The organism is Pseudomarimonas arenosa (assembly GCF_014841215.1).
GTDB classification, from domain to species: Bacteria; Pseudomonadota; Gammaproteobacteria; order Xanthomonadales; family Xanthomonadaceae; genus Pseudomarimonas; species Pseudomarimonas arenosa.
Window position 1 is genome coordinate 1 of sequence record NZ_JACYTR010000020.1, and the last position, 57,671, is coordinate 57,671.

41 protein-coding genes and 2 tRNA genes (1 of these 43 running past the window's edge) are annotated in these 57,671 nt (G+C 61.8%); 24 read left to right on the top strand and 19 right to left on the bottom strand.

Annotation, left to right across the window (positions count from 1 at the left end; genetic code table 11):
• Positions 1-260: 260 nt before the first annotated feature.
• Positions 261-893 carry a GNAT family N-acetyltransferase gene (locus IFO71_RS11065; protein WP_192029699.1) on the bottom strand — a complete coding sequence of 211 codons (633 nt, stop codon included), beginning with the start codon at positions 891-893 and terminating at the stop codon, positions 261-263.
• Between the two features lie 284 nt (positions 894-1,177).
• On the opposite strand from IFO71_RS11065, the gene IFO71_RS11070 reads away from it, so the two are divergent.
• Both IFO71_RS11070 and IFO71_RS11075 read left to right on the top strand, forming a co-directional pair.
• On the top strand, positions 1,178-1,330 hold the full coding sequence (locus IFO71_RS11070) for a DUF3096 domain-containing protein (RefSeq protein WP_192029700.1): 153 nt from the start codon (positions 1,178-1,180) through the stop codon (positions 1,328-1,330).
• 146 nt (positions 1,331-1,476) lie between these two features.
• Entirely contained in the window at positions 1,477-1,845 is a 369-nt protein-coding gene (locus IFO71_RS11075) for a hypothetical protein (RefSeq protein ID WP_192029701.1), read from the top strand.
• Between the two features lie 211 nt (positions 1,846-2,056).
• On the opposite strand, the gene IFO71_RS11080 is transcribed toward IFO71_RS11075, so the two are convergent.
• Both IFO71_RS11080 and IFO71_RS11085 read right to left on the bottom strand, forming a co-directional pair.
• The gene (locus IFO71_RS11080; protein WP_192029702.1) at positions 2,057-2,260 is read right to left on the bottom strand and encodes a CsbD family protein; all 204 of its coding nucleotides are present in this window, start codon (positions 2,258-2,260) and stop codon (positions 2,057-2,059) included.
• A gap of 383 nt (positions 2,261-2,643) precedes the next feature.
• Positions 2,644-2,790 (bottom strand): lmo0937 family membrane protein, encoded by a 147-nt coding sequence (locus IFO71_RS11085; RefSeq protein WP_192029703.1) that lies wholly within the window; start codon positions 2,788-2,790, stop codon positions 2,644-2,646.
• A gap of 426 nt (positions 2,791-3,216) precedes the next feature.
• Here IFO71_RS11085 and IFO71_RS11090 point away from each other — a divergent pair, with 426 nt between their 5' ends.
• The 9 genes from IFO71_RS11090 (at position 3,217) to IFO71_RS11130 (ending at position 18,349) form a co-directional block, all read left to right on the top strand.
• Complete coding sequence (locus IFO71_RS11090; protein WP_192029704.1) at positions 3,217-4,623, top strand: NarK family nitrate/nitrite MFS transporter; 1,407 nt, start codon at positions 3,217-3,219, stop codon at positions 4,621-4,623.
• 141 nt (positions 4,624-4,764) lie between these two features.
• On the top strand, positions 4,765-8,508 hold the full coding sequence (locus IFO71_RS11095; RefSeq protein WP_192029705.1) for a nitrate reductase subunit alpha: 3,744 nt from the start codon (positions 4,765-4,767) through the stop codon (positions 8,506-8,508).
• A 133-nt stretch (positions 8,509-8,641) separates the two neighbouring features.
• Positions 8,642-10,186, top strand: coding sequence for a nitrate reductase subunit beta (gene narH / locus IFO71_RS11100; protein ID WP_192029706.1), 1,545 nt, complete (start codon positions 8,642-8,644; stop codon positions 10,184-10,186).
• On the top strand, positions 10,183-10,938 hold the full coding sequence (gene narJ, locus IFO71_RS11105; RefSeq protein ID WP_192029707.1) for a nitrate reductase molybdenum cofactor assembly chaperone: 756 nt from the start codon (positions 10,183-10,185) through the stop codon (positions 10,936-10,938). Before narH ends, narJ begins: the two co-directional genes overlap by 4 nt.
• Before the next feature lie 1,051 nt (positions 10,939-11,989).
• Positions 11,990-12,694 (top strand): respiratory nitrate reductase subunit gamma, encoded by a 705-nt coding sequence (gene narI / locus IFO71_RS11110; protein WP_192029708.1) that lies wholly within the window; start codon positions 11,990-11,992, stop codon positions 12,692-12,694.
• Between the two features lie 4 nt (positions 12,695-12,698).
• The gene (locus IFO71_RS11115) at positions 12,699-13,577 is read left to right on the top strand and encodes a peptidylprolyl isomerase (protein ID WP_192029709.1); all 879 of its coding nucleotides are present in this window, start codon (positions 12,699-12,701) and stop codon (positions 13,575-13,577) included.
• Positions 13,578-13,847: 270 nt separating this feature from the next.
• Positions 13,848-15,227, top strand: a complete 1,380-nt coding sequence (locus IFO71_RS11120) for an MFS transporter (RefSeq protein WP_192029710.1) — start codon at positions 13,848-13,850, stop codon at positions 15,225-15,227.
• A 9-nt stretch (positions 15,228-15,236) separates the two neighbouring features.
• Positions 15,237-15,860, top strand: coding sequence for a carbonic anhydrase (locus IFO71_RS11125; protein ID WP_192029711.1), 624 nt, complete (start codon positions 15,237-15,239; stop codon positions 15,858-15,860).
• Between the two features lie 302 nt (positions 15,861-16,162).
• Positions 16,163-18,349 (top strand): putative bifunctional diguanylate cyclase/phosphodiesterase, encoded by a 2,187-nt coding sequence (locus tag IFO71_RS11130; RefSeq protein WP_192029712.1) that lies wholly within the window; start codon positions 16,163-16,165, stop codon positions 18,347-18,349.
• On the opposite strand, the gene IFO71_RS11135 is transcribed toward IFO71_RS11130, so the two are convergent.
• The 3 genes from IFO71_RS11135 to IFO71_RS11145 form a co-directional block, all read right to left on the bottom strand.
• Positions 18,256-19,131, bottom strand: a complete 876-nt coding sequence (locus IFO71_RS11135) for a response regulator transcription factor (protein WP_225444562.1) — start codon at positions 19,129-19,131, stop codon at positions 18,256-18,258. The genes IFO71_RS11130 and IFO71_RS11135 overlap by 94 nt on opposite strands.
• Positions 19,132-19,560: 429 nt before the next feature.
• Positions 19,561-20,157 (bottom strand): DUF938 domain-containing protein, encoded by a 597-nt coding sequence (locus tag IFO71_RS11140; RefSeq protein WP_225444563.1) that lies wholly within the window; start codon positions 20,155-20,157, stop codon positions 19,561-19,563.
• Positions 20,158-20,420: 263 nt separating this feature from the next.
• Positions 20,421-22,838: an ABC transporter permease gene (locus IFO71_RS11145; protein ID WP_192029714.1), complete on the bottom strand. Its 2,418-nt coding sequence runs from the start codon at positions 22,836-22,838 to the stop codon at positions 20,421-20,423.
• 270 nt (positions 22,839-23,108) lie between these two features.
• Between IFO71_RS11145 and IFO71_RS11150 the strand changes: the two genes are divergently transcribed.
• Positions 23,109-25,148: a response regulator gene (locus IFO71_RS11150; RefSeq protein WP_192029715.1), complete on the top strand. Its 2,040-nt coding sequence runs from the start codon at positions 23,109-23,111 to the stop codon at positions 25,146-25,148.
• 26 nt (positions 25,149-25,174) lie between these two features.
• Here the strand turns inward: IFO71_RS11150 and IFO71_RS11155 are convergent, their stop codons facing one another.
• Entirely contained in the window at positions 25,175-27,313 is a 2,139-nt protein-coding gene (locus IFO71_RS11155) for a hypothetical protein (protein ID WP_192029716.1), read from the bottom strand.
• Between the two features lie 341 nt (positions 27,314-27,654).
• On the opposite strand from IFO71_RS11155, the gene ykgO reads away from it, so the two are divergent.
• The 7 genes from ykgO to sbcB all read left to right on the top strand — a co-directional run bounded on the left by ykgO (position 27,655) and on the right by sbcB (position 35,980).
• Positions 27,655-27,780: a type B 50S ribosomal protein L36 gene (gene ykgO, locus IFO71_RS11160; protein ID WP_029213509.1), complete on the top strand. Its 126-nt coding sequence runs from the start codon at positions 27,655-27,657 to the stop codon at positions 27,778-27,780.
• A gap of 134 nt (positions 27,781-27,914) precedes the next feature.
• A complete protein-coding gene (locus IFO71_RS11165; RefSeq protein WP_192029717.1) occupies positions 27,915-28,259 on the top strand; it encodes a hypothetical protein in 345 nt (114 codons plus the stop codon).
• Positions 28,256-29,314, top strand: coding sequence for an agmatine deiminase family protein (locus IFO71_RS11170; RefSeq protein WP_192029718.1), 1,059 nt, complete (start codon positions 28,256-28,258; stop codon positions 29,312-29,314). The genes IFO71_RS11165 and IFO71_RS11170 overlap by 4 nt, the downstream gene beginning before the upstream one ends.
• Positions 29,315-29,517: 203 nt before the next feature.
• Positions 29,518-30,405, top strand: coding sequence for a carbon-nitrogen hydrolase (locus IFO71_RS11175; protein WP_192029719.1), 888 nt, complete (start codon positions 29,518-29,520; stop codon positions 30,403-30,405).
• A gap of 71 nt (positions 30,406-30,476) precedes the next feature.
• Positions 30,477-31,733: a TraB/GumN family protein gene (locus IFO71_RS11180; protein WP_192029720.1), complete on the top strand. Its 1,257-nt coding sequence runs from the start codon at positions 30,477-30,479 to the stop codon at positions 31,731-31,733.
• Between the two features lie 137 nt (positions 31,734-31,870).
• A complete protein-coding gene (locus IFO71_RS11185; RefSeq protein WP_332309366.1) occupies positions 31,871-34,435 on the top strand; it encodes a putative bifunctional diguanylate cyclase/phosphodiesterase in 2,565 nt (854 codons plus the stop codon).
• Positions 34,436-34,495: 60 nt separating this feature from the next.
• Positions 34,496-35,980 carry an exodeoxyribonuclease I gene (sbcB, locus tag IFO71_RS11190; RefSeq protein ID WP_192029722.1) on the top strand — a complete coding sequence of 495 codons (1,485 nt, stop codon included), beginning with the start codon at positions 34,496-34,498 and terminating at the stop codon, positions 35,978-35,980.
• A 29-nt stretch (positions 35,981-36,009) separates the two neighbouring features.
• Here the strand turns inward: sbcB and IFO71_RS11195 are convergent, their stop codons facing one another.
• The 3 genes from IFO71_RS11195 to IFO71_RS11205 form a co-directional block, all read right to left on the bottom strand.
• Complete coding sequence (locus IFO71_RS11195; RefSeq protein WP_192029723.1) at positions 36,010-39,993, bottom strand: Ig-like domain-containing protein; 3,984 nt, start codon at positions 39,991-39,993, stop codon at positions 36,010-36,012.
• A 116-nt stretch (positions 39,994-40,109) separates the two neighbouring features.
• A tRNA-Val gene (locus IFO71_RS11200) sits at positions 40,110-40,184 on the bottom strand.
• Positions 40,185-40,251: 67 nt separating this feature from the next.
• The gene (locus IFO71_RS11205; protein ID WP_192029724.1) at positions 40,252-40,818 is read right to left on the bottom strand and encodes a glycine zipper 2TM domain-containing protein; all 567 of its coding nucleotides are present in this window, start codon (positions 40,816-40,818) and stop codon (positions 40,252-40,254) included.
• A 339-nt stretch (positions 40,819-41,157) separates the two neighbouring features.
• Here IFO71_RS11205 and cysS point away from each other — a divergent pair, with 339 nt between their 5' ends.
• Both cysS and IFO71_RS11215 read left to right on the top strand, forming a co-directional pair.
• Complete coding sequence (cysS, locus tag IFO71_RS11210; RefSeq protein WP_192029725.1) at positions 41,158-42,528, top strand: cysteine--tRNA ligase; 1,371 nt, start codon at positions 41,158-41,160, stop codon at positions 42,526-42,528.
• Positions 42,525-42,998 carry a SufE family protein gene (locus tag IFO71_RS11215; RefSeq protein WP_192029726.1) on the top strand — a complete coding sequence of 158 codons (474 nt, stop codon included), beginning with the start codon at positions 42,525-42,527 and terminating at the stop codon, positions 42,996-42,998. The genes cysS and IFO71_RS11215 overlap by 4 nt, the downstream gene beginning before the upstream one ends.
• A 147-nt stretch (positions 42,999-43,145) precedes the next feature.
• On the opposite strand, the gene IFO71_RS11220 is transcribed toward IFO71_RS11215, so the two are convergent.
• Complete coding sequence (locus IFO71_RS11220) at positions 43,146-43,580, bottom strand: phasin family protein (RefSeq protein WP_192029727.1); 435 nt, start codon at positions 43,578-43,580, stop codon at positions 43,146-43,148.
• A 194-nt stretch (positions 43,581-43,774) separates the two neighbouring features.
• Between IFO71_RS11220 and IFO71_RS11225 the strand changes: the two genes are divergently transcribed.
• Complete coding sequence (locus IFO71_RS11225) at positions 43,775-44,626, top strand: tetratricopeptide repeat protein (protein WP_192029728.1); 852 nt, start codon at positions 43,775-43,777, stop codon at positions 44,624-44,626.
• Between the two features lie 16 nt (positions 44,627-44,642).
• On the opposite strand, the gene recJ is transcribed toward IFO71_RS11225, so the two are convergent.
• The 6 genes from recJ to IFO71_RS22485 form a co-directional block, all read right to left on the bottom strand.
• On the bottom strand, positions 44,643-46,367 hold the full coding sequence (recJ, locus tag IFO71_RS11230; RefSeq protein WP_192029729.1) for a single-stranded-DNA-specific exonuclease RecJ: 1,725 nt from the start codon (positions 46,365-46,367) through the stop codon (positions 44,643-44,645).
• Positions 46,364-47,320 carry a phosphoglycerate mutase gene (locus IFO71_RS11235; RefSeq protein WP_192029730.1) on the bottom strand — a complete coding sequence of 319 codons (957 nt, stop codon included), beginning with the start codon at positions 47,318-47,320 and terminating at the stop codon, positions 46,364-46,366. Before IFO71_RS11235 ends, recJ begins: the two co-directional genes overlap by 4 nt.
• Before the next feature lie 2 nt (positions 47,321-47,322).
• Complete coding sequence (greA, locus tag IFO71_RS11240; protein WP_192029731.1) at positions 47,323-47,799, bottom strand: transcription elongation factor GreA; 477 nt, start codon at positions 47,797-47,799, stop codon at positions 47,323-47,325.
• A gap of 61 nt (positions 47,800-47,860) precedes the next feature.
• Positions 47,861-51,097, bottom strand: a complete 3,237-nt coding sequence (carB, locus tag IFO71_RS11245) for a carbamoyl-phosphate synthase large subunit (RefSeq protein WP_192029732.1) — start codon at positions 51,095-51,097, stop codon at positions 47,861-47,863.
• Between the two features lie 72 nt (positions 51,098-51,169).
• Complete coding sequence (carA, locus tag IFO71_RS11250) at positions 51,170-52,300, bottom strand: glutamine-hydrolyzing carbamoyl-phosphate synthase small subunit (RefSeq protein ID WP_192029733.1); 1,131 nt, start codon at positions 52,298-52,300, stop codon at positions 51,170-51,172.
• A gap of 244 nt (positions 52,301-52,544) precedes the next feature.
• Positions 52,545-54,434: an SUMF1/EgtB/PvdO family nonheme iron enzyme gene (locus tag IFO71_RS22485; RefSeq protein WP_192029734.1), complete on the bottom strand. Its 1,890-nt coding sequence runs from the start codon at positions 54,432-54,434 to the stop codon at positions 52,545-52,547.
• Positions 54,435-54,566: 132 nt separating this feature from the next.
• Between IFO71_RS22485 and rnd the strand changes: the two genes are divergently transcribed.
• Complete coding sequence (rnd, locus tag IFO71_RS11260; protein ID WP_192029735.1) at positions 54,567-55,658, top strand: ribonuclease D; 1,092 nt, start codon at positions 54,567-54,569, stop codon at positions 55,656-55,658.
• Positions 55,659-55,709: 51 nt separating this feature from the next.
• A tRNA-Pro gene (locus IFO71_RS11265) sits at positions 55,710-55,786 on the top strand.
• A gap of 54 nt (positions 55,787-55,840) precedes the next feature.
• Here the strand turns inward: IFO71_RS11265 and IFO71_RS11270 are convergent.
• Complete coding sequence (locus IFO71_RS11270) at positions 55,841-57,148, bottom strand: argininosuccinate lyase (protein WP_192029736.1); 1,308 nt, start codon at positions 57,146-57,148, stop codon at positions 55,841-55,843.
• A protein-coding gene (gene argC, locus IFO71_RS11275) for an N-acetyl-gamma-glutamyl-phosphate reductase (protein WP_425502889.1) crosses the window boundary here: on the bottom strand, positions 57,145-57,671 show its 3' portion. The gene runs 433 nt beyond the window's last position; only the last 527 of its 960 coding nucleotides appear in the window; its start codon lies off the right edge, out of view — the gene reads right to left on this strand; it ends in the stop codon at positions 57,145-57,147. The genes IFO71_RS11270 and argC overlap by 4 nt, the downstream gene beginning before the upstream one ends.

Consider the following 57,671-nt stretch of genomic DNA (forward strand, 5'->3'; position numbering starts at 1 on the left):
GAAAAGCGGATTTCGACCTACTCTGAGGCCCCACTGGCCCGGGGCGATAGGGTAGACCTCCACTGACGGCGAGCCGCCAGGGAGGGCAGAGTTCAGAAAACCGATGGGTATTTCAGCGGCCTGCTAGCCCGGAGATCTTGCGGGCGTAGCGTGAGTTTTATGGACCGATTGCGGGCGTTGCTTCTCGCCCAAGTGGGCCCAGCTCTGGGCTCGTCGCGCCTTGCTCTCGGTCCAACCGCGCCCCTCACGAAGTATCCGGGCTAGCCATGGGGGTTGGAGGCGGGAGCGGAGGGAACCAGCTGCTTCACATAGTGAATGGTTCCATCGCATGGCTCGGAGCGGTCGAGAAGAAAACCTGTCTTTGTAACCAGACCGCGCATGGCAGCATTTTCGCGAGACACAGAGCAAACCATTCGTTGAGTGCCGCGACGCCTTGCGCAGGCGACTAGGCGCTGGAGCAGCAATCGCCCCAGGCCGCGATGCTTCAGATCGGACCTGACAACAATTCCGCAGACAGCCTCGATGTTGTCTTCTGTAGAGACCGCATTGGCAGTGGCGACGATCTCAAGCAACCCGGTGGCATCCAACAGCAAGGCAATCAGCCAAACCTCGGTGGCACTCGCGGGGCTTAGCATGCGCTGCCTGTCGGCCGTCGAAATGCAGCTGAGCTGGCTATGGAAGCGCGATTGAAGATCGTTTGCCTCCAGGCGCGCAAAAAATGCTTGATGGCGAATCTCGTCAACCGGCGCAATGGGACGGATCAAGAGTGCGTGGCCGCGCCAATTCACCGTGTCAGTGACCGCAACGGAAGGCTCGAAATCTCTCCTAAGAGCTGTTCTTTGCGGCCCGCCCAAGGTCGAGACACGGGTGACGGATTGGGAACGGATTTGCATAGCCTGTTAACTGCCGTAAGTTGACTAACCACTGTGCTAAGTGTGTCGGGGGATGACGACGGTTGTCTGTCTGCTTCCGAACCAAGCGCCAATCGTCACCAATCAACGAGAACGGATCAGCGGACAGGGCATTTCCCAGAGCCTATCGCTGTTTGTCTGCTAGCGCACCGAAGGCCGGGGGCGAGGTGCCCATACTTGTCAGAACAGAAAAGTTGACGGTCCACGCCCGTCCCCCAGATCCACCACGTTCTGGGCAACCACTCACACCACGGGAGTTAGTTTTCATGAACATTCAGTTAAGCCTTGCCCCCATCATTGCGTTGATCGCCGGCATTTTGATCCTCGTTCGGCCAAAACTCCTCAACTACATCGTCGCGATTTATCTGATCGTGATTGGCATTCTGGGCCTGGTGGGTGGTAGCGGAGGCTGGCGATGAACGCCCTACTCGATGCTGTCTGCAATGAGCCGGGCGTTGAACGGTCCGCAAGCGATTCACGATCCCGTCGCGGGTGGCCCTCCGGCTTCCGCTATGCAAAGTCACCGCTGCTGCTGCTTAGCACGGCAGTGATCTGTGCCTGCAGCGTGTCCTACCGACCGGTTCAGGAGTCCAGCTTTGATCGTTTGGTTAATGAGGGATGCGCACGAAAGGGCGACCGGTTCGCGGTGACCGCACAGGTCAACAGCGCCACTCGAGAGACCATCGTTCTCTGGGATGGTTACGACGGTGCTCGCACCGTAGCCGTCCGCTTGCCCGAAGAGGGATTCGGTTCGCGGCTGAAGGGTGTGATCGGCAAGACGAAATATGAGCTGGGGGTCGAGCGATTAAACGAACTTCGGGCAAGCGGTGCGCCAGTCGAGTTCACCATGCGCTGCGAGGGTGTCGATCAAGCACCGGCCACCGACAGATTCAGTTACATGGAGAATGGCAACCGCGTGCACTTTGAGTATTGACGGTTGACTGTTCGCTGACGGCTTTCCGCAGTGCGCATTGGCTGGACGAGTCAGCTCGCCGCTTCGCCATCCCGTCGCAGGACGGGATCAGTCTTTCAACAACCTTGCGGGTCGCCGAGAATTTGCGTCTTTCTGGTGCACACAGAAATCACGCGCCACCTGCTCACTCGACTACAGGTGACGCGAGAGTCGATCAGAATTGCTTCGCTTTTTAACTTTCGTTCTGCTTTTCGAACTTGGCCAACTGCGATTCGGCCTCGTCCTTGCTGATTCCGTACGACTCTTGAATCTTGCCCAGAAGTTCAACCCGCTTTCCGTCAATGACGTCGAGCTGATCGTCGGTCAACTTACCCCATTGGGTCTGTACTTTGCCTTTGAACTGTTTCCAGTTGCCTTTCACGATGTCCCAGTTCATATCTAGTCCTTGTCAGAAGTCGCCAGTTAAGAAGACGCAGCATTGAGAATGCGATTGGACTCCGCACCGCGGCTCTGTGGCTGGCGCGGCTCAGGCCGGGGGCACGAAGTCAAACCAGGATAGCGATGAGACGAAACGCCGTCGGTGCGCTGGCGCACCTCGGATTCTCCGACTAGCCCTTTGGAGTGCTGACGCTATCGCTGTCGCGCCGGTTGATCGCAGTAATCAGGGTGTCCGATCCCTCGCAATCCAGCGTCATTTCTCAACCGCCCAGAATCTCACGGCTGGAGCGAGCTTTACCCTCGCCTTCCGTGCGCCAGACTGCGCGCTCGGGCGGGGTTGCTGTTGATGGCCAGCGCTGAAACCGTAGATCGATTGACCAGCTAGATCCGCTCGCCTCGAGCCAGACGAAGCACGATGATCACCAGGGCGACTACCAGAAGGATGTGAATAAAGCCACCCATCGTGTATGACGACACCAAGCCCAAAATCCAAAGAACGAGCAGGACGACGGCGATGGTCTGCAGCATGATACGAACTCCAAATTGATCGAGGCCCGTTGCGCATTTGCAACAGACCGGATGTCCAAGATGTGCCGTCGCCTTGGTCGGGTCTGTTCGTTGGCGAACTCAATACGCGCCGCGCGCTGAGCCTGGGCCACAGAAAAGTCTTACCGATGCCCTTGGCTCGGCCCCGGGCGGCCTCTGCCATTGAGCCCCCCTCGTCTCTCGAGCACTCAGCCGGACGAGACAGCACGCACAGAAGATCGCACTCGATTGATCTAGATCAGCCCGGGCGAACGTCGGCTCGTCACATTTGACTTAAGTCAGTGTGGCGGCAATCCGCCACGCAGATCATGGCCCCATGCCGGCAGCCCGCGCCTGTTTCATCGACTCCCTAGCGCACGCTCTACGCCGCGGACTCCGGCCCCGACTCAACTCGTCAGGAGTTCGCACATGTCAGCCTCCGCCACACAGCCCATTCCAAACAGTGGCCCAGTCCTAGAGGACTGGCGCCCGGAAGACGCGCAGTTCTGGGAAACCACCGGCAAACGCATCGCCAATCGCAATCTCGCCATCTCGATTCCGGCCCTGCTGCTGGCCTTTGCGGTGTGGATGATGTTCTCGGCGGTGACGGTCAGCCTGCCGAAGATCGGTTTCACCTTCAGCACCGATGAGCTGTTCTGGCTGGCCGCCTTGCCTGGCCTGTCGGGCGCCACCTTGCGCATCTTCTATAGCTTCATGATTCCGATTTTCGGCGGCCGGCGCTGGACCGCGATCTCCACCGCTTCGCTGATCATTCCGGCGGTGTGGCTGGGCTATGCGGTGCAGGATCCGAGCACACCGTTCTGGCAGTTCGCCACCATCGCGGTGCTGGCCGGGCTTGGCGGCGGCAATTTCGCCTCGTCGATGTCGAACATCTCGTTCTTCTTCCCCAAGGCCAAGCAGGGCTATGCGTTGGGCATGAATGCGGGCCTGGGCAATGTCGGCGTCTCGGTGACCCAGTTCGTGATTCCCGCCGTCATCACCATGGGTTTGTTCGGCGCCATTGCCGGCAACCCGCAGACCACCGCCGACGGTCAAACCCTGTACCTGCAGAACGCCGGCTTTGTCTGGCTGCCGTTCCTGGTGGTGTGCACCTTTGCCGCCTGGTTCGGCATGAATGATCTGGTCAGCGCACGGTCTTCATTCTCCGATCAAGCAATTATCTTCAAGCGCAAGCACAACTGGTTGATGTGCTGGTTGTACATCGGCACGTTCGGCAGTTTTATCGGCTACTCGGCCGGCTTCCCGATGCTGATCAAGACCCAGTTTCCGGAAGTAAATGCACTTAGCTATGCGTTCCTCGGCCCTCTGGTCGGCGCGCTGTCAAGGCCCTTCGGCGGCTGGCTGTCGGACAAGCTCGGCGGCGCCTTCCTCACTTTCTGGGTGTTCCTGCTGATGATCGCGGCGGTGTTCGGCGTGCTCTATTTCCTGCCCAGCGGCGCCAGCGGTGGCAACTTCGCCGCCTTCCTCGCCGCCTTCATGGCCCTGTTCGTGCTCACCGGCGTTGGCAATGCCAGCACCTTCCGCATGATCCCGATCATCTTCCGTACCCAGCAGGATCGCTGGAGCGCCCATTCCGATGCCGCTGGCAAGGCCGCCGCCACGCGCCAGGCAGGCATCGAATCGGCCGCGGTGATCGGTTTCAGCTCGGCCATCGGCGCCTACGGCGGCTTCTTCGTACCCAAGAGCTACGGCACCTCGATCGCCCTCACCGGCGGCCCGGAAGCGGCGCTCTACACCTTCGTCGTGTTCTACGCCAGCTGCGTGCTGATCACCTGGTGGTGGTACTTCCGCAAGGGCGCCGAAGTTCCGTGTTGAGCGACGTGATTTGTGATTCGTGATTGGTGATTGGCAACCGCCACAGCGCCGCACGGACCACAACACATCGCCCCCAGAACTCGCGCACTCAACGCTCCAGCGAATCACTAATCACCAATCACGAATCACCAGGAACCCGCCATGAGCTACTTCCTAGATCGACTGAACTTCTTCAAGCCCGCTGACGAAAACTTCTCCGATGGCCATGGCGTTACTCAACAACAGGATCGTTCCTGGGAGAACGGTTATCGCGCGCGTTGGCAGCACGACAAGATCGTGCGTTCAACCCACGGTGTGAATTGCACTGGCTCATGCAGCTGGAAGATCTACGTCAAGAACGGCCTGGTTACCTGGGAAACCCAGCAGACCGACTACCCGCGCACCCGGCCTGATTTGCCGAATCACGAGCCGCGCGGTTGCCCGCGCGGCGCTAGCTACAGTTGGTATCTTTACTCGGCCAATCGACTGAAGCACCCGATGATTCGCGGCGCCCTGCTCAAGCTGTGGCGCGAGGCACGCAAGAGCAGGGGGCCGGTCGACGCCTGGGCCAGCATCGTCGAAGACAGCGACAAGGCCAAGTCCTACAAGAGCAAGCGTGGCATGGGTGGTTTCGTACGCGTGCGCTGGGACGAGGCCAATGAACTGATCGCTGCCTCGAATATCTACACCGCGAAAAAGTTTGGCCCGGATCGGGTGATCGGCTTTTCGCCGATTCCGGCCATGTCGATGGTCAGTTATGCCGCCGGTGCGCGCTATCTCTCGCTGTTCGGCGGCGCCTGCCTCAGCTTCTATGATTGGTACTGCGATTTACCGCCGGCCAGCCCGCAGGTCTGGGGCGAGCAGACCGATGTGCCGGAATCGGCCGATTGGTACAACAGCCGCTACATCATCGCCTGGGGCTCCAACGTTCCGCAGACCCGCACGCCGGATGCGCACTTCTTCACCGAAGCCAAGTACAACGGCACCAAGACGGTGGCCATCACCCCGGATTACTCCGAGGTGGCGAAACTCTGTGATAACTGGCTGCACCCCAAGCAAGGCACCGACGCTGCCCTGGCGATGGCGTTTGGCCACGTCGCCCTACGCGAATTCCATCTGGATAATCCGTCGGACTACTTCGTCGACTATGTCCGCCAGTACAGCGACATGCCTCTGCTGGTGATGCTCGACAAGCGTGCCAATGGCAGCTTCGAAGCCGGTCGTTTTCTGCGCGCGAGCGATCTTGGTGGACTGGGCGAATCGAACAACCCCGAGTGGAAAACACTGAGTTTCGACCAGCTGAGCGATGAGCTAACTGTTCCCAATGGCTCGGTCGGTTTTCGTTGGGGCGAACAGGGCAAATGGAATATCGAGGAGAAGAACAGTCAGGGTCAGGAGACCCGACTGCGGTTGACCCTGGCCGACCAGCACGACGAGATGGTTTCAGTATCGATGCCCTATTTCGGCGGCATCGAGCACGAGAAATGGACCGCAAACAAGCAGCAGGATGTGCTGCAGCGCAACGTCCCGGCCCGCAAGCTTCGCCTGGCGGACGGTAGCGACGCCCATGTCGCCACCGTCTACGACTTGACCTTGGCCCAGTATGGATTGGACCGTGGCTTTGGCGGCAGCTTCGTGGCCAAGAGCTACGACGACAACGTGCCGGGCACGCCGGCCTGGGCGGAGAGCATTACCGGTGTGCCGCGCGCCGAGATCATCCGCATCGGCCGCGAATTCGCCCGCACTGCGCACAAGACCCGTGGGCGCTCGATGATCATCGTCGGCGCGGCGATGAACCACTGGTATCACAACGACATGAACTACCGCGGGCTGATCAACCTGCTGGTGATGTGCGGCTGCATCGGCCAAACCGGTGGCGGCTGGGCGCACTATGTTGGCCAGGAAAAGCTGCGCCCGCAGTCGGGCTGGCTGCCGCTGGCCTTCGGCCTCGACTGGAGCCGGCCGCCACGACACATGAATGGCACCAGCTTCTGGTATTTCAATTCTTCGCAGTGGCGTTACGAGAAACTCGGTGTTGAGGAGATTCTCTCCCCGCTGGCCGATCCGAAGAAGTACCAGGGTTCGTTGGTCGATTTCAATCTGCGCGCGATACGCATGGGTTGGCTGCCCTCAGCACCGCAGCTCAACATGAATCCGTTCCAGTTCACCCGTGATGCCGCCAAAGCCGGCAAGGAAGCGATTCCGCACGCGGTGGAGAGCTTCAAGAATGGCTCGCTGGATTTCGCTTTCGCCGATCCCGACGCACCGGAGAATTTCCCGCGCAATCTGTTTATCTGGCGCAGCAACTTGCTCGGCAGTTCGGGCAAGGGTCATGAGTACATGTTGAAGCACCTGCTGGGCACCCGCAACGGTTTGCAGGGCAAGGATCTTGGCGAACGTGGTCAGTCCAAGCCGATGGAAGTGAAATGGCGTGATCCGGCGCCGGAAGGCAAGCTCGACCTGCTGGTGACCCTCGACTTCCGCATGTGCACCACCGCACTGTATTCCGATGTGGTGCTGCCGACCGCCACCTGGTATGAGAAGAACGATCTCAATACCTCGGACATGCATCCTTTCATCCATCCGCTGTCGAAAGCGGTAGACCCGGCCTGGGAGGCACGCAGCGACTGGGACATCTTCAAGGGCATTGCGAAGAAGGTCAGCGAAGTGGCGCCGGGGGTACTCGGTGTTGAGCAGGATCTGGTCCTGGTACCGACCCTGCACGACACCCCGAATGAAATCTCCATGCCGTTTGCGGTCACCGACTGGAAGAAAGGCGAATGCGAGCCGATTCCGGGCAGGACGATGCCTGCGATGGTGGTGGTCGAGCGCGACTATCCCAACCTGTATAAGAAGTTCACCTCACTCGGCCCCCTGCTCGACAAACTCGGCAACTGGGGCAAGGGCCTAGTCTGGAACACCCAGGACGAAATCGACTTCCTGGCCGACCTCAATCATCGGGTGACCGAACCCGGCATCAGCCAGGGCCGACCGAAGATCGAGACCGCGATCGATGCTGCCGAAGTCATCCTGCATCTCGCACCGGAAACCAATGGCCATGTTGCGGTCAAAGCCTGGGAATCACTAGGCAAGTTCACTGGCCGCGAGCACACGCATCTTGCCGTTGGTAAGGAACACGAGGCGATTCGCTTCCGCGATGTACAGGCGCAGCCACGCAAGATCATCAGCTCGCCGGTGTGGTCGGGTCTGGAAGACGAACACGTCAGCTACAACGCCGGCTACACCAATGTGCACGAACTGATCCCGTGGCGCACTCTGACCGGCCGGCAGCAGTTCTACCAGGATCACGAGTGGATGCGCGCCTTCGGCGAAGGCCTGATGGGCTATCGCCCACCGGTCACTACCAAGACCATTCACCCGATCCTCGGCAAGAAGCCGAACGGCAACAAAGAGATCGTGCTGAACTGGATTACCCCGCATCAAAAATGGGGCATTCACAGCACCTACAGCGACAACCTGTTGATGCAGACCCTGTCACGTGGCGGACCGATCGTCTGGTTAAGCGAGACCGATGCCAAAGAGGCCGGGATCGAAGACAACGACTGGATCGAGCTATTCAACGTCAACGGCGCCATTGCCGCGCGTGCGGTGGTGAGTCAACGCGTGATGTCCGGCATGGCGATGATGTACCACGCCCAGGAACGCATCATCAACACGCCAGGGTCGGAAATCAGTGGCACCCGCGGTGGTATCCACAACTCGGTGACCCGGGTGGTGGTCAAGCCGACCCACATGATCGGCGGCTACGCCCAGCTTAGCTACGGCTTCAACTATTACGGCACCACCGGCACCAACCGCGACGAGTTCGTGATCGTGCGCAAGATGAAGAAGGTGGATTGGCTGGATGGGGAGGCAGTGCCGGCGGATGCGGAGGTAGAGCGATGAGTCGGACTAAGCCGTCGGAAACCGCCCCGCCGTCATCCCGGCAAGAGCCGGGATCCAGTTTGCTCTTCTTTTCCTATCCAAGGTGGATCCCGGCGTTCGCCGGGATGACGAAAACAATTGTCGAGGTGACCCAATGAAGGTGCGCGCTCAAATCGCGATGGTGTTGAACCTGGACAAGTGCATTGGCTGCCATGTCTGTTCGATCACCTGCAAGAACGTCTGGACTTCGCGTGAAGGTGTCGAATACGCCTGGTTTAACAATGTCGAAACCAAGCCCGGTATCGGCTACCCGAAAGAATGGGAAAACCAGGACAAGTGGAACGGTGGCTGGGTTCTCACGTCCAGCGGCAAGCTGCAGCTGAAGGCCGGCGGTCGCTTCCGCATGCTGGCGAAGATTTTCGCCAACCCGGATCTGCCGCAGATCGACGACTACTACGAGCCGTTCGATTTCGACTACCACCACCTGCATGAGGCGCCGGAGGGTCAGCACCAACCGACCGCACGGCCGCGCTCGCTGATCTCCGGTCAGCGCATGCAGAAGATCCATTGGGGCCCGAACTGGGAAGAGATTCTCGGCACCGAATTCGCCAAGCGTTCCAAGGATAAGAACTTCGATCAGGTGCAGAAAGACATCTACGGTCAGTTTGAAAAGACCTTCATGATGTACCTGCCACGCCTGTGCGAGCACTGCCTGAATCCTGCCTGCGTGGCGTCCTGCCCGTCCGGCGCGATCTACAAGCGCGAGGAAGACGGCATCGTGCTGATCGATCAGGACAAATGCCGGGGCTGGCGCATGTGTGTGTCGGGCTGTCCGTACAAAAAGATCTACTACAACTGGAAGTCCGGCAAGTCGGAGAAGTGCATCTTCTGCTATCCACGCATCGAGATGGGCGAGCCAACCGTATGTTCAGAGACCTGCGTTGGTCGTATCCGCTATCTCGGCGTGATGCTGTACGACGCCGATAAGATCAGCGAGGCCGCGGCGGTGCCGCAGGAACAGGATCTCTATCAGGCACATCTCGATGTGTTCCTGGACCCGAACGATCCGAAGGTGATCGAGGCGGCGCGCAAGGAAGGCATTCCGGAAAACTGGCTTGAGGCCGCGCGCGAGTCGCCGGTGTACAAGCTGGCCATCGACTGGAAGCTTGCCCTACCCTTGCATCCCGAATATCGCACCTTGCCGATGGTGTGGTACGTGCCGCCGCTCAGCCCGATTCAGAATGCCGCCGAACAAGGCACGATCGATATGCATGGCGAGCTGCCCGACGTGAAGTCGCTGCGCATTCCGCTGAAGTACCTGGCCAACCTGCTTACCGCGGGTGATGAGCGGCCGGTGGCACTGGCGCTGGAACGCATGCTGGCCATGCGCGCCTGGCGGCGAGCGAAGAATGTCGACGGCGTTGAGGACACCAAGGTGCTCGAGCAGGTCGGCCTCAGCGTGCATCAGGCGCAGGAGATGTACCGCTATCTGGCGATTGCCAACTACGAGGATCGCTTCGTGGTGCCCAGTGCACATCGTGAATACGCCAACGATGCCTTCGGTGAACGCGGTGGTTGTGGTTTCAGCTTCGGCAACGGCTGCAACGGCAGCACGCCAGCCGACCTGTTTGGCGCCAAGAAGCAAACCGTCTACCAGGTGCCGCCGGCGCGGCAGCAAAAGCATAAGGAGCCGGTATGAACGCAGGCTTGCACATCCAGAATTCCGTAGGCAGCGATTGCTGTGGTCAATGCACCTGCGGCGAGGCCGCTGCGCCGAATCCGGCGCGTCAGCTGAAACTGATCAGCCTGTTGCTCGATTATCCGCAGGATGAGCTGTTCACCCTGGGCAAGGAACTGCGCGCCGCGGTCTACGAGCTGGGTTTTGACAATGAGGCACGCCAGGCCCTGCATGGCTTTATCGATCGCCTGCTGGCGGTCGATCCGATGCAGGCGCAGGCGACCTGGAGCGAAACCTTCGATCGCGGTCGGGCAATGAGCCTGTTGATGTTCGAGCATATTCATGGCGAATCGCGCGATCGTGGCCAGGCCATGGTCGACTTGATGGACACCTATCGACGCAATGGCTTTGAGATCGACAGCCGTGAGTTGCCGGACTATCTGCCCCTGCTGCTGGAATATCTGTCGCAACGCAGCGAGGCCGAAGGGCGCGAATGGCTAGGCCATCTTAACCAGATCCTCAGTCTGCTGGCGGCACGCGCAGAGGAACGGGAAAGCCCGTATGCCCAGTTGTTCGAACTGCTGATCAAGCACTCCGGACTACAACCGGACCTGGCGACCTTCCGCCGTCGCGCGGCCAACGAAGAGCGCGACGACACGCCGGAGGCGATGGACAAAGTGTGGGAGGAAGAGGCGGTGAAGTTTGGCCCGCAGGCCCCAGCCACTGATGCCTGCGCGCCCAATCGGTTTGTTGAGCGCTCGGCGGGAGCCTGACATGCATTGGCGCTCGATTCCTGCCCACTCTTCGCTCGCTGAGCCTGTCGAAGCGAGCCTGAGCAGAGCGCGGTGCGGAAACTCGCCACCGGCCCTGTCGAGGCACCCTTCGACAGGCTCAGGGTGCGTTGCACGAAGTTTGGCCCGCAAGCCCCAGCCACTGATGCCTGTGCGCCCAATCGGTTGGTTGAGCGCACGGCGGGAGCCTGACATGCATTGGCGTTCGATTCTTTCCCACTCTTCGCTCGCTGAGCCTGTCGAAGGGAGCCTGAGCAGAGCGCGGTGCGGGAACTCGCCACCGGCCCTGTCGACGCACCCTTCGACAGGCTCAGGGTGCGTTGCACGAAGTTTGGCCCGCAGGCCCCAGCCACTGATGCCTGCGCGCCCAATCGGTTGGTTGAGCGCTCAGCGGGAGCCTGACATGCATTGGCGCTCGATTCCTGCCCACTCTTCGCTCGCTGCGCCTGTCGAAGCGAGCCTGAGCAGAGCGCGGTACGGGAACTCGCCACCGGCCCTGTCGAGGCACCCTTCGACAGGCTCAGGGTGCGTTGCACGAAGTTTGGCCCGCAGGCCCCAGCCACTGATGCCTGCGCGCCCAATCGGTTTGTTGAGCGCAAGGCGGGAGCCTGACATGCATTGGCGCTCGATTCCTGCCCACTCTTCGCTCGCTGAGCCTGTCGAAGCGAGCCTGAGCAGAGCGCGGTGCGGAAACTCGCCACCGGCCCTGTCGAGGCAGCCTTCGACAGGCTCAGGGTGCGTTGCACGAAGTTTGGCCCGCAAGCCCCAGCCACTGATGCCTGCGCGCCCAATCGGTTTGTTGAGCGCACGGCGGGAGCCTGACATGCATTGGCGTTCGATCCTTGCCCACTCTTCGCTCGCTGAGCCTGTCGAAGCGAGCCTGAGCAGAGCGCGGTGCGGGAACTCGCCACCGGCCCTGTCGAGGCACCCTTCGACAGACTCAGGGTGCGTTGCACTACGCAGGGACAGGCCCAAGGTGCGCCCTTCGCGAAGCCAATCGATCCGAACATCAAGTTAGACCGCAGGTGATGCCATGAATTACATCAATCAGTTCTGCTTTCAGATTTTCCCCTACATCGCGTTGGCCGTGTTTCTGATCGGCAGCTGGGTGCGTTTCGACCGCGATCCGTACACCTGGCGCACCGGCTCAAGTCAGTTGTTGTCCGGAAAATGGATGCGGCTTGGCAGCAACTGGATGCACCTCGGTGTCATCGCCATTCTGCTCGGTCACCTGGTCGGCCTGCTCACGCCGCATGCCCTGTATGAACCCTTTATCACCTCGGGGCAGAAGCAGCTGCTGGCGATGGTCGCCGGTGGCATCTTTGGCGTGTTCGCCTTTGTCGGTATGACCATCCTGCTGCTACGCCGTCTGTTCAATCCGCGCATTCGAGCCAACTCCAGTGGTCGCGACATCCTCGTGCTGGCGTTGCTCTACGCGCAACTCCTGTTGGGCATGGCATCGATTGTGGTGTCCTCGGGCCATATGGATGGCGTGCAGATGGTGAAACTGGCGGAGTGGGCGCAGCACATCGTGACTTTCCGCTGGGGTGCGGCCGAGTACATCGCCGACGCCCACTGGATCTACAAGAGCCACGTATTCCTCGGCATGCTGCTGTTCTTCATCTTCCCGTTCACCCGCCTGGTGCACATCTGGAGCCTGCCGGTGTCCTACCTGAGCCGGCCCTATCAGGTGGTGCGCAAGCGCCAGCCGGTCATCCACTACGGCCAGGGGAACTAAGTGTATGGGCAGCCCAGCACGCGAATTGCCGATTCGGCTGGTCGACGGGCCAGTCAAGCACGATCACGCCGACCACGCATTTGAAAGCGGCGGCCGCACCGCGGTTCCGCCGCCGCCGAAGGCGCGGGTGTTCGTCGAAGGTCAGCCGATCAGCGAACAGGCGATCGGCCAGGAAATGCAGCATCACCCAGCGATTCGGCCGGAGGAATCCTGGCGAGCTGCTGCCGAGGCCTTGGTGGTACAACGCCTGCTACAACTGGAGACAGCGCGCCTGTCGATCGACGGCACGCGCCACGCCGAGCCTGGTGAGAGTGCTGAGGAGGCCGCCACTCGGGTGTTGCTGGAGCCAGTGTTCGACCTGGTCAGGCCAGCTACCAGCGAGGCTTGTCAACACTACTTCGAACAGAACCGAGAACACTTCCGCGCGCCTGATCGAGTGCAGCTGCGCCATATCCTGTATCCCGCTGCTCCCGACGATATCGAAGCGCGACTCGCCAGCCGCGATCGGGCTGAGCACGATCTGGCCGAATTGAAGGCCCATCCGGAGCGCTTTGCCGAATACGCGATGCGCTTCTCGGCCTGCCCCTCGAAGGAGCAAGGCGGCGAGCTTGGCTGGATCGAGCGCGGGCAGACCACCCCGGAGTTCGAGCGCCAGGTGTTTCGGTTGAAACCTGGCCTTGCCGGCCTGCCAGTGGAATCGCGCTTTGGCCATCACATCGTTGAGGTGTTGGCGCTGGAAAAAGGCGCCCTGCTTGACCTGGATCAGGTGCAAAGCGATATCGCGCTGCGACTTGATCTGGCTCAAAGACATAGCGCGATGAAACAGTATGTTGAATCCCTGATGGCGCGGTATTCAGTCGAAGGGTTGGATGCGGCGCTTTGAGTTAGGAATCAACCAGCGACGATCTGCCAGCCCCCTCTCGCCAACCCCTCGCCCGCCAGGGGGAGGGGCTATACGAGGACATCAACCACCTCAATCGTAAATTCAGCGACGACTTAGCGCTTTACTCCCCTCTCCCCTTGCGGGAGAGGGGTTGGGGGAGAGGGGTACAGGCAACTTGCCCCTCTCCCCACCCCTCCCCCACCAGGGGGAGGGGCTTAACTAGCTGCAATTCGGCGCTACGGAAATTTCTCTCATTGCAGGAGTTTCGACATGCAAGCCGCCACCGTCCCGAAAGGACAACAACAAGCCGCGTTGTGGGTCAGCACCTTCGCGTTCACCGTCTGCTTCGCGGTATGGACGATCTTTTCCATCATCGGCATTCGCATCAAGGCCGAGCTCGGTCTGAACGACACCCAGTTTGGTTTGTTGATCGCAATGCCTATCCTGACCGGCTCCTTGAGCCGCCTGGCCCTCGGCATCTGGGCCGATCAGTTCGGCGGTCGGATCGTGATGACCTTGGTCATGCTGGCTGCCGCCGCGGCGACCTGGGCGCTGACCCAGGTGAGTACGTACCCTGGCTTTCTGATTGCAGCGCTGTTCGTGGGCATCGCCGGGGGTTCATTTTCGGTCGGCATCGCCTACGTGTCGAAGTGGTTTCCGAAGGAAAAACAAGGCACGGCGCTGGGTATCTTCGGTGCCGGTAATGTCGGCGCCGCGGTCACCAAGCTGCTGGCACCGATGGTGATGGTGGCCGCGGGTTGGCAACGGGTGGCCGAGCTGTGGGCGATTGCCATCGCCGTCACTGCTGTCCTGTTCTTCCTGTTGACCAAGGACGATCCCAGCCACACTGCGCGTAAGGTCGCCGGCCACAAACCGGTGGGCTTCATCGATCAGCTGGCGCCGTTGAAGAATATTCAGGTCTGGCGCTTTTCGCTGTACTACTTCTTCGTGTTTGGCGCCTTTGTCGCCTTGGCGCTATGGCTGCCGCGCTATCTGATCGGCGTGTACGGGCTTGATGTGGCGACTGCCGGCATGATTGCCGCCATGTACTCGATTCCGGCCAGTGTGTTTCGCATCGTCGGTGGCTGGTTGTCGGACAAGATCGGCGCACGCGCGGTGATGTACTGGACTTTCAGCGTTTCCGCCATCGTTTGCTTCATCCTGAGCTATCCGTCCACCAACTATGTGGTGCACGGTATTCAGGGTGATATCGCCTTCACCCTGGCGATTGGCGTGATTCCCTTCACCGTCCTGGTGTTTGTGCTGGGCTTCTTCATGTCGCTGGGCAAGGCCGCGGTGTACAAGCATATTCCGGTGTACTACCCGGATCATGTCGGCTCGGTGGGCGGCATCGTCGGCCTGATCGGTGGACTGGGCGGTTTTGTACTACCGATCGCCTTCGGCGCCATGAATGATCTGATCGGTGTGTGGACCAGCTGCTTCATGCTGCTGTTCGTACTGGTGGCCGCGGCTCTGGCCTGGATGCATTTCGCCATCCGCCGCATGGAGCGTGCTCGCTTCCCGCAGATCAAGGGCGAAACCGATCTGCCCGAGATTATTCGCGCCGCCGAGAGCGATGCTAGCGGCAGCGCCATCGAACCCGTGCGTGCGAGTGGCCGCGGAATGGGTCCAACCCAGGCGCACGCCTGAGCTGCCTCGATGGACCGTTACCTCAGTGCCGACCAAGCCCTCGCGCGACTGCGCGAGGGCAATGCCCGCTTCGTGCAGCATGTAGTAAGTCTGGACGCCTTGTTAAGTCATGCGCAGCGCTCCGAACAGGCGCGGGCACAGCATCCGTTTGCGGTGATCCTGGGCTGCTCGGATTCGCGCGTGCCGGCCGAGTTCGTGTTCGATCAAGGCCTGGGGGATCTGTTTGTGATTCGGGTGGCCGGCAATATCGCTGCCCCCTCGCAGATCGGCAGCATTGAATTCGCCGTCGATCGTTTTGGAGTGAAACTGGTAGTGGTGCTGGGCCACTCCAATTGTGGCGCCATCCGCGCGACTCTGGATTACATCGCCAACCCGTCCGAAGCCTCGCCGGGCATTCATGCCATTGTCGACCGCATCCGCCCTACCCTGACCAGTCTGGTCAGCGGCTGCGAATGTCACGACGAGGCCGAACTGATGCAAAACGCGGTGCGCGCCAATGTACGCGCCACCGTGGCCCAGCTACGGCAGTCTTCCGTTCTGCTCGAAGGCCTGCATCTGGCTGGCGAACTGAAGATTGTCGGTGCGGATTACTCGCTGGAAACCGGCGCCGTCGCATTTTTCGAGGGCGATTGAAGCGAGCGCGGCCGACTGCCGGGCAGCGTTCGGACTCTCACCGTCAATCCCCTATTTCGCGTTTGATCGGGCCTGCCTAACCTCATTCGGCGGCCGTGCCTGCAGTGGGCAGCCGAATGCCGGGCTGTGCCTTTCGCAGGGTGCGGCTGCGGTTCTCGCGGCCGGATGCAACAGGCCATAGGAATAGCCGGGTTGATGATCATCGCCGGAAGCCGAGTCATCTGCATGCCAACATCGAGAATCGAAGCAGGCGCAAGCGGCTCAGAGCCTTCGGTGTTGAGAATGAAAAAGGCCCAGCGCCCTTGAGCCAGCGAATCCAGACCTGCGGCGACCCCAATGAGGCCGAGCGCGAAGCGCTCTACCAGCTGAGTGAAATGGCCTCGATGGCCAGCGTCGAAGCCTCGATCCCTCGCGTTGAGGAGTTGCTCCTGGCTGACGCGCCAGACCTGCAACAAGCAGCTCTCGATTCCCTTTGCCCTGCTCTTGCCCATTACCGCGACCTATTGCTGGCAGTCGCGCCGGCACAGCGTCGGTTCGATCAACTGCGCTTGCTGGGAGAAGAGTGTCAGCGCAACAAGGTAGCCGCCGGTATTCTGGCGCAAGGAATCGGGCGGGTGATTCGCGATCTGCTCGCCCTGGCGAAACGCGGTGCGTTGCAATGTGGACGGGATATTTCGGTCGCGGTCGAACAGCTGCCGACCTTCAGTGCACTGGAGGTGGGGCTTGCCTTGCAGGCCTATCACGAGCGCGAACGTCAGCTGCTGCAAGCGGAGCTTCAGCGCTTGCGGCAGCATCAGCAGGCCGGCGAGGAGCTGCGAGCCCTGTCGGGTCTGGGCTGCTGGGAGCTGTCACCCTCGAATCGACTGCAGGCGTGCACCCGAGCGCGTGAGTTACTCGGTCTAGATCAGGGCGCCTCATTGATTGACGATGGTCAGAACCTGTTGCTGAGCCACGTATTGCCCGCCGATCGAGTGATACTGCAGACCTTGCGCAATCACGCACTGATCTCCGGCGACGAGTACGAAGTGAATTACTCGGTGTCCGTGGATGGCATCGGCACCCGTCGACTGCTGGAGCGGGCCCGCGGTGTCACCGATAGCAACGGCGAGGTGCTCAAACTGATCGGAATCATCCAGCAGGTGGAGAACCAAAGCCGGGATCAGGTCGCCGAGGCTCAGCTATCCCTGTTCGATCCGCTGACTGGGCTATCCAACCGCAGCCACTTCCACCGTTCGTTGCAGCGGGAGATCGAGAACTGTGCCGGCGACAGCGAAGTGTTCAGTGTGCTGGTAGTTGACCTCAACCGATTCAAACAGATCAACGACACGCGCGGGTTGAGCGTGGGCGATCAGGTGCTGGTGGAAGTAGGCAATCGAATGAAGCGGGTGCTGCGGGCCGGCGAGCATATTGCTCGTCTGGGTGACGACGAGTTTGCCGTGATCGCCGGCTCGGCCGATCCGCTGGCGGCGGCACTGATCGCCGAGCGATTGGCACTCTCGCTGAACCAGTCGCTGACCTTGTCGGGCGTTGCTTTAAATCTGTCGGCCAGCATTGGCACCTCGAGCTTTCCGTTCGATGGCACGGATGGTGAGGCGCTGCTGCTCAGTGCCGAAACAGCCATGCACGAGGCCAAGCGCAATGGCCTGCGATTCGCCGCCTATCAGCCCGAAATGAGCCAGCGCATCCAGCGCCGTGCCTCGCTCGAAGTGCGGCTGGAGCGGGCTATCCGCGAGCGGCGGATCGAACTGCATTTCCAGCCCCAAGTCGACCTTCAGAGCCGCCGCCTGATTGGTGCCGAAGTACTGGCGCGCTGGCAGGACCCGGATCTTGGTCGGATCGATCCCGGCGAGTTCATCGGTCTGGCCGAGGAAAGCGGACTGATTCACGCCTTGGGCAAATTGGTGATCGAAGAAAGCTGCCAGCAGTGGCATCAATGGCGCTCATCGGGCGGCACAGACCTGCGATTGGCAATCAATATGTCCTGCAAGCAGCTGGAAGACGATGGCTTCATTGCCTTTCTGGCCGGCGTCGCCGAGCGCTGCCAGATCCCGCCCCGTGACATCGACCTGGAACTGACCGAAAGCAGCGTGATGCGCAATCCGGCACAGGTAGTGCAGCAGCTCGCTCTGTTGCGCGAGCACGGCTTCGGTGTGTCGATAGACGATTTCGGTACCGGCTATTCGTCGCTCTCGCACCTGCGGCAGCTGCCCATTACCCAGATCAAACTTGATCGCTCGTTTGTTTCCGGTCTGCTGCAAAGCAGGCGGGATCTATCGGTGGTCAATGCCACCCTGACCATTGCCAACGATCTGGAAGTCAGCCTGATCGCCGAAGGCGTGGAGACAGCGTTTCAGGCCGAAAGGTTGCAGGCACTGGGCTACACCTTGGCCCAGGGCTACTTTTTCGACCGCCCCTTGCCCGCCTCGGTCTTTGCCGAGAGCTGGCTCTCATTGGCCGAGCCTTCATCGGGCTCAGGCAGCCCGCCATAGCCGCGACGCCATAGCACGCCGAACTCAAACACGGATCTCGCGTCGGGGAGTTCGAGCTTCTGCTTGATCTGGTCGCGGTAGGACTCCACCGTCTTGACCGAGATCTTCAAACGTTCGGCAATGTCTTTGGGTTGTAATCCTTCGCTGATAAGTATGAACACCTGCTCCTGCCGCCGGCTCAGGCCCGTGGCCATCGGTAGCAGGGTCTTTCTCAGTGGACAGTCGCTGGCCTGACAGTCTTCGGAGCTAGGATAGCTGCAGTCGCTGACCCGCTGAATGGCATCAATCAATACAGCTTCCGAGGCCCCGTCACACAAATGCGCGCAGGCGAGTTCCAGTCCGGGAATGTATTCGACCCCGACATGCTGTCTTGGCGAGATCAACAGCAAGCGGTAATCCGGCGACTCGTTCGGCAGCTCGAAGCCCTCTTCGACCACGATCTCGGGTTCGGCGACGACCACATCCGGATTCATCGACACGATGCTGCGCATCGCTTCGCTGCCGTTGTCAACCGAGATCACCTTGGCCCGCGGGAGTGATTCAGACACAAGACGCACCAACCCCAGCCGAATCAGCGGACGTTTGATGGCGAGTAGGATCTTGATCGATTTCTTTGCCGGCATGATTGACCCAATGACTCCAACACAAGTCCTGCGTTGCAAGACGCAAGCGGGCTTGCGAGTGAGCGCGAGATAGTCGGCGAAGCACGCGATACGTGGTAGCGGTGAATGACCGTGCGACCGTTCTGCCTTCGCGTCGCGCTCTTCGCAGACGAAGCCCATGGCCGCTTGTCGATGCGGCCGCCTCTGGGCACCCTGCGTGCGGGGCCGATGGAGAGCACGTCTGCACTCAATCCATCGCGATGGTTACCGGCGTTGTTGTGAGCTCATCAGAGCTGCTTGGCACGCTGACCCAATGACTAAGGTGATAGCAGGTCCATGCTGAAGTTGCGGTTAAACTCGACGGTCGGATGTTCACCTGGCACCCAGGATGCCTCGCGCGCCTGGGTCGCAGGAGCCATTGCGGTGATCGGCGGCCTCGCGCCTCACGGCCCCCAGCATTGCACCGGCCTGCCCGTTGTTCGCCGCGCGCCCAAAGACATTGCCGATGCGGGCGCGGCTTTGTTCTGATCGACCGTACCAAGCAAGCTCACCTCACCCCGGGCGGCGACGGGCACTCCTTTGCATTTGCAGTGCTGCGTCGGGTGCAAGTCAGCCACGACGCCAGAACAGCAGACGATTGTTGGCCGGCATCGGGTGGTCGGCGCACAGTCGAAATCCCGCCTTTACGGCCAAGGCATTGACCGCGCCGATATCGCGGATGCCCATATGCGGCGCGCGCTGGCGCAACGAGGCATCGAACGTAGCGTTGCTATCGCTTGTGAAGCGGCCATCGATATTGAATGGTCCGTAGATCGCAAGCTTGGCGTCATCGGCACAGACCTCGGGCAGGCAGGAAAACAATCGCTCCACTTCAGCCCAGGCCATGATGTGCAGGGTGTTGGCGCTGAACAGCGCATCGAACGTCTGATCCGGCCAAGCCGCGTCCATAACATCAAGCTCGATTGGCGGCGGGGTATTGTCAAGGGCAGCCTGCTGCAGGCGGGCGCGCAGACCCGGCAGATAATCAGGACGATCGCTGCACTGCCAGCTCAGCCGCGGCATGGCGGCGGCAATGAACGCGGCGTGTTGACCGGTACCGCTGCCAATCTCCAGTACCCGACGACGATCAACGAAGAATCCGTTGAGTTGCTCGAGGATGGGCCCCCGATTGCGCTCGCAGGCGGCAGAGAAAGGCAGGTCTATCATTGTTAAGCTCTCGCTGTTCGTTTGCCTTGTGTGTAACGGCAGGATCGCGCCGCATGACTCATCCTCAAGCCAACGTCATCCCATCGCAACACGGGATCCATGTTGATCTTTCCGTACTTCAGTCACCCTTCTCGAGAGTCGAGCGGCCCCGGCTTGCGCCGGGGTGACGAGGCCGTGAGGCCTCGAACAATCGGCCCGAACGATTTCCTCGGACAGTAGCAGGCTTTCGCCGGGAGACGGCGTACAGTTCGGTCGACCGTGGGTCATTCCCAGCGCAAAGCCTGCGCCGGGTCAACTGTCAGGGCACGACATAGCGGTGCGATGCAGGCCAGTAGCCCGATCAGGCCGAGCAGCGCTGCACTGAGCACAAAAATGGTGGGGTCAGTTGCGCTGATGCCAAACAGCAGACTCTCCAGCGCGCGCGTCGACGCACTGGCCAGCAGCAGGCCGAACAGGATGCCGAGCCCGACCAGTGCCATCGCCTGTGTCAACACCCAGCGCACAATGACCGAGGCACGGGCACCAAGCGCGACACGGAGGCCAATCTCGTTGCCACGCTCGGCCACATTCACCGACAAGGCGCTGTAGATGCCCATCGCCGCCAGCATGAGTGCGGCCAGTCCGAAGGCAGCGAAGATGACCGAGGCGAACCGGCGCTCCTTGGCAGTATCGGCCAGCAATTGGTCCAGGCTGGCCACGCGCCCGATGGGCAGTTGCGCGTCGACACTCCATATCGCCTGACGCATGCGGGTGGCGATGTCCTGCTGGTCGCCGCGATGGCGCACCACCAATGAGCGAACCCGATCGGCGTAATGCCATTGGGCGCTGCTGACGTAGACGGCGTCGACCTGCGAGGCGGTCAGCGACGCCTGTTTTACATCCGCCACCACCCCCACAACCGTGAACCAAGGCGTGTTGGGGTCGCCACCAATGCGCAGCCGTTGTCCGATCGGATTCGCCGCGCCGAAGCGCTTGCGCGCCAACGATTGGCTGATCACCACCGAAGGCGGCGACTCGATCGAGTCCTCGCGGGACAAGCCGCGACCGAGCACGGTCGGAATGCCCATGGTGTCGAAATAGCCGGGACTGACAGCGTAACGCAGTGTGTTGTACTGCGCGGGTGCGGCATCGTCCGCCAGCGACTCAAACAAGGTGCCGAACTGATCAAGGTCCTCACTCATTGGCAGCTGATTGGTGTAGGCCGCCGACTCCACACCGGCGACCTGACGCGCTACGCGCAGCGCGTCGACGTAGAAGCGTTCGACAGTGGCATCATCAGCATAGCGCGCACCGCTGGCATTGAGCTGCAGGCTGAGCAACCCGTTGGGGTTGAAGCCGGCATCGATCGCGAACAAGCGGTTGAGACTGAACATCAGGAGACCGGCACTGACCAGCAATACCACCGCCAGGGCGACTTCCACTACCACCAGCGAATTGCGCGCCCGGCGCTGATGGCCGACCACACGCTGCCCCACCGGCAGCAGCCCGCCTCGTCCAGCCAAACGAGCGACCCGAAACGCCGGCCACAACCCCACCAGCAGCCCCACCGAAATCGACGTTGCAAAGGCAAATACGAGCACCTGCAAATCGACGGTGAACTCGGCACCCGCGCTGATCTCGAACGGTGTGTAGGCGCCCAACAGGCCAAGCGCCACTTGGGCCAGCGCCGCCCCCAGCGCGCCACCCAGCACGGCCAGACTTAACACCTCGACCAGCTGTTGTCGAATCAGGCGTGCCGGACTGGCCCCCAAGGCGGCGCGTGCCTGGAACTCGCGGCTGCGCTGCGAACCGCGCACCAGCAATAGGTTGGCCACATTGACGCAGGCGATCAGCAATAACAGCAGCACCGCGCCGAACGCCGCCAGCACACCGGGTTTCACCGAGCGAGTGAGCTGTTCTTGCAAGCGGCCGACCAGCAAGTGTTCTAGCGTGGCATGCGAGGGTCGGACGAACGCCGGATCTGGTTCGGCGCCGATCTGCAGCAATTCCGTGCCGAACGAGGACTCCGAAGCGTGAGGCTGCAAGCGCGCCACCATGCGCAGATGCTTGCCCCATTCGCGGCCATCGGCGGGCAAGGCGCTGTCGTACTGCAACAAGGTCCAGACCTCACTGCCGGGCGCCAGCACATCCTTGAAGCCCGCCGGCATGATGCCGACCACCCGATGGCCCTGACCGTCGAGGTCTATCTCAGCTCCAATCAGGCCGGGATCGGCGGCAAAGCGACGCTGCCACAGCGCGTCGCTCACCACCACCAGTTTGCGCCCGCCAGGGCGATCGGCGGCGGCATCGAAACCGCTGCCGAGTAGCGGCGAGACCCCCAATGCATGAAAATATTCGGCGCTGACGCGTTGGCCTTGTAGTTGCTCGGGTTCGAAGCTGCCGACCAGGGCCGGCGACCAGTCGCGCATCACCGCGGCAGCGGCGAGCGACTGGCTGCGCGCCGCAATCTCGCGAAAACTGCCGAAGGCCATTGGCGACTCAGCGCCATCCGGACCGATATCCGACACCATCACCAGCCGATCCGCCGCCGGATACGGCACCGAGTTGAGCAGCAGGGCATTGACTGCGCCGAACATCGCCACGCTGGCACCGATGCCCAGCGCCAGCACGGTGATCGCCAAAGCGCTGAAACTGGGAGCACGCCACAGGCTGCGCAGGGCAAATCGAAGGTCTTCGAGCACGTACATGGTCCCTGGTGTCTGGCCCGCCTTGGCCCTTGGCAGGTCGGAAAGCAGCATCCATGCCAGTTGGCGCTGCCAATGTAATCAAGGCCTTAGGCGATCGCGACACACTCTCTTCGCGGACGATGCTCGGACTTGAACAGACAGTGTCCGCTTTCGAGCAAGCCCGAATGCGGCGCGACTCGCAGAATATCGTCGATTGCTGGTCCGTGAACTCCTATTTCAACTACCCTCCCCTATCATTAACTACCATTTCCGGCGGAGGCAGGCATGGGCGAGTCTTCACGCGGCTTGAAGTCGGGGCGCGCACCCTTGTGCGTGGACCTGCTGGGCGGCGGCGAGTCGATGTACGCCAATCTGTCAGCGGCATTGGCCGACGTTGGCGGGCGCCTGCGCCGCTTTGAGCGCGCCGAACAATGGGTTGAAGCGGTGCGGGAAGAAGTGCCAGATGCCACGGTGGTGCCTGCCGCCCTGAGCACAGCGATCGCCGAGATGCTAGGCAAGCTGAGTTTGTCTGGCATTCCTGCCGGCAATGTCTTGCTCGCCACCTTTGGCCGACCCAAGGAGCGCCTCGACGCCCTGATCGGCGGCGCCGACTGGTTCGTTGAACGCAGTACCGATCCTCTGCTCGGGCAAGCGCTGGTGGATTGGTTGCTGCAGCAGGATGTCGAACCGTTTCGGGTGCTGCTGATCGACGACGATCGCGAGACGCGAATGCTGTGTTCGGCCATCCTGCGCAAGGTCGGCATGGTGGTGGAGGAACTGGCGGAAACCACCGGCGTGCTTGCCGTGGTGAAGCGATTTCGACCCGATCTGGTGCTGCTTGATCTGCACATGCCCGATCAGGACGGTATAGCCGTGGTTCAGGCGCTGCGCAGCAGCGACATAGCGCCTCTGTTGCCGATCGTTTTTCTTTCGGGCGAAGACCGTCCGAACGCCCGCAACGCCGCCTTGCGCGCCGGTGGCGACGACTTTCTGGCCAAGCCGGTGCGGCCACAGGCGCTGATTGCGGCAGTACGTTCGCGGGTCAAGCGCGCCCGGGTACTTAACCGTCAACTTCGTCCACGCTCGGAGAGTGCCAGTGGCCGACTGCGCCGATCGGATTTCCTCAGTGCACTCAGCGAGTGCCTGCAGCGTACCGACGATGCCTGGCACCTGCTACTGGCCCTGCGTATCGACGATGCGCCCGCCCTGCGCGAAAAGCTCGGACTGGCCGGCACTCACGCGCTGGAGCGCGAAGTCGCCAATCGCATCGCCTCCCAGCTGGCCCCCGAGGACAGCTATTCGCTATGGGAGGAGCTGGGCTTTGGTCTGATGGTCAGCCGCAATCAGCGCGCCGAATTGGAATCCCTGGTGGCCGACCTGCTGACCGCGGTGGCCGGAGCGCCCTTTGTTGCCGGCGAAGAATCGCTTTCCCTTAGCATATCGATTGGCTTTTCACTCCCGCCGACGCAGGGCGTGATCAGTGCCGAGCGTTGGGTGCAGCAGGCCTTTGCCGCCTTGGCCATGGCACGCAGGCTGGGCACAGGGCGTGCCGAAGGCGTGCTGTCACGCGACCCCTCCGCGTTGGCCCCTGAACGCATCATGGTCATTACCCAGGCCTTGAAGGATCTCGCCCGAGGCAGCCGGCCGCGCTTTGAATTTCAACCGATGCTGCAATTGCGAGGTGAGCAGGCGCACTTCAGTCTGATCTGCAAGCTGGCGGACCTGCGCAATCCTCTGGAGGGCTACCCACGACCGCAGTATCTCGAGTTGGCCCGGGAGCAGGAGCAACTTTCCATCCTTGATCGGATGGCCCTGTTCCATGCCATCGAGACGCTGGATGATCGACGCCGTCAAGGCTTGGCCGCCAACATCATGGTGCCGGTCGATCTGGGTGCCTTCGATGAGCGTCAGCTGGCCTGGCTCAAGGCTGAGCGGCAGCGTCGCCCTGATGCGGTTGGCGACCTGCTGTTGGAGGTCGACGTCGAGGATATTCGCTCAGGTCAGCATGTCGAAACCCTGCGTCATCTGACCGCTCTGGGCATGAATGTGGCCGGATACGACCACAGCGGCAGCGTCATGGCCCTGCACGACCTGCTGGGCGCTCCGATCAGTCTGCTCAGCTTGCCGCATGGCGCCATCCAGACTGCCGGTGCGCAACTGTCGGACCTCATCACCGAATGGCGTGGCAGTGGTCGCCGACTGCTGGTGGTCGGCGTCGAAAGCATGAAATCGGTGTCCAGTCTGTGGAACCTTGGAATCGACTACTTGCAGGGCGATGCTTTGGCCGCGGCCATTCCGCGCATAGACGACGGTGATGACGATTAGCCAGTCGCCAGTCTCAGCAGCGCCGACTACAAGGCCTCAAAACCGCCGATGAAGATCCGATCCACTGGCAGCGATTCCCACAGCGGTCCGTCCGTGGTGACCTGAATGCCCTGAACACCCGAATACAGCGAGTGAGTCGCCGCTTCTCCGAGTCTGACCGAACCCAGGGTTGAATCCATGCCCTTGTGCAGCACCACCGTCGCGCTACCACGGCTGGGGTGATTCATTTGAATCGACCAGCGGTCGCCCAGGTCGCTCAATGCCACACTGGTTTCGCCCTCCGCAATGTCGCGTCCACTGATTACGTTGAGGAAGTAGCTCTCAACGCTGCCGCTGCTGTCCAGCTCAAGGCGGTACTGGCCGGCGGCTGGAGTCCCGCCGACGTCTTCATCGACGATGCGAAAACTGGGCAGGCTCGGCAACAAGGTGTGCAGATCGACGACCTGATCGCCAACGGTCGCGCTGAGTCGATTGCCATTGCTGATCGGCGCTGTCTCAAAATGCATGACAAAGGTCCGAACGACCTGTTCAGCAGGGATTTGCGCCGCCAGGGGACGATCACGCAGCACCCAGTTGGCGGTGCCGTAGAAGGGAAGCTGAGAGTCACCGCTGGCGCGCATGCGATCCAGAATCACCAGTGCCTGCATCCGGCGAATGAACAGAAATTCGCGTAGCGCCCGATCGGCGTATGGCCAATCCACCCGCGTGCCCACCGGGTTTCGGTAGGCCTTCGAGTAGTCCACGGCGATGTAAGCGAATTCGGGATGATGCTGCAGGCGAACGACTCTCGGCAAACCCAGCGGTTGTTCGCCGGTGTCTTCCCCGTCGGGGATCACATGCGGTCCGCGTCCGATCCAGGAGGCGGTGGAGCGGCCTTGAAACAACAGCCCATTGTGCGCCGGGGCTTCCTCGGTATCGATAGTGCCGACGCCGTTGAAGCCGGCCAGGCGCTCGGCGTAGCCGACCGACTCGCGACTTAACCACCGACCTCGGCGCCAGATCTGAAAACTGCCGCCATCGCGATGACGATGCTGCACGCCGCCGGGCGTTCCCAATTGCAGGTGGACCTGCATGGCCTGCGCGTCGTGTGAGCTGCGCATGTCCATGACTTGCGAACCGGGCGCGTAGTAGTCAAGCGGCAACTCCTGCAGCCAGGCAGAATCGCCGGTGCCGCCCAGGGCATCGAACAGCCATTGTCGGCCGGCACCGGTCTCGGCCAGCCAGGCGCGTATGTGGCGGGCATTGCCGCTGTCAGGACTGCGCTGACCCATCGCCCGAGCAAAGTCACCTAGGTAGTCACGAATATTGATCGCGCTGCCGTCACGAAAATGCTCGTCGTCATTGAATGGAAACAACAAGTGGCCGCCGCTGAAGGCGCCGGTAATGCTGGTCGCGCCTGGGGTGGTGCCGTAGATCAGGGCATAGAGTGCCTCGCGAAAGAAATCCGTCTGGGTATAAGGATCGAGGCCATAGTCGGCGGCCGACTGAAAGGCGATCAGTGGATAGGCAAGCATGGCCACGCCGTAATCGCCGCCCTCGGCAAAAACGCCACCGCGGCCGAAATCGCTGTACCAATCGGCAAACAGGGTGCTGAAACGAATGTCCAGGGCGTTGTCGATGTATTCCTGCGCGCGCGGGTTCTCGCCCATGCTGGTGATACCCCACAACAGGTTGTTACGCACCCTGCCCCAGAAGTAGTTGTTCGCCGAGGAGTCGATGTTGGCAAACCCGTCGGAATTCTCCTGGTCCAGATAGCCATTCCAGCGAGCGACCAAGTTTGTTATCTGAGCACCGCTAAGGCGATGGTGGCACCAGTCGTAGATCAGCAGCAGCGAATCGCCCTGCTGTCGCACCGCGTCGCGAAAGTTGCCACTCACTTCCCAGTCGGCCAGATAGCTCACCGCAAGATCGCAGTCGCTGTCATTGCCGGTCATCAGCCCGCGCAAGGCGCGCTGATAGTTCAGTGAGGTGGGATCAGATCCAGCCGGAACGAATGGGGTCGTTTGAAAATACGCTTGCGCCTGACTGAGACGATCCGGGTTGCCGAACCAGAGCCGTGGGTGGCTGTTGGGCACGGCAAGCTCGGCTGCCCACGCGGTGCTGCCCGCAAGCAGTGCCAGGAAAGCAATCAGTAGACGACTCAGTCGACTCGGCGCGGTGCACATAGAACGCTCTCAACCTGGCAAGCAACAATGTGTATATTGCGTGAAGTCCGCTCGAAGGGCTGCGCCGGCTATCAGCGCCCGGCTGCCGAATCTCGGTCGGCAGGCCGGCGCCGACCTCGCCGTCTGATCCCTGAATCCGCACGGGGCTGACGGGACAGCAAGCGCGCCGATGATCGCCAATCGAGTCGCCACCACATCGACGGCCAACCAAGTGTCATTCCCACGCAAGGGAATCCAGCGCGTCCGCTGATTGGACCAGCCTTGGCGGATAAGTGCTTGTAAGGCGGAAAGAAAAGCCGCTATACTCGCGCGCTTGATTCCAGCAATCCTCGGGCGTTGTCATGAAAGTTCTGTCTTCTCTCAAATCGGCCAAGAGCCGTCACCGCGACTGCAAGGTTGTGCGCCGTCGTGGCAAAGTGTTCGTGATCTGCAAGAGCAATCCGCGCTTCAAGGCTCGTCAGCGCTAAGCGACCAGCCACAGATCAGCAAGGGCCGCTTCAGCGGCCTTTTTGCTATCTGCGCCCTGCATTTTTCTGCCTAAACCCGTCACAAAGCGTACACTTGGCGCGGTTTCCGCCCGTTTCGCTTCAGGAGAACGTCCATGCTGCGTCAGGCTTGTGTGCTATCGATCGCCTTCTTTGTTGTCGGAACTATCGGTTGGGCTGCTCCAGCTCAGGCCGATGTATTGCTGATTGAACGTGTTGAAGCGCGCAAGGACATCGAGTTGCCCAAGCGCGGTGAGCTGAAGGATCAGGTCGAAAGAAAGTTTGGCAAGCCGACCCAGATCCACGCCCCGGTCGGCGGCGGCAGCCCTCAGCATCCGCCCATTACCCGCTGGGACTATGCCGAGTTCTCGGTTTACTTCGAGCACAACCACGTTGTGAGCGCGGTGCTGAAGCGCACCTCCAAATACGAAACCGGCCCCAAAGCGGTCAGCGGACAGTGAGCTCGGCGGCACTGCGCTTTCCCGCTGAATGGGAAGCGCAATCCGGGGTGATGATCGCCTGGCCGCACGACGGCACGGATTGGGCACCACGACTGGCCGAGGTGGAAACCACCTATGTCGCCCTGGTCGCCGCCATCACTCGCTTCGAACCGGTCGTGATCTGTGTCCGCGATGCCGCGCTTCGACAACACGCTGAGAGCCTGCTGTGCGAACACGCTGGCACCAGCATCGACCTCGGTCGAATCCGCTGGCTGGAGCTGGCCTATGACGATACCTGGCTGCGTGATTCCGGTCCAATCACCCTGATTGACACAGGCAGCGGCGACCGCCGGTTTCATCTGCTCGATTTTCGATTCACCGGTTGGGGCGGCAAGTATCGCGCAGAACAGGACGATGCCCTGGTGTCGCGCTGTTTTGAGCTTGGCCTGTTTTCGCCGCGCTGCTCTCACGCGCCGGTTGACTTTGCACTGGAAGGCGGTGCTGTGGAATCCGATGGTGCCGGCCGACTGCTCACCACCTGGGCCTGCCTGCATCAGCGACACCCAGAGCGGGATGCCCAATCACTAACTGCCGCGCTGCGCGAGTACCTCTGCACGCCGGAAATCATGATGTTGGACCGCGGCTACCTGGATGGCGATGACACCGATGCCCACATCGACACGTTGGCCCGATTTGCGCCTGGGTCGCGGATCGTCTTTCAAGGCTGCCGACAACCCGACGACAAGCATCACGAAGAGCTGACTGCTATGGCCGCGCAGTTGGCTGCCTTGCGGAACGCTGAAGGCCAGCCCTACGAACTGCTGGAAATGCCCTGGGCCGCCCCCATCTACGATGAAAGCCGACGACTAGCAGCAAGCTATGCTAATTACCTGATCGTCAACGGTGCCGTGCTGTACCCGAGCTACGGTGATCCGGCTGACCGCGCAGCGGCTGATGTCCTGGCCAAGGCCTATCCAGGACGCGACATCGTGGGCGTGCCCTGCCGCCCCCTGATCTGGCAGAACGGCAGCCTGCATTGCATCACCATGCAGTTGCCGCAGGGTGTGCTGAGCTAACCGGCAGCTGGCGGTTGCCGAAGACATCGTTAGCAGGTGCTGAGATTTGTTTCAGCAGCCTGAAATCGCGCGATTAGAATGGCGCGCCCGGAAAGCAAGCACGCACGTGATTGATTTCCGACAAAGGTGGCGCGGTTATGCCGCGACCGTTTGCGCTGAAAACCTCCAGGAAGAGGTCTCAGCAGCTTGTTAGAGGGTCGATTGTGAGTAAAGCATCTCTGCGCGTGGCCTTGATTCAGGAGACCGATCAGGGCAGCACCGACGCCAATCTGGCGCGTATCGAACAGCGGGTCGCGGAAGCGAAGGCGAACGGTGCCGAGCTGATTTTGCTGCAAGAGCTGCACAACGGTGCCTATTTCTGTCAACACGAGGACGTCAGCGAGTTTGATCGCGCCGAGCCCATTCCCGGGCCATCCAGCCAGCGGCTTGGCGCCCTGGCGGCCAAGCATGTGGTGGTGATTGTGGCGTCCTTGTTCGAGCGCCGTGCACCCGGTCTCTACCACAACACGGCCATCGTGCTGGAGCGCGACGGTCGGCTGCTCGGCCGCTATCGCAAGATGCATATTCCCGATGACCCGGGCTTTCTGGAGAAGTTCTACTTCACTCCGGGTGACCTCGGTTTCGAGCCGATCGACACCTCGGTCGGCCGTCTCGGCGTTCTGGTCTGCTGGGATCAGTGGTACCCAGAAGCGGCACGCTTGATGGCCCTGGCCGGCGCTGAGCTGCTGCTCTACCCGACCGCCATCGGCTGGGATCCGAACGACCCGGACGACGAAAAACAGCGTCAGCGTCAGGCCTGGATTCTCAGCCACCGTGGCCACGCCGTGGCCAACGGCCTGCCTGTACTGAGCTGCAATCGGACCGGCTTCGAAGCATCGCCCACCGGCGGCGCCGGCATCCAGTTCTGGGGGTCGAGCTTTGTTTGTGGTCCGCAGGGCGAGTATCTCGCCGAAGCGGTCACCGACCAGCCGACCGTACTGATGGCCGACATCGATCTGCAGCGCAGCGAGAACGTGCGGCGCATCTGGCCGTTTCTTCGCGATCGACGCATCGATGCCTATCAAGATCTGCTCAAGCGCTACCGCGACTAGGCAGGATGAAAGACGCCTTTGCAGGTCACAGCCCGGTGACTGAACAGTCTGAAACAGGGAACCCCGTTTCCATGAGTGCCAGCGACATGGACAGTTTGCCACAACCCGCGTCGCCCACACTTGCCGAATTGCTGCACGATCAACCGCTGAAGACGATTGTTCGCGATGACGTCGAGTTTGTATTGCTGGGAACTGCACATGTCTCCCGCGCCAGCGTTGACGCGGTCAACAACGCGCTGGACCACACCGCATTCGATGCCGTGGCGGTCGAGCTCTGCGAGGCGCGCTACCAATCGATGATCAAGCCCGACTCACTGGCTGAGCTGGATTTGTTCCGGGTCATCCAGGAAGGCAAGTCCGGCATGGTGGCGGCCAATCTGGCGCTGTCTGCCTATCAGCGTCGACTGGCCGAACAGTTGAAGATCGAACCCGGGGCTGAAATGCGCGCGGCCATCGATCATGCCGAACGCCAGTCTCAAGCGCTGTGGAAGATCGATCGTGATGTAGGGGTCACCTTGCGCCGCACCTACAGCTCGGTGGGCTGGTGGCAGCGCGCCAAACTGATGGGCGGTTTGATCGGCAGCGTGCTGGTCGACGAGCAAGTGGACGCCGAAGAGATCGAAAAGCTGAAACAAGGTGATATGTTGGAAAGCACCTTCAGTGAATTCGCCCAGCGTAGCGACAAGCTCTACCACGCCTTGATCGCCGAGCGCGACCAGTTCATGGCCGCCGAACTGCGGCGCCACGCTGCCGAGCTGCCAAACAATGGCTATGCGCGCCGAGTACTGGTGGTGGTTGGCGCCGGCCATCTGGCCGGACTGGCTCGGCACCTGGCCGACGATCAGCAACACCCGGTTGAGCTGAGCCGCGCACTGACCGCGCTACCACCACCGACGCGTTGGGGAACCTGGTTCTCACTGATCTTCGCAGCCCTGGTTCTCGGCGGCTTCGCCTGGGGCTTTGCCAGCGGCGTGGAACTGGGCACTGAACTGGTACTTGCCTGGGTGCTGGCTACCGGCACGCTGGGCGCCCTGGGTTGTGCGATCGCTGGCGGCCACCCCTTGAGCATCATCGCAGCCTTCGTCGCTTCCCCGCTGACGCCCCTGCACCCCTTTCTGGCCTCTGGCACTGTCAGCGCCCTGGTCGAACTCACCCTGCGCCGACCCACGGTTGCCGATTTTTCGAGCCTGCGTGACGACGTGACCTCGCTCAGCGGCTGGTGGCGCAACCGGGTTTCCCGGGTCTTGGTGAACTTCTTCCTGACCAGTTTTGGGACGGCCATCGGAGTGTATCTCGCCGGATGGCGTATGCTTGAGGCATTGTTGTAGCGTTCGATCGGATTTTGCGGTAAAGAAGTCCGATTGGCCTGCCCGCAGTGGGGACAGGCAAACGTTCACATCGGGGGGTGGGCGTGCAGTCGGTTCTGCTAGCGGAAGCATCTAACACGCGAAGACGCGCATTGTCAGTGCTGCTGACTCAGCGTGGCTTCGGCGTGACCGCGCTGGGCAGTCTCGACGATACCTACACCCTGCTGATGCGCGCCGCTGGCAGCACCTCAAGGTTCGATGCCGTCGTCATCGGCTGGCCCGAGTACAGCGACGGGATTGCCGAAGATGTATTCGGCCTGCTGCATGGCGCCTTGTTCGAGCACTTGCCGGTGCTGGTGCTGAGCGACTCCACCAGTGCGGCAGCAATCAACTGGCGGATGACCCGGCCGCGAACCTCGCTCCTGCCCTGGGCGGACTTCCAGGAAGCGCCGGCGGCCTTGAGTCACCTGCTGGAACCCAATACCAAGGATGAAGCGCCGATCAGCGATGACGGCCCGCCCTTGAGGATGCTGCTGGTCGACGATTCCGCCACCGTGCGGGCAGCGTTCTCACGCCTGCTGTCGAAGGACGGCTTTATCGTCGAAACCGCCTCCGGCGTCGCCGAGGGCCTGAACAAGCTGCGCTCGCAGACGTTCGACATCGCGGTCGTCGACTACTTCATGCCGGGTCGTAACGGCACCGAGCTGATCGCCGAGCTGCGCCATCATCCGCAAACGGCCCGCGTGGTGCCGGCGATCATCACTGGCGCCTATTCCGATGATGTGATCCGCGCCTCGTTGGCCTCGGGCGCGGTAGAGTGCCTGTTCAAGAGCGAGGCCAAGGAGTTGTTCATCGCCCGCATCAATTCGCTGGCGCGCACCGTGCGTGACCGCAAGGCGATTGAATCGGAGCGCCGTCGCCTGGAGGGCATTCTCTCCTCGGTGGGCGATGGCGTTTACATGGTCGATCCCGAGGGCGGTATTCGACTGATCAACCCGGCGGCGCTTGACCTACTGGGCTACTCCGACGCCGATGCGCTGCTTGGCAAGAATGCCTATGAAGCCGTTCACTATGCCCATGAAGACGGCACCCTGATTCCGCGCGGGCAATGCCCACTGCTGCAAAGCTATGCGCGCGGCAGCGAATTGACCGGCTGGCAGACTGCGTTCTGGACCCAGACCGGCCGCGCAGTGCCGGTGGAATGCACGGTTTTCCCGATGCGGGTCGACGGCGAACGCAGTGGTTCAGTGATTGCCTTCCGTGATGTCTCCGCGCGTCGGCGGCTGGAAGCTGATCTGCGCTGGGCCGCCGAACACGACACCTTGACCAAGCTGCATAACCGGCATTGGTTCGAACGCCAGTTGGAAGAAGAAATCGCGCGTCTGCGGCGCAGCCATCAGACCTCCCTGCTGCTGTTCATGGATGTCGACCGCTTCAAGTACATCAACGACACGGCCGGTCACGGAGCGGGCGATCAGCTGTTGATTGAAGTGGCGCAGCGCCTGAAACTGCGCCTGCGCGGTAGTGACCACCTCGCCCGTATGGGCGGTGATGAATTTGCGTTGATTCTGCGCAATGTATCCGTTGAGGATTATCAGAATCTGGCCGACGGCTTCCGCCGTGCCCTCACCGCGGCGCCGTTTTCCTACGGTGGAAAATCCTATCGAATCACCACCTCGATTGGTGTCGCTGCGCTGGATAATCGAACTCTATCGCCGTCGGAAGCGATGGCGCAGGCCGATCTGGCCTGTCACAACGCAAAGAATTCCGGTCGCAACCAAACCGCCGTATTCACCCCGGATTCCGGCGAGCGCGCCGCGATGGATCGCGACCTCGGCTGGTCGGTACGCTTGGAAGAGGCTTTGCGCCACAACCTGTTCGTGCTGGCCTATCAACCCATCGTTCCACTCGAAGGCATCCTCAGTGAAGGCAGCGACGGTGGCAATGAGTTGTGGCGCCGGCAGCTGGCGCGCAATCCGGAAAGCCCGGCGATGTTCGAGGTGCTGCTTCGGATGAAGGACTCGCAAGGCGAGTTGATTCTGCCGGCGGCCTTCATGCCTACCGCCGAGCGCTTCGGCATGATGCGCGACATCGATCGCTGGGTGATCGAAAACGCCCTGCGCGACCTGCGCAATGTGCGTGATTCTGCGCGTCCCGTGTCACTCACCATCAACCTCCACACCCAATCCCTTGGCGACACCGGACTCGCCGCCTACGTCACCAACAAGGTGGTCGAGTACGACATCGATGCCAGCCAGTTGATCTTCGAAATTACCGAATCGCACGCCATTGACGACGTAGCCGGTGCTCAGCGCGTGCTGCACGATCTGCGTCAACTGGCATTGCGCATTGCCGTCGATGACTTCGGCACCGGCTTCTCAACCTTTGCCTACTTGCGCCAGCTGGAAGCCGATATCCTGAAGATCGACGGTTCGCTGATCCAGGGGCTGCCGCACGATCCACTCGACCGCACCGTGGTGGCGGCGCTGACCAGCATTGCCGAGGCGGCCGGCAAGATCACCATTGCCGAGTGCGTGGAAGACCCCGAGGCATTGATAGCCCTGCTCGAATGCGGGGTTGATCTGGCTCAGGGCAATGCCGTCGGGCAACCTCGCCTGCACCTTCGCGCACCGCCACTGATCGCGGTCAAGGGCGAAGAGGCAGACGAAGAACAGGAAACACGACGGGCCCAGCCGGTCGAAAAACACAGCGTCGGCAAGTAACCTGTCGTTGCACTGAAACGATCGGCTGGCAACTGCTCGCCAGCCCACGGCGAGACAAGGATGACCGACAGCTTCTTGTGGTACGACCTCGAAACCTGGGGCGCCAACCCACGCAACACCCAGATTGCCCAGTTTGCCGGCATCCGTACCGATACCGACCTGAACCCCATTGGCGACCCCCATATCGTCTGGGTAAAACCTTGGAATGATCTGCTGCCCTCGCCTTCCGCATGTGTGGTGACCGGGCTTGATCCGCTGACCGTGGCCGAGCGTGGCGTGCGCGAAGCAACTGCGGTGGCCGAGATTCACGAACTGCTCAAGGCCGCTGGCACCTGTTCGGTGGGCTGGAACACCTTGCGATTCGACGACGAGTTCATTCGCTTTGCCTTGTATCGCAACTTCCATGATCCATACGCGCGCGAGTGGCAATACGGCAATTCACGTTGGGATCTGCTCGACGTTGCCAGGCTGTTCCATGCCCTTCGTCCCGATGGCATCGAGTGGCCTGCGCGCGAGGACGGTGCCCCCAGCTTTCGCCTGGAACATCTGGCAGCGGCCAACCGCATTGCCCATGGACATGCCCACGAGGCGTTGAGCGATGTGCAGGCCACGCTCGGCCTGGCACGGCTGATGAAACGCGCTCAGCCCAAGCTATGGAACTATGCGCTGAAGCTGCGTGATAAGGGCTTTGTTGGCGACATGCTTCGGCTCGATCCGCCAACCCCACTCTTGCACATCTCGCATCGCTTTCCAGCCGAACGAGCCTGCGCCGGCGTGGTATTGCCCGTGCTGCGCCACCCTCGCAATCGCAATCAGCTGATGACGGTCGAGCTGCATTCCGACCCCGGCGGCTGGATGGATCTGGATGTTGATGAATTGGCGACCAGGCTGTATGCCAGGTCCGCCGATCTCAGCGACCAGCGCCCCAGGCCGCCGCTAAAGGGCATTCAAATCAATCGTTGCCCGGCCCTGGTGGCGCTCAATCACGTAAGGCAGTCGGAATGGCAGCGCATGGGCATCGACCTTGATCGCTGCCTTCGGCACGCCGAGCTGTTTACTCCCGCGGTGCTGGCCACGCTGCAGGAGAAATTGCACACTCTGTTTGAGCGCGATCGATTCCAATCCGATCCCGATGTCGACGCTGCGCTCTACGATGCGCTGCCCGACCGCGGAGATGATCGGCTGCGGGCTCGTGTGCATGAGGCATTGCCGGAAGAGCTGGCGCAAATCCAGCGCTTGTTTCGCGACTCCCGCGGTGAACCCTTGATGTTCCGCTACCGCGCGCGCAACTGGTTCGACACCCTGAATGCCGCTGAGCGAACTGACTGGGCCCGCACCGTATTGGAGCGCTGGAATCATGTAGCTTCGCCAGGCACCGACAGCCCGCTACAGGCCTTTCAAGCCGAGCTGGCTCAACTTCGTGCGAGCGAACAGACCAACGACGACCAACAGGGCCTGTTGAACAGGGTGGAAGCTTGGCAACAACAACAGCACGCGTATTGGCGACATTGTGCCGGGTTACCGGTCGAGCAGGATGGAGCCTGAACGCGCGGTTCGACCCTGGCGATTTGCTGCTACTCAAAGCCGTTGCTGAAGATACTGTTGGGCAGTACGCGGAGAAGAAAGTCAGTTTGGCTTTGCAGTCCGCAATTGTCGCTGGCTGTCACGCGCAGGGTGTGGTCGGCAACTGGGCCCGCATTGCTCACTTCGAAGGTGCCCGCAAGCGAAGCCGACGAGAGATCTCCGTCAAAGCCCGGGCTCAAGGCAGCGACGCTGATGCTGTCGATACTGCCATTGTCGGTTGGCGGCGCCAGCGGAGCGATCGACAGGGAGCTTCCGAGTCCGACAATCCGTGGGGACGAGTAGCCGGATTGCACGGGAGCGGTGTCTACAGTCACCGCAACATTGAGTTCAGCGATCTGGCTTGCAAGCCCATCGCTCACGCGAAGACGCAAACTGCCTGCGGTTGCATCGCAACTCGCAGTCAGCACCCCGCTGATCTCACCGTTGCTGTTAGTGATGCCGGAGAGGCTGATGCCACTCGATGTGCCGCCGGTCTCCAGCGTGACCTGTAAAGAACCACTGCTGGACTCGGCATCGCTGACCGTGGCGACGACGACTGCTGTGCCGACCGCACTGCCCTGCTGACGCCCAAGCCCGGCCACCGGAACGATGTTCGGCGCGGTGTTGCCGGAGCTGACCGTCGCTTGGAAGGACGCATCCGTGCTGGCGCCGCAATTATCCGTCGCCCGAATGGTAATCGTATGCGTTCCGACCGGCGCGGCAGCGCTCAGGGTCACCACACCAGCGGCATCAACGCTGATACCGCCGCTATAGGTGCCGGCGCTGTGCACCACCACCGAGTCAATGCTGCCGTTATCCGATGGTCCGGTTTGCGGCGAGACGGTAGTGCTGCTGCCGCCGTTGACCGAGGCGTTGGTGTAGGCCAGGGTCGGCGCGCTGTTGGCACTGACGTTGACGCTGAGATCGCCGTTGCCGGTCAGGCTGCCGTCGGACACCTGAAAGCGTTGGGTGCCGGTGCTTGCACTGCAGCTGGCGGCGACACTGGCCTGTACCGTGCCGCTGCTATTGCTGAGGTTGCTGATGCTCAGCCCGCTACCGGTGCCACCGGCAATCGCGCTGACCACCAAGCTGCCGGCTGCGGTCTGCGCATCGCTCACCGTGCCGACCGTGACCGCCGCACCGGCGGCACTGCCCTGCTGCCGATTGATCGCCGCCGCCGGAGTGAAACTCGGTGCGGTGTTGTCGACGCTGAGCTGAAAGCTGGCGTCGGTCTGCGCACCGCAATTGTCCGTCGCCCGAATGGTGATCGTATGCGTTCCGACCGGTGCGGCAGCACTGAGGGTCACCACACCAGCGGCATCGACGCTGATACCGCCGCTATAGGTGCCGGCGCTGTGCACCACCACCGAGTCAATGCTGCCGTTATCCGATGGTCCGGTTTGCGGCGAGACGGTAGTGCTGCTGCTGCCGTTGACCGAGGCGTTGGTGTAGGCCAGGGTCGGCGCGCTGTTGGCACTGACGTTGACGCTGAGATCGCCGTTGCCGGTCAGGCTGCCGTCGGACACCTGAAAGCGTTGGGTGCCGGTGCTTGCGCTGCAGCTGGCGGCGACACTGGCCTGTACCGTGCCGCTGCTATTGCTGAGGTCGCTGATGCTCAGCCCGCTACCGGTGCCACCGGCAATCGCGCTGACCACCAAGCTGCCGGCTGCGGTCTGCGCATCGCTCACCGTACCGACCGTGACCGCCGCACCGGCGGCACTGCCCTGCTGCCGATTAATCGCCGCCGCCGGAGTGAAACTCGGTGCGGTGTTGTCGACGCTGAGCTGAAAGCTGGCGTCGGTCTGCGCACCGCAATTGTCCGTCGCCCGAATGGTGATTGTGTGCGTTCCGACCGGCGCGGCAGCGCTCAGGGTCACCACACCAGCGGCATCGACGCTGATACCGCCGCTGTAGGTGCCGGCGCTGTGCACCACCACCGAGTCAATGCTGCCGTTGTCCGATAGTCCGGTTTGCGGCGAGACGGTGGTGCCGCTGCCGCCATCAAGGCTGCTATTGGCGTAACTCAAGGTGGGCGCCGTGTTGTCACTCAGATTGACCTGCAGATCACCCGTGCCGGTGAGCGCCCCGTCAGAGGCCTGAAATCGCACGGTGCCAGCGGTGGCACTGCACGAAGCGGCAACGATGGCGCTGATGCTGCCGTTGCTATTGCTGATGCTGCCGGCCGAAACTCCGGCGCTGCTGCCACCGCTGATTTGGGTAACCACCAAGCTGCCGGCACTGGTTTCGGCGTCGCTGGCCGTACCGACCGGAACCGCGCTTCCGGCCGCGCTACCGCGCTGTCGATCGATGGCTACCGCCGGAGTGAAGCTGGGAGCGGTGTTGCCGCTGGCGATGGTGAAATTGCCGCTGGAGGCGCCCAACGGCGTCAGAAAGTCGTGCTCCCGCACGCGTACGCGCGCCTGATTGGTCGGCGTACTGGGCACGGTCCAGCTGAAACTGCCCGTGTTGGCAATATTGCTGGCAATCGAGGTCGGATAGCTCGCTCCACCATCAGTGGAGAGCTCAATGCTGACGTTGCGGGTGAAGTCGGTAGTGTTGGTCCAACTGATGGTCTGGCTGCTGCCCTGAGCAAAGCTGCCGCTGCTCGGACTGACATTGGTGATGCTGTCGGGCGAACCGTCTTGATTGCTGTCGCGATACCAGCCGATATCGCGCATCAGCTGCCGGGTGAGGTCCAGATCCAGCGACAGGCCACTGTTGATCGCGGGCTCCATCAACACGTTCGGACTGACGACCGATGAGTAATGCGAAACCGATGAGCCGCCCTCGTACGGATTGGGGGCATACAACTGCACCCGCCCAGTCGATACTTGCCGCCCCACTGTCAGATAACTACCCGCCTGTATGACATTGGCGCCTTCCCAATACAGATTGCCGGTATTGATCGCCGATGCCGCTCGCTCGCCATCATTCATCGCAAACCAGGTCTTGCTTGCGCTGTTGTCATACATGAAACGCAACCATATATCGGCGAATCCACCGCTCAGGGCACCGCTTGAGCCGACCAGGGTGGAGAAACCAAGGCCGTGCCCCATCTCGTGCAGCAGCACAACGAATAGATTCACTGTGCCGGCCGGGGTCGCGTTGTCCAAGCCATAGTAGAAGCGTGTGCCCACTCCCAGGCAACCGGCATCAACGTCGGAATTGAAGGTTGCATTGATCTCGGCCGTGGCACCGTTGATGTCGAACCCGACCTGTTTGTTGGCCAAGGCCACGTGGTACCAGGTATCGGGGTATTCGAAGGCCGTAGTGTCGCGATAAAAGGTCACCGCACCCGCCGACCCCAGCACACCGCCTGAAGTGCTGCAGGGCGCCAACGGATCGAACTGCGAGCGCACCTGTATCGCCACTTCGCTGTCGAGAAAGTTCTCCCAGACATCGGCCGCTGCATTGAACAAGGCCAGACGCTGGGCCCCCAGGTTCAGATTTGCATCGTTCCCCGGGGCTGGCAGGAACTGCCCCGCGCTTGAGTTGAAACCTTCACCGGGCCCATCGTTGTTGAAAATAGTGATACTGGAGCCGGCCTTCTGGGCACCGTTCTTGAACTCGTCGATCAATCGCGAGTAGAACCGATACTCGGGAACGGACATGCCATGCAGCTGTGCCGCTTGCACCTCGCGTTGTGCGGCTGCAGAGCCAAATGCGCTCGTCTTGCCAGTGGCGATGTCCCGGCCGTAGAAGGCATTCGCTTGATCGAGACTGGCGACACAGCCAAGCCGGATGTGCCCCCCGGTCAGAGGCTGCGCCAGACTCACATGCTGGAAGCCGCCCGCCGTGTCCAGCTGCCAGATGCCACTCTTGGACTGTCTGAGCTGATCGTCGCCCACCGATTGTCGAGTGAGCTCGGCAATGAGCTTGGCCAAACCGGGCTGCGGCGCATGGTCGGTCTCTGATGCCAGCGCCACGGGCGTGCATGCATGACCCAGCGCCAATACCAGCGCAATCCGGCGTATGGTCTGCACAACGAGGCCCATGGAGCATCTCCGAGCTGTGTTTCGAGGGTACGCGCGAAACGGACAAGCGGAGTCAACGTGACGTGCAGAACTGAGAGACGAAAAAAAAAGCCCGCCGAAGCGGGCTTTTCGTATCTTGGTGGGCGGTACAAGGATCGAACTTGTGACCCCTGCCGTGTGAAGGCAGTGCTCTACCGCTGAGCTAACCGCCCAAGAGAGCGCGCAAGAATAGTCGTGAGTCGTGATTTGGTCAAGAGGCTTGCCCGATCCAGGGCCGCATCAATCGGCTGGGCTGACCGAAATGCGCAGGCGTAGCTTGTTGCCGGGATCGTAGTTGAGCCGCGACATGTAGACGTCGCCCTTCCAGTTGTACTCAACGTCATAGCCGGCGATGCGACGATCTTCGCGCTCCACCTCAACCGTGCGGCAGCGCTGCTCGGTGCTGCTGTAGCGGCGGTCCGGGCCACCGTTGTTCTTGTCGATATCGCGGCCGATGGCGCCGCCGATCACCGCGCCGGCGACGGTGGCCGCCTTGCGGCCGTTGCCCTTGCCGACCTGATTGCCGATGGCGCCGCCAATGATCGCGCCGACGATAGTGCCGCCGGTGGGATCGCCGCCGCCACGCTCCACGCGTTCGACGTCAGCGTCGTAGCACTCCTGCCGAGGCTCACGATAACGGACCAGCTCATACACCGGTTCAACCCGCAAGACGTCGGCATACGCATACGACACGTTTTCGCCAGCGCCATAGGCAGAGCGCGGCGCACTGTCGCGATATTGCGCCTGGGCAGCAGCACAGGCCGCTACGGCGAGAATCGCGATAGACAGTTGCCACGCTTGCTTCATGCGGATCTCCTGATGGTGCACCGCGACGCGGTGCGGGCTCACTCGGTAAATTGCAACACTTTGCGCCTGAATCCGGGCTTTAAAAATGTGTTAGGAAAAACGCGAGGCAGGCTACACGTTTAGCTCGCAGATTGCCTGCTGCAATGCAACACGAATCACCGTAGACTGAGGTTGCGGTCACAGTTTTCCCTCGAGGAGCGCGTGGCGCTTGGCGGCGTCGGCGAGTTTCGCCAAACTCCAGCTCCCGTCGCCGCGTCGGTTGCGCGACGCTCGAGCCGCATCCCACCGAATGAGGATTGGCTGAACGGCCGGACCTCGCCCGTATACGGAACTGAGTACATGCAAATCACGGTCTACAACACGCTCACCCGCACGCTCGAAACGTTCGAGCCCGCTGATCCGAACCGGGTGACGATGTATGTCTGTGGTCCCACCGTGTACAACTACGTGCATATCGGCAACGCGCGACCGGCTGTCCTGTTCGGTGTCTTCGCCAGCCTGTTGCGTCGGCACTATCCGAGGGTCGACTACGCTCGCAACATCACCGACATCGACGACAAGATCAACAACGCCGCGCGGGAACTGGGTGTTCCGATCAAGCAGATCACCGACAAGTACACCGCCGCTTATCGGGCTGAGATGAGCGCCCTCGGCGTTGAGATGCCGAATCTGGAGCCGTTCGCCACCGATCATCTGGCCGAAATCATTGCCATGATCGAACGTCTGATCGAACGTGGCCACGCCTATGCGGCGGAAGGCCATGTGTTGTTTGATGTGGCCTCTCATCCAGACTACGGCCAGCTGTCGCGGCGCAGCACCGACGAGATGCTGGCCGGCGCCCGTATCGAAGTGGCACCGTACAAGCGCAACCCGGGCGATTTCGTGCTGTGGAAACCGTCGACCGAGGATCTTCCGGGCTGGGATAGCCCGTGGGGGCGCGGCCGTCCTGGCTGGCATATCGAATGCTCGGCGATGAGCGCAGCTCATCTGGGCGAAGTCATCGACATCCACGGCGGCGGCATCGATTTGCAGTTTCCGCACCACGAGAACGAGATCGCACAAAGTCGCTGCGCTCACGGCACCCAGGTATTCGCCCGCTATTGGCTGCACAACGGCATGCTCACCCTGTCCGGCTCGAAGATGTCGAAGTCAGTCGGCAATGTGTTTCTGGTCCACGAGTTGATCGAGCTGCACCCGCCCGAAGCGCTGCGCTTCTCGCTGCTGTCCGGCCACTACCGACAGCCGTTGGAATGGTCCGATCAGTTGATCGAACAGAGCGTCCGCACCCTGGATCGGCTCTACGGCACCCTGCGCGACATTGAGCCGGATCCCGCCAGTGCCAACGGCGCCGTGCCCGACGAGGTTGAGCGGGCATTGGCCGAGGATCTCAACACACCCCAAGCCCTGGCCGCCCTGGCCCAGTACGCCAACGACGCACGCCGACTGGAAGGCGCAGCCGCGAAACAAGCGGCCGGCAGACTGATCGCGGGTGGCCGCGCGCTGGGCTTGCTGCAGCAAACGCCGGCAGCCTGGTTTTCGCGCGGGGTGGCCGCCGATGACGATGCTCGCATTCAGGCCTTGGTTGATGAGCGCAATGCCGCGCGCACCGCACGCAATTTCGCCGAGTCTGATCGGATTCGCGATCAATTGGCGGCCGAAGGCATCGTGCTCGAAGACACGCCACAAGGCGTGCGCTGGAGGCGAGGATGAGTGAAGCATTCCTGCGCCCCAGCGAACCCAGCATCGAGGCGGCGCAAGCCGAGATCGTCGACGAGTTTGCGTTTTTCTCCGACTGGTCGGAGCGCTACCAGTACCTGATCGACATCGGCAAACGCCTGCCCACCATTCCTGAAGCCTGGATGGTGGAAGAGCTGCGCGTCACTGGCTGCCAGTCACGGGTCTGGCTGGTGGCCGAAGGAGATGCCTCGAACATCGTGTTTGCCGCCAACTCCGATTCGGCCATCGTATCCGGCTTGATCTATCTGGCCTTGAGGGTCTTCTCAGGTCGCAGTGCGGCCGCCATCCTGTCGGCGGATGTCGACTACATCCAGAAGATTGGTCTGGCCAAACATCTGTCGCCTACTCGCAGCAATGGGCTGGCCGCGGCCCTGGCCCTGATCAAACACTATGCTCAGCGGGCCGTTGAAGGCGAGCGGCTGACGGCACCAACGATGGCGTGATAGCCCATCGCTGTTGTCGCGGCTTTCGCCGGGACGCCCCCGCCCCGCTACACGTCGCGAAACGCCGACATCTGAAAAAACGAAACCCCCGACGATTGCTCGTCGGGGGTTCGGCCCCGTCCAGGAGCGAGGAGAGAGCGGTTGCGCTTAGGCAGCCTTGCGCGCGCGACGCACGGTGCGCTTCTGCGCCGGCTTGCGGGTGCTCTTAGCAACGCGCTTGGTGGCGCGCGGCTTGCTCACCTTGACGCCGAACTTCGCCAGCACCGGCTGCAGACGGGTCTGCACTTCCTTGGCGATCTGGCTGTAGGTGGATACGGCGCGAGCGCGTACCGGAGCGATGGCGCCTTCCACCTTGGCGCGCACATCGGCCAGACGATCGTTGATCTGCTCGCCGAAGGCCGACACGCGGTCGACGACCTGATTCTGCAGCGAACGACCTTCGTTGATCATGGTGTCGTACAGCTTGATGCCCTGCTTGCGGGTCATTGCAACGGCACCGAGGCTGGCCAGCCAAAGGTCACGACCGTTGAACTTGGGGCTGCTCTTGGCAGCGGCGCGACGCGCCTTGATTTGCTTTGCCATGGGGATACCTCGTCAGTTGGTGTTGGCAGGCCCCGCAAAACCGGGGTACGCCTGAAGGCGTCGTGACGTATGCTAGGCAGCGCGTCTAGAACAAACACACTATTGCAGCGCAGCATTCAGCTTGAGACCGGTCGAAGGCGGCTAGCCGTCGGGCCGAAGGTTGTGCCGAACACAAGACCAGGCGGAGATCAGCGATGGCAAAGAAGGCATGGGCGAAATTTCCTCACGACAACAAGGCATACAGCTACGACGGCGACAAGCTGGCCAAGCATTGGGACGCCCTGCATGCCGGTGACTGCGAACCGTTTCCCGATGAAGTGCGGGTGGCCAAGCTGCTGAAGCAGAACAGCGCGTTGGGCAAGCCTGCCGATGCGGTCAAACTGGCCGAAAAACTGCAAGCGGCCTGGACCGACTACCATCGCGGCGAGTTTCAAAAGGCTTTCGAAGCCGGCGAAGCCCTCGGCCCACTCGGTGCCTCGGTGGCCATCAAGGCCGCCGGGATCCACGCCGTGCATCTGCTGGACGACGAAAAGGAGCAGCTGAAGCGCTGGGAAGCCCTGGTCAAACTGGCCGAACAGGCCATCGAAGCTCTGCCCGAAGAGGCCAACAGCCACTTTCGCTACGCCTTCGCCCTCGGCCGCTATTCACAAAGCATTTCGATTGCCAAAGCGCTGAGTCAGGGCCTGGCCGGAAAGATCAAGCTTGCACTCGACAAGGTGTTAAAGCTCGCCCCCAAGCATGCCGAAGCGCATAGCGCACTGGGCCTCTATCACGCCGAAATCATCAACAAGGTCGGCGCCATGATCGGCGGCCTCACCTACGGCGCCAAGGCCGCCACCGGCGAGGAACTGCTGGCTAAGGCCGTAAAGCTTACCCCGAAAGCCCCGATTGCCCATGTTGAGCAAGCCAACGGTCTGATCCTTCTGTACGGCAGCAAACGCGAAGACGATGCCGCCGAAGCGTTCGACAAGGCCGGAAAACTCAAGCCGCTCGACGCCATGGAGAAACTCGACGTTGAGTTCGCCAAGGCGCAGTTGGAGGAGTGATCCGGCCCAGCCCCGATCAAAACCGATGCCGGATTAGCAGCTGGATATCGCCTCTCTGGCGGTAGTCATCGGCTTCCAGCTGATAGAGAAAATGCGCGCGGGGTGGCGGCGCTTCGCCATCCCAGGCGCCAAAGTGGATCGAGCTGAGCTTGACGCCGGTATCAACGCAGCGCAGCTGCATCTTGAGGTGACGTTGGCCCACCACACGCCATTCCAGCACGTCGAACTCACCGTCGAACTGCGGTTCGGGAAAGCCCTGTCCCCAGGGCCCCATGGCGGCGAGTTGCTCGACCAGGGGGCGGCAGAAGTCGGCACGTTCCAGCATGCCATCCGACCATAGCTCGGCGGTGAGCTGTTCAGGCGACAGGGTGCTTTGCGCGACCTGCTCGAAGGCAGCGGCAAACGCCGGCAAGCGATCACGGGTCATGCTCAGGCCAGCAGCCATCGCATGGCCACCGAACTTATCGATCAACCCGGGATGGCGCGCATCGATCAGGGCCAAGGCATCGCGCAGATGGAATCCGGGAATCGAGCGGGCCGAACCACGCAGTTGCGGATCATCAGGGTCCTCGCTGGCAGGCGCAAACGCGACGACCGGACGATGCCAGCGCTCCTTTAGCTTCGACGCCACCAAACCTACTACGCCAGCGTGAAAAGACCGGTCGAACACGCAAATCCCGTGGCCGCCCTGCCCTGCAACCGGCACCACCGCTTGTTCCACCACCTCGTCCTCGATCATTGCCGTCTGCAAGTCGCGGCGTTCGGCATTGATGGCGTGCAGGTTGTGCGCTAGTTCGACGGCTTCATGGCTATCGTCGGTGAGCAGACAGCGGATACCGATGCTCATGTCCTCCAGCCGGCCGGCGGCATTCACCCGCGGACCAAGCGCAAAGGCAAAATCGGTGGCGGTCAGGCGCTCGATCTGGCGACCGGAGATATCGATCAGCGCACGGATGCCGGGCGCGCAGAGGCCGCGCCGAATGCGCGATAGCCCGGCACTGACCAGCACCCGGTTGTTCTGGTCGAGTTGCACCAGATCCGCCACGGTACCCAGGGCCACCAGATCGAGTAGCTGCGCCAGGTCGGGTTCGCCGCTGGGAAAGTAGCCTGCCTGGCGTAAATCGGCACGCAAGGCCAGCAGCACATAGAACATGACCCCGACGCCGGCCAGGGACTTGCTCGGGAACTGATCGCCATCGAGGTTCGGATTGACCATTGCATCGGCTTCGGGCAACTGTTCACCCGGCAGATGATGATCAGTCACCAGTACTCGGATGCCGCGAGCCTTGGCTGCGGCCACGCCGGCGATGCTCGACACTCCGTTGTCCACCGTGATCAGCAGATCGGGCAATGGATCCTGAAGTTCAGCAACCAACGCTGGCGATAGACCATAGCCATGGCGCATACGATGCGGCACGCGAAAATCGACCGAGTTGGCGCCCAGCATTCTGAGCCCGCGCACGGCCACCGCCGTGCCGGTGGCGCCATCGCAATCGAAATCGCCCACCACCAGGATCGACCAGCCTTGCTCAATCGCCCGGCGCAGCAAGGCAATGGCTGGATCCAGCCCGAGCAGGCCCTGCGGGCGCAACAATTGACGCAGGCCGAGTTGCGCATCATGGGCATGCGCCACGCCGCGCGCCTGCAGTACGCGGCGTACTACGGGATGTATTGAATCTGGCCAGTTGCCCTCGGCAGCGGCCGGACGACGGCGCAAGCGGGCATTGAGAGGGGCGTTCACGCCGTGTCGGTGGCCGGCGGGAATCCGCCAACGGGGCGCCGCCAGAAGCGCCAACGATGGGCATGTCGCCAACGCAGGCGCTGGCCATCGGCGAAGTCGAGAGTGATGCCAGCAGGATGACGCGTGGCCTGCAAGCGCACCGCCGGCAGCACGGCATCTGCGAGATCCTGCGCGTTGCGCAGATGTTGCAGATCAATCACCGCTCCCGGCGGCCACTGCGCTTCGTCGCCCTTCAGCGCAGCCAGCTTGGCCAGGCGAGCAAGAGCCAGGCCAAGCTCATCGCGAGTCAGCAAATGACTGTGTACCGACCGCACTGAATCGGGGAGCACGCCTGCGCCCCAGAACCACAGGCTATTGATGGTCGGCAAACCTGCCTTGGCGCGTTTGGCGTTGACCGGATGCTGATGCAGCACGACCTGGCATTCGTTCCACAACTGCCGCCAGCGCGCCGCCTGAGCTCCTTCAGGCAGGTGCGGCAGTACATCTTCGCCCAGGGCCTGGTCCGGAGACGACATCAAGGGCACGACAGCTTCCACCGCAATTGAACCGTACCAACGATCGGGCTTGGGCGCGGAGAGCAGTACGCCGTGATCGCCCAGGATTGGCCGCAACGGCGCCATCAATGCCTCGGCCTCAGGCTCGGACAAGCGCAGCGACTCACCAAACGCAAGTAGACGGGCCTGCGGACCGTCGGCGCGCAGGTGCACGGGATCACAGCGCAGCCAGGCGCGATGAGCGGCATCGTCGGCATCGAGATGGCGGGTCAAGGGTGCCATGGCAAGACGCCTGGGCAGCACATCGAACACCCGCAACCACTGCTCCTGCCGCCCGACCTTGCCGGATTCGAGTCGATCGCATTGACCAAGCCAGTGCGTCAGCGCCTTGCGCGCTGCTGCCGGACCGCGAATCTCGGACCAGGCGGGCAGCAGGAGCCACGGCGCTTCAACGGCCACACTCAATCCTCGTAGCGCACACCGACGATTTCGTAGCTCCGCGGGCCGCTCGGCGCCTGAATGGTGACCTGATCGCCCTCGTGCTTGCCGATCAGCGCGCGCGCGATCGGCGCGCTAACCGAGATCAAGCCCAACTTGATGTCAGCCTCCAGATCCCCAACGATCTGGTAGGTGACTTCGTCGCCAGAGTCGTCTTCCGCCAGATCGATGATGGCACCGAATACAATGCGACTACCGGCATTTAGCTTGGACACATCGATGATCTGCGCGTTGGATAGCGCCGACTCCAATTCCTTGATCCGCCCTTCGATAAAGCCTTGCTGCTCGCGTGCAGCGTGATACTCGGCGTTTTCCTTCAGATCGCCATGGGCGCGGGCTTCGGCGATGGCTTCGATCACCTGCGGCCGCTTGACCGACTTCAAATGCTCAAGTTCTTCGCGCAGCTTCTTCGAGCCACGCAAGGTAAGGGGTGCTCTCATTGTGGGTCCTCACAAACAGCAAAAGCGGACCCCCGTCCGCTTTCGCATTCAAGACTGTGGCTCAGCCGGCGGCGTTGCCGATCTGTCGGTGCAGTTCGCGCAAAGAATACACGTCACCGGCGCCACGGAACTGCAGAGAGTGTAGCAAGGCTCGGGCACCAGAGATCGTGGTCGAGTAGGTGACCCGATGCTGCAGCGCTTCGCGGCGGATCGAGAAGGAGTCGGCAATCGCCTGCTTGCCCTCTGTAGTGTTGACGATGTAGACCACCTCACCGTTCTTGATCAGGTCGACCACGTGCGGCCGGCCCTCAGCCACCTTGTTCACCACCTCGCACTTGATGCCGTTGGCCTGCAGGAACTCAGCCGTGCCACGGGTGGCAACCAGGTCAAAACCGCGCTCGACCAGCATTTCGGCCACCGCCAGCGAGCGTTGCTTGTCCGGGTCGCGTACCGACACGAAGGCCTTGCCCACCGGGGGCACCTTGATACCAGCGGCTTCCTGGGCGCGGGCGAAGGCCTCGCCGAAACTGCGGCCGACCCCCATCACCTCGCCGGTTGAACGCATTTCCGGCCCAAGAATCGGGTCGACACCCTGGAACTTGGCAAACGGGAAGATCGCTTCCTTCACCGAGTGGTAGCTCGGAATGATCTCTTTCTGCTGCCCTTGCTCGGCCAGACTCTTGCCGACCATGCACAGCGCTGCCACCTTGGCTAGCGGCACGCCGGTGGCCTTGGAAACGAACGGCACAGTGCGTGAAGCGCGCGGATTCACTTCCAGCACAAAGATCTCATCGCCCTGGATGGCAAACTGGGTATTCATCAGCCCCACCACATTGAGTTCGCGCGCCATCTGGCGCACTTGCTCACGCAGCGCGTCCTGCATTCGGGCGCTAAGGCTGTACGGCGGCAACGAGCAGGATGAATCGCCCGAGTGCACGCCGGCTTCTTCGATATGTTCCATGATGCCGCCGATCATCACTTCGCCCTGGGCGTCGGCGATGATGTCAACATCGACTTCCACCGCATGATCGAGAAAACGATCGAGGAGCACCGGTGAATCGTTCGACACTTTCACCGCATCGCGGATATAGCGGCTGAGATCGGCATCGGAATACACCACCTCCATCGCGCGCCCGCCCAACACATAGCTTGGACGCACCACCAGGGGATAGCCGATTTCACGAGCCAGAGCCAGCGCCTCATCGGGATTTCGCGCCGTGCGATTGGGCGGCTGGCGAAGGCCGAGTTTCTCGATCATTTTCTGGAAACGCTCGCGGTCTTCAGCAAGATCAATGGAGTCCGGCGAGGTGCCGATGATCGGTGCCCCGGCGGCCTCCAGCGCGCGTGCCAGTTTCAGCGGTGTCTGGCCTCCGTATTGCACGATCACACCCTTGGGCTTTTCCAGATCGATCACTTCGAGCACATCCTCCAGCGTCAGCGGCTCGAAATACAGTCGGTCAGACGTGTCGTAGTCAGTCGACACGGTTTCTGGGTTGCAATTGACCATGATGGTCTCGAAGCCGTTCTCGCGCAGCGCCAGCGCGGCGTGTACGCAGCAATAGTCGAACTCGATGCCCTGGCCGATACGGTTCGGTCCACCACCCAGCACCATGATCTTGTCGCGATCAGTAGGAGCCGACTCGCATTCCTCTTCGTAGCAGGAGTACATGTAGGCGGTATCGGTGCTGAACTCGGCGGCGCAGGAGTCGATCCGCTTGTACACCGGGCGCACGCCGAAAGCGTGGCGCAAGGCCCGCACGGCTGCTTCGTCCGTACCCACCAACTGCGCCAGACGCGCGTCGGAAAAGCCCTTGCGTTTGAGTCGACGCAGCTTGACCGCATCCAGCCCCGCCAGGCCCGCGGCGGCGACTTCGCCTTCCATCTTGACCAGCGTTTCGATCTGACGCAAGAACCAGGGGTCGATGAACGACAGGCTGAAGACTTCGTCGACACTCATGCCGCAGCGAAAGGCATCGGCCACATAGAACACCCGGTCAGCGCCGGCTTCGCGCAACTCGCGCTTCAGGCGTGCCTGGCCCTCTTCGCTGCTGAGATCAAGGTCGCTGGGATCGAGTCCGGCCTTGCCGGTTTCGAGCCCGCGCAGAGCCTTTTGCAACGACTCGGAAAAATTGCGCCCCATCGCCATCACCTCGCCCACCGATTTCATCTGCGTGGTCAGACGGGCATCTGCGGCAGGGAACTTCTCGAAGGCAAAGCGCGGAATCTTGGTCACGACGTAGTCGATGCTGGGCTCAAACGAAGCCGGTGTCGCACCACCCGTAATTTCGTTGCGCAGCTCATCCAGGGTGTAGCCCACTGCCAGCTTGGCGGCGACCTTGGCGATCGGGAATCCGGTCGCCTTGGAGGCCAACGCCGATGAGCGCGACACCCGCGGATTCATCTCGATCACCACCACTCGGCCGTTCTGAGCATTGATGCCGAACTGCACATTGGAACCGCCGGTATCGACGCCGATCTTGCGCAGCACCGCTAGAGAGGCATTGCGCAGGCGCTGATATTCCTTGTCAGTCAGGGTCTGTGCGGGGGCCACGGTAATCGAGTCGCCGGTGTGCACGCCCATTGGATCGAAGTTCTCGATCGAGCAGACGATGATGCAGTTGTCGGCGCGGTCACGCACCACCTCCATCTCGAATTCTTTCCAGCCCAGCACGGATTCTTCTACCAGCACTTCATGCACCGGCGAAAGGTCAAGGCCACGACTGACGATCTCGACAAACTCTTCTTTGTTGTAGGCGATACCGCCACCCGAACCGCCCAAGGTGAAGCTGGGGCGGATAATGGTCGGAAACCCGACTTCGGCTTGCACTTCCAGCGCACGCTCGAGTGTGCGAGCAATCTCGGCACGCGGGCATTCCAAGCCAATCTCGCGCATCGCCTGACGGAACAGCTCGCGGTCTTCAGCCATGCGGATGGCCTCGCGCGAAGCGCCGATCAGCTCGACGCCATACTTCTCCAGCACGCCATTGTCGGCCAGATCAAGCGCACAGTTAAGCGCGGTCTGTCCGCCCATGGTCGGCAACAGGGCGTCCGGCTGCTCCTTGGCAATGATGCGCTCAACCATCTGCCAGTTGATCGGCTCGATATACACCGCGTCGGCGGTGTCCGGGTCGGTCATGATGGTGGCCGGATTGGAATTGACCAGGATGACCCGAAAGCCCTCGGCCTTCAGCGCCTTGCAGGCCTGTGCTCCCGAGTAATCGAATTCACAGGCCTGGCCAATCACGATCGGGCCTGCGCCGATGATCAGGATGCTCTTGATGTCAGTACGCTTGGGCATGGCTATTCGACTTCTTTAAACTGTTAGTTATGTGTTTGATGGCGTGACCACGCCGGACAGCAAATGCGAAGCTCAGAGCTTCGCAACGTGCATCGACTTGATGAAACGATCAAACACCGGCCCCACATCATGCGGCCCGGGACTTGCCTCAGGATGACCCTGGAAGCTGTAGGCCGGCACGTCGGTGAGGGCGATACCCTGCAGCGAACCGTCGAACAAGGAGCGATGTGTGGCGCGCACATTGGTCGGCAGCGAATTCTCATCAACGGCAAAGCCGTGATTCTGCGATGAGATCATCACCCGTCCGGTCTCGATATCGATGACCGGGTGGTTGGCACCATGATGGCCAAACTTCATCTTCACCGTCTGCGCGCCGGCTGCCAGCCCCAGCAGCTGATGCCCCAGGCAGATGCCGAACAGTGGAATCTTGCGTTCGAGAAACTCACGGATGGCAGCGATCGCATAGTCGCAAGGCGCCGGATCACCCGGGCCGTTCGACAGAAAAATGCCATCGGGCTGCAGGGCCATGGCGTCAGCGGCGCTGGTCTTGGCCGGCACCACGGTGATCTTGCAACCGCGATCGGCCAACATGCGCAGGATATTCTGCTTAACACCGAAGTCGTAGGCGACCACGTGATACAGACCTTGCGACTCGAGCTGCTCACCGCTGTCGAGATCAAGGCTGCCGCGGGTCCAGGGATAGGACGCCTTGACCGTCACTTCCTTGGCGAGATCCATGCCGACCAGACCGGGAAAGCCGCGTGCCGCCAGCACAGCCGCCTCAGCGCTGGCCTCAGGCCCTGCCATCAGCGCACCGTTCTGCGCACCGCGGTCACGCAGGATGCGGGTCAGCTTTCGAGTGTCGATCTCGGCGATGGCGGGAATTCCGCGTGCTTCGAGCCAGGCCGGCAGTTCCGATTCCGAGCGCCAGGAGGATGCTGGCGTCGGCAGTTCGCGCACAATCAACCCGGACACATGCGAAGCGACGGATTCATCATCCAGCGCGGTGCAGCCGGTGTTGCCGATGTGCGGGTAGGTCAAGGTGACCAGCTGACGTGCGTAGGAGGGATCGGTGAGGATCTCCTGATACCCGGTCATGGCGGTGTTGAAAACGACTTCTCCGGCACGAAGCACGGGTGCGCCAAACGACAGGCCTTCGAACACGGTGCCGTCGGCCAGGGCAAGATAAGCTGGATGGTTCATCGCATCGCCTGGTTAGGTGGGTGACCCCGACGAGCCGTGCAGCGAAGCGCAGCGCGCGACTCGCAGTGCAGCGACGGACAGTGCAACGCGTCCGTTGAGCTATTCAGATCGGGGGTCAGGCGAGCGGGAATGATACAAGTTGGCGCCCTCTCCTGTCACGAAATTTACGCCGCCGATTCAGCTTTCAGGCAAATGAAAAGGGCCGCAACCGCGGCCCTTCACACGAAGCGATCACTCCGCTCGACTACATGTCGCGAGCTACGCGGAAGCCCAGACGCGGATTGGTATAGCTGGCGCCAGCGGTCAGACGCACCGCTGAACGCACCTGATCCGGGGCGCTGGCCCAGGATGCGCCACGAATGACCCGGCGGTTGCAGCCCTCATTCACCCAGGCAGCGCCGTCAGTCGGAGCGCGCTGGTAATTCTCGTGCCAGCAGTCTTCGACCCATTCCGAGACATTGCCCACCATGTCGTAGAGACCGAAACGGTTGGCCTCGAAGGTGCGAACCGGCGCTGGGCCCCAATGGCCATCGTCATAGTTGTCGAAGGCATTGACCCATTTGCGGCCGGTGGCCGAGCGATCGTCTTCACCGGTCAGGTTGCCGACGACGCGATCGGGCTCATCATTGCCCCAGGGATACATGCTGCTCGATCCGGCGCGCTGCGCGTACTCGTACTCGGATTCCGACGGCAGCCGATAGGACTTGCCGGTTTCCTTCGCCAGCCAATCGACATAGGCCTTGGCGTCGGTCCAGGAAATGTGCACCACCGGCAAGTTGCCGCCCGCCGGGTTACCCGAGTGATTCATTTTCCAATCGACGCCTTGTCGCTCCGACATGGCGCCGGTGCGTTCGTCGTACACCGTCGAACTGCCGCTGGTGGTCGAGGTCGGCGTGTAGCCGGTCGCATTCACGAAGGCACGGAACTGATCGATGGTCATTTCGGTGCGGGCCAGTGCGAATGGACGAGCGATCGTTACCCGGCGCTGCGGACCCTCGTTGCTCTTGCGATCGCGCTCATTGTCCGGCGAGCCCTGCATGAAGTTGCCGGCGGGAATGACCACCATCTCAGGGCCGCGGCCACCGCTGCTCATGGCATCGCTGAAACCTTGGCCTGGCTTCAGAGTCAGGGCATCACGCGCTGATTGCAGCTTGCGGCGCAAATCCTCCAGACCACGTGCCTGAGCCGACACCGCTTCGATCTGGGCGATCAACTGGGCGGCGCGATCGAAATCCTTGGCGTCAATGGCCGCATTGGCTTCGGCAACCAGCGGCGCTGTGACCTCGCCACGCAGCTCAACCACGCGTGCGCTGGCGTTCTGCACGGCGCTTGACCCAGGGTTGACCTTGCCGGCATCGGCCAGGAAGGTCTGAGCGCGCTCATAGTCGCCGCCTTCAGCGGCCTTGACCGCCTGGTCGATCAGACCGCGTTCGAGATTGGCAATGCCCTGCTCCGCCGCCACATTGCCCGGGTTGGTGCGCAGGATCTCGCGATAGATCGCCAGCGCGTTGTCGCCGGCGGGCTCAACCGTGCGGCCGGAAGCAGCCAGACGCTCGGCCTGACCGATCAGCAGACCGATTTCACGTCCTGCGTCGACTTTCGCCTTGAACGCCTGCACCGCCGGATCGTCCGGCCGCAGCCTGGAGACCACCTGGGCCAAGCGAGTCGCTTCGTTGAAACGTGCCTGCACCAGCACTTGCTCGCCGCGCTCGACCAGCGTTGCCACCACCTTGTCGACGCCAGCCTTGGCTTCGGCATTGTCAGGTTCGCGCTCCAGCACCGAGAGATACAACGACAAGGCGTTGTTCTCGCCCTGCTCCAATCGTCCGGCACGCTCGGCATCGCCTGCACGACGCAGGATGTCGGCACTGCTTTCGCCCGGCGTGGCAACCAGTTCGGGCACCCATTCGTCCTGTTGCGATGTGGAGTCCATCAGGCGCTTGCGCAGATCGCGGGTGCGTCCCTCTTCCGCCGGCGGAGTGGCGCTGGCATCGGATGGCGTGTCGGTTGCAGCTGGCGTTTCCGCCGCCGCCTGGTCGGCCTGCTCTGCAGGTTTCTCATCACTGCCGCAGGCGGTGAGCAACGACGCCGCGATGGCGCTGGCCAACAACCCCTTGATTACCGAATTACGCACACTTCCTCCTGCGCCTGGGCGCCGGTTATGGTTAAAACGTCCGGATACACCGCCATGCATAGCGTGGCGAAGCACGAGGCCAAGTTAGGCCATCCCTTGCCCCCACGCAACCTGAATGACACATTAGGCCAAATGTATCGCATTCTAGATTCCACCGACGGTATCCAATCCCAGTTTCAGCACTGGCCCGATGCGGGCTCGTTGATGTGCGATTGCGAGTTTGTGCGCGAACGCACCTACTGGCCGCAACTCGGATTGCTGCAGCTGGGCGTGGATCAACAGGCTTTGTTGATTGATCCTACCGGTCTCGATCGGGAATGCGCTCCGTTAAAGGAACGCCTGCAAGGCTCGCTGATCGTCATGCATGCGCCAGGTGAAGATCTCGAGTGTTTGCGCCACCGGTTTGGATGGTTGCCGCGGCAACTGTTCGATACACAGTTGGCGGCAGCGTACGCAGGTTTTGGCAGCGGGCTGGGCTACCGCGCCCTGGTTCAGCAATTCTGCGGCATCGAACTGGACAAGGGAGAAACGCGCTCCGACTGGCTGGCGCGGCCATTGTCGGAGTCGCAGCTGCGTTACGCAGCCGAAGACGTGCTGCACTTACCAAAGGTATTCGAAACACTGCAAACGCGACTTGAGCAGCTCGGGTTTCGTGCCTGGTTCGATGAGGATTGCCAGGATGCACTGCGGCGCGCCGAAGAAAGCTACAACCAGATCGATATCCAGCTTGAGGCAAAATCCTGCTATCGCCTCGATGCCATGTCGATCGCGCGCTGGCGCAAGATTCTGCATTGGCGGGAAGTGGAGGGCCGATTGCGCGATCGCCCCAAGGGCTGGATTCTGGACAATGAAGCAACGCGGCAGTTGGCCCAATCCCGACCGGGTGAGCGCGCCGCTCACGACAAGGTCATCGCTTCGGCCCGTCGCGCCTCGCGCAGCGCTGCCGAGGCACTTTGGCAGGCGCTGGACGGTGTGCAACCCAACACTGAAGACACGCGACTGGAAGCGGCCGGCAATGCCAAGCAAGATCGCCAGCAGCTGAAGCGACTGCAGGATGCGGTGGCCGCCGAGGCTGAATCCTTGCAATTGCCAGCCGGCCTGCTGATGTCGCGCAAGAAGCTCGAGGCATTGCTCGATCGCGGCGCCTGGCCGGAGGACATTGGCGGCTGGCGGCGCCAGCAATTGCAGCCCGTGCTGTTGCCGTTACTGAACGATGCCGGCTGAAAAAAGCAGTTGCAGGCCGAGGCAAAGCTCATTAAGATGCGCGGCTCACCTCGGGGTGTAGCTCAGCCTGGTAGAGCGCTACGTTCGGGACGTAGAAGTCGCAGGTTCAAATCCTGTCTCCCCGACCAAAACAAAGAAGGCCGCCCTTGGGCGGCCTTCTGCTTTGTGCAACGGCGAATGCCTCAGCGCTGCAACCTTGCCAAGCGTTCGTGCAAGCGCTCCAACGCAGGCTGACCGGCTGCTCCCAACGATTGTCGAATACCCAGGCTCTGTTCCGGGCTGGGCAGCACGGCCGTGGCATCGATCTTCGCGGCTCGCTTGTAGGCTTCCCGAAACGGCACTCCGGCCTGGGCCAGGTCCATCGCCCGATCGGTGGCATACATGCCGGCATCGATCGCTGCGCGCATCCTGGCCTCGTCCCAGACCAAGTCACGCACCGGTCCGGCCAGCAATGCCAGCGCGTCCAGGCCGTGGGAAAAGGCGCGCAGCAGCGGGCCCTTACTGAACTGCAAGTCGCGGTGATAGCCGGAAGGCAGACTCAATAGGCTTTCGATCTCATTGCGCGCCCCGACCACCACCGCATAGCTGGCACGCAGCAGTTCAATCAGATCGGGATTGCGTTTGTTTGGCATCAGCGAACTGCCGGTGGTGTACTGCGCAGGCAGAGAGCAGAAGCCAAACTCGGCGCTAAGGAAGAGGCTGAGATCCCAGGCAATACGACGCACATCGAGCAGGCTCTGCGCCAGGGCGGACAACGCTTGCAACTCGAACTTGCCGCGCGAGATCTGCGCATAGGTGGCACTGATCTGCAGGCGCTGGAAGCCGAGCCGCTCGGTGGTGAAGTCACGATCCAGCGGCAGATTGACCCCGAAGCCAGATGCCGAACCCAGCGGATTGGCGTCCAGCCAAACGCCGGTCGATTGAGCCAGGCCGGCATTGTCGATCAACGACTCCGCCCAGCCCGCCCACCACATGCCGGCCGAGGAGACCATGGCCCGCTGCAAATGGGTGTAGCCCGGCAATGGCAGCATCATCTCGGCCTCGGCGCGCTGCAGGGCAATCGACGCCAGTTCGACATTCAGTCCAAACAAGCTGTTCATCTGCTCGCGTAGCCACAGCCGAGTGGCGACCAGTACCTGATCATTCCGGCTGCGCCCGGTATGGATCTTGCGGCCGGTATCGCCAAGCTTGTCGATCAGCACCGCCTCAATCGCGCTGTGACCATCTTCGAAACGTTCATCAAGCACGAATTCGCCGCCCTTCACCGCTGCCGCCAGCTGATCGAGCTCTCGACACAGGTCGGCGCATTCGTCGGCGCTGAGTATGCCTACCCGCTCCAGACCTTCGGCATGGGCACGACTGGCGCGAATGTCATATGGCAGCAACTGACGGTCGAGCAGCACGTCTTCGCCGGCCAGAAAGCGCTGGATGCGCGCATCGACCGCCACGCCGCTCTTGCCCCACAACAGATCCTTGGGCGCGTCGCTCATGCGGCAGTCTCCTCGTGCAAAGCGCAAAACTCGTCGAGCCCCAGCGCCAGATTGATGTTTTGCAGGGCCTGTGAAGCCGCGCCCTTGAGCAGATTATCGAGACAGCACACCACGATGCCACGCCGGCCATCGGCCGACAGCGTGAGCCCGCCTATCGATGCGCCCGGGCGACCGGCGATCCGGCTGACCCAGGGTGCTTCAGCCTGTAGTTCCACCATCGGCTCATCCGCATAGGCTTCGACATAGCGCTGCCAAAGTGCATCCCGGCTGGCGGCGTCCTTCAGATGGAAATTCACCGTCATGCTGATGCCGCGGAAGTGCGCCGCCACGTGCGGCATGAACTCCACCGGGTGATCGAGATGCCGGCTGACTTCGGCTTCGTGAATATGCCCCGCCAGACTGTAGGGCATCAGATTATCGTGCAATTTGGCCGGGTTGTTCTTGTCTGATGGCGTGGTGCCAGCACCCGAATAGCCGCTGACGCCAAAACACTGCGCTGGGCCGTTCAGCAGGCCGCGCAGTG

Excerpts from the sequence above, each read along its gene's own strand:
- IFO71_RS11065 (WP_192029699.1), bottom strand. The coding sequence starts at position 893 with ATGCAAATCCGTTCCCAATCCGTCACCCGTGTCTCGACCTTGGGCGGG.
- IFO71_RS11070 (WP_192029700.1), top strand. The coding sequence starts at position 1,178 with ATGAACATTCAGTTAAGCCTTGCCCCCATCATTGCGTTGATCGCCGGC.
- IFO71_RS11080 (WP_192029702.1), bottom strand. The coding sequence starts at position 2,260 with ATGAACTGGGACATCGTGAAAGGCAACTGGAAACAGTTCAAAGGCAAA.
- IFO71_RS11085 (WP_192029703.1), bottom strand. The coding sequence starts at position 2,790 with ATGCTGCAGACCATCGCCGTCGTCCTGCTCGTTCTTTGGATTTTGGGC.
- IFO71_RS11090 (WP_192029704.1), top strand. The coding sequence starts at position 3,217 with ATGTCAGCCTCCGCCACACAGCCCATTCCAAACAGTGGCCCAGTCCTA.
- IFO71_RS11095 (WP_192029705.1), top strand. The coding sequence starts at position 4,765 with ATGAGCTACTTCCTAGATCGACTGAACTTCTTCAAGCCCGCTGACGAA.
- narH (WP_192029706.1), top strand. The coding sequence starts at position 8,642 with ATGAAGGTGCGCGCTCAAATCGCGATGGTGTTGAACCTGGACAAGTGC.
- narJ (WP_192029707.1), top strand. The coding sequence starts at position 10,183 with ATGAACGCAGGCTTGCACATCCAGAATTCCGTAGGCAGCGATTGCTGT.
- narI (WP_192029708.1), top strand. The coding sequence starts at position 11,990 with ATGAATTACATCAATCAGTTCTGCTTTCAGATTTTCCCCTACATCGCG.
- IFO71_RS11115 (WP_192029709.1), top strand. The coding sequence starts at position 12,699 with ATGGGCAGCCCAGCACGCGAATTGCCGATTCGGCTGGTCGACGGGCCA.
- IFO71_RS11120 (WP_192029710.1), top strand. The coding sequence starts at position 13,848 with ATGCAAGCCGCCACCGTCCCGAAAGGACAACAACAAGCCGCGTTGTGG.
- IFO71_RS11125 (WP_192029711.1), top strand. The coding sequence starts at position 15,237 with ATGGACCGTTACCTCAGTGCCGACCAAGCCCTCGCGCGACTGCGCGAG.
- IFO71_RS11135 (WP_225444562.1), bottom strand. The coding sequence starts at position 19,131 with ATGGGCTTCGTCTGCGAAGAGCGCGACGCGAAGGCAGAACGGTCGCAC.
- IFO71_RS11140 (WP_225444563.1), bottom strand. The coding sequence starts at position 20,157 with ATGATAGACCTGCCTTTCTCTGCCGCCTGCGAGCGCAATCGGGGGCCC.
- IFO71_RS11150 (WP_192029715.1), top strand. The coding sequence starts at position 23,109 with ATGGGCGAGTCTTCACGCGGCTTGAAGTCGGGGCGCGCACCCTTGTGC.
- IFO71_RS11155 (WP_192029716.1), bottom strand. The coding sequence starts at position 27,313 with ATGTGCACCGCGCCGAGTCGACTGAGTCGTCTACTGATTGCTTTCCTG.
- ykgO (WP_029213509.1), top strand. The coding sequence starts at position 27,655 with ATGAAAGTTCTGTCTTCTCTCAAATCGGCCAAGAGCCGTCACCGCGAC.
- IFO71_RS11165 (WP_192029717.1), top strand. The coding sequence starts at position 27,915 with ATGCTGCGTCAGGCTTGTGTGCTATCGATCGCCTTCTTTGTTGTCGGA.
- IFO71_RS11180 (WP_192029720.1), top strand. The coding sequence starts at position 30,477 with ATGAGTGCCAGCGACATGGACAGTTTGCCACAACCCGCGTCGCCCACA.
- sbcB (WP_192029722.1), top strand. The coding sequence starts at position 34,496 with ATGACCGACAGCTTCTTGTGGTACGACCTCGAAACCTGGGGCGCCAAC.
- IFO71_RS11195 (WP_192029723.1), bottom strand. The coding sequence starts at position 39,993 with ATGGGCCTCGTTGTGCAGACCATACGCCGGATTGCGCTGGTATTGGCG.
- IFO71_RS11205 (WP_192029724.1), bottom strand. The coding sequence starts at position 40,818 with ATGAAGCAAGCGTGGCAACTGTCTATCGCGATTCTCGCCGTAGCGGCC.
- cysS (WP_192029725.1), top strand. The coding sequence starts at position 41,158 with ATGCAAATCACGGTCTACAACACGCTCACCCGCACGCTCGAAACGTTC.
- IFO71_RS11215 (WP_192029726.1), top strand. The coding sequence starts at position 42,525 with ATGAGTGAAGCATTCCTGCGCCCCAGCGAACCCAGCATCGAGGCGGCG.
- IFO71_RS11220 (WP_192029727.1), bottom strand. The coding sequence starts at position 43,580 with ATGGCAAAGCAAATCAAGGCGCGTCGCGCCGCTGCCAAGAGCAGCCCC.
- IFO71_RS11225 (WP_192029728.1), top strand. The coding sequence starts at position 43,775 with ATGGCAAAGAAGGCATGGGCGAAATTTCCTCACGACAACAAGGCATAC.
- greA (WP_192029731.1), bottom strand. The coding sequence starts at position 47,799 with ATGAGAGCACCCCTTACCTTGCGTGGCTCGAAGAAGCTGCGCGAAGAA.
- carB (WP_192029732.1), bottom strand. The coding sequence starts at position 51,097 with ATGCCCAAGCGTACTGACATCAAGAGCATCCTGATCATCGGCGCAGGC.
- carA (WP_192029733.1), bottom strand. The coding sequence starts at position 52,300 with ATGAACCATCCAGCTTATCTTGCCCTGGCCGACGGCACCGTGTTCGAA.
- rnd (WP_192029735.1), top strand. The coding sequence starts at position 54,567 with ATGTATCGCATTCTAGATTCCACCGACGGTATCCAATCCCAGTTTCAG.
- IFO71_RS11270 (WP_192029736.1), bottom strand. The coding sequence starts at position 57,148 with ATGAGCGACGCGCCCAAGGATCTGTTGTGGGGCAAGAGCGGCGTGGCG.